This is a genomic window from Rhizobacter sp. Root404, from assembly GCF_001425865.1.
GTDB lineage: Bacteria > Pseudomonadota > Gammaproteobacteria > Burkholderiales > Burkholderiaceae_C > LMDS01.
The window spans coordinates 1231111-1286969 of record NZ_LMDS01000004.1 but is presented as its reverse complement, the minus strand read 5'-3'; the positions used below and the strand labels follow the sequence as shown (position 1 = coordinate 1286969).

Genomic DNA, 55859 nt, shown 5'->3' with positions numbered 1-55859 from the left:
GATTCCATATGAATAAACCGCCTGATGGATTGCCAACGTATCGCTTGCTGTCCGGGGCTGATGAGTCAGCCTTCTGCCGTCGCGTAAGCGAGGCCGTTGCGCTCGGCTACAAGCTATATGGTCCGCCGGCAGCCACGTTCGATGGAAAAACCGTAGTCATTGCCCAAGCTGTCATCTGGCCTTCTCTGGAGACGTCGATTGCCTGTAAGAGAATCTAGCCTCATCGTTGCCGAACAGATAGCACGTGCACTGCGCGGAAGAAGAAACTGAGACTTTCAACAGCATCAAATGTCCTACCTGGCGCACTGGCCGTGTTAATCGGAATGGGCTACACAGTCTCACGCCGGAGCGGCGGACACCGTCTCTATGTTGCGGAACGCCAGGACTGCACGCTACAGGCCGAGGACATTCTGTCGTTGTTGGCGCTTGCGACGATATATGAGGAGCGCGGCGCTTTCTGGCGACCTAGCGACGATGAGATAGCCGCCTATCTAAATCTGGAAGGCGGCGACGCCTAGCAGCAGCGCCGTCGCAAACGTCACGAGTCTGCATGACGCAGGGCACAACCAGAGCGCTCATGGAAGAATTCTCATCGCTTTTGAACATACTCGCCGCCCTGGCAGTCGGTGTTGTCAGTCCAGGCCCAAGTTTCATTCTGGTGGCTAGGACGGCCGCTTCTTCAACGAGGTTGGCTGGGCTCTATACCGCCCTTGGCATGGGTGCAGGTGGGGTCGTTTTTGCCATAGCCGCATTGCTAGGCTTGCGAGGACTTTTGCTCGCCGTACCTTCGATGTATCTAGCTCTCAAGGTAGTGGGAGGGATATATCTCGTATATCTCGGGGCCCGCATCTGGATGTCCGCCCGAATGCCACTCGTAACGAGCGCTTCAGCGCGAGGTGTGAGCCTCACGAAGTTTAGAGCTTTCACCGCTGGCTTTACGACTCAGGTGTGCAATCCGAAAACCGCTGTGGTGTACGCAAGTGTTTTCGCTGCCTTCCTGCCCAAGGAACAGACGCTCGCCTTAGAGCTCTCACTAGTCGCTCTTGTCTTCATAGTCGAGGCGGGGTGGTACGCAGCCGTCGCCTTGGTACTGTCCGCCGGGCGCCTTCGAAATGGAAATCTCCGCTGCAAGGGTGCCCTCGACAGAGTGGCGGGAGCCGTAATGTTGGTCCTTGGCTTGAAGCTGATTTGGTCGGCGCGCTAAATCCTTGTGAAGGATTTTCGACGTCTTCGAACTCAGTCCAACCAGGCAAAGTGCACGTTGATCATTGCTCAAACTCGGCTTGGGCCGTTCCAGATGGGGTGCCAAAACGGGATGAATCGGTTATGCCGTTCAGATATCCGGTTTTTTCCCAGCGTGTTCCAAGAACGCTTGCACGACAGGCTGCCGAGACACTCGCCGCTTTCCTGGAACTTCAGGGCTACACCGTGCATTTGGCAGGGGATGGTGAGGAGGCTCTCGATGTCGCGATGCGCGTCACCCCCATTGCTTGCTTCGTTGACATCGGAATGCCGAAAATGAATGGCTATGAATTCGCGCGCGAGTTGCGGCGACGTCGTGGCGGTAGGACCGCGCTACTTGTTGCGACGACTGGTTGGGGGCAAGCCGAAGACCGACGCCGGGCGATGGAAGCGGGGTTCGATGTCCACATGGTGAAGCCCATCGATCTGAATGAGGCAACTCGAATGTTGGCCGCTCGGCTTTCCCCAGACTCGTAGGGCGACGCAGAGGGGAATCGACAAGCAATCCTCTGAGGCGCCTCCAGCTTTTGAGGAAAAGAAGCAAAGAAACCCCCGAGGTTTGTGAGCGGGCCGTTCACAGAGTGGCACTTTCGGATTTGAAACGTGGGCCCAACGATCCCAAAATCATGTCTTCATAGCCTCACTTCCTGCCAGGAGCCGCGTGCGTAGCGCGCGAAGCCACCGTCGTCAGTGAAGCGCCAGAGGTGCAGCCAGTTGTTGCTGATCAGTCGCGCCACGACGGCGTGCTTGCCGACCACCCGCTCAATCGCAGCGGCAGGAGCGTCGACCACGACGGTTAGCCGCAGCGGCTCGTGGCGCCACCGATCACCGTCGTGTAACGACTGCTGTGCCAGCCCGATGCGAAGGTCGCCACCATTGCCTTCGAATACCCCGATGCTTCCCGCAACGACGTTGTGCAGAAGCTTGTTGCCGCTGCCGAGGTGCTTTGGATCGCACATGGATGCGTGGTACTGCCAGTTGATCCAATGCGTCACCAGCATCGGAGCCGTCATAAGCAGTTCGAGCACACTTCCATCCGCGTCGTTCCTGGCCTCGTAATCGTGCATGAAGGCGCGGCCCTCCAGAACGGCGCCACGGCTGCGCGCACGCGGCGCAATCAGGAACGCGGCGTTGCCAGCCAGACCCCATTCCGGCCGGGTCTGGGCGCCGTCGTTGGCGCGACGGCGGTACTGATGGAGCAGCGCGGCGTACGGCGAGCGGGGGTCGAGGCCGAGCGTGGCAGCGCGCTCGCGACGCACCTGGTCCCCGGCTTGCGCGAGCACAGCCTGCAGCCGGTCCCAGCGCTCGCGCGCAGCGGCGGACAGGAGGTCCAGGTCGAACCCCTCGATGTCGTCGGTTGTCGTGTTGTGCAGCGCGGCGACAAACGCCACGTCGTCGGGAATGGCGATGCCTCGCGCGCGCAATCCATCCTGCACTTCGGCCTCGCTCAGCAGGTGGGCCAGTACCCGGGCATTGACTTCGCCGGTCTGGCCGCAGCACGCGCCGCAGTCGAGCGCTGCGGCCTGGGCATTGTTCGCGCTCTGACTGCCGTGACCGACCAGCAGCACCAGCGGTGCCAGGCCGCGATCCAGCCCCATGGCGTGCAGCACGCGGGCGCTCAAATCCACCTTGGCGGCCGGGTCCAACCCGGTGAGCACGGGCCTGCACACCGAACGGTAGCGTGGCGACAAGCCGGTAGCGTCGACCGAGCGGCGCGCGGACGGCGAGGGCCACAGCCACCGGGCCAAGGGACCCAGGGCGCCCGTCCCGACGGCCTCGACCGACGAGAACGCTGCACCCGACCAGCGAAAGCCGCACGACCACCGGTCGACCGCTGCGAAACGGCGCATCCGCTGCCGCCGCGCTGGCGCTTGCAGCGCGTCCCCCGATGCTCCAAATTTCGAAGCGGTGTCGGCCACGCGGTCGGTCACGTTCATCACCGGGGCCAGCAAGCCGGGCAATTGCGGGCGCCTTGCCTCGGTCGCCAGCGGCGTGTAGGCGACCGGCAGGCCGAAGAACCCCGCGAACCCGATCGTCTGCATTGACGGGCAGAGCGATTCTAGGGCCCGGCGCAATCGCTCGCTGCGAACGTCAATGCAGAACGCCGCCTGAAACTCGACCGCCGGTTCGTCCTGCAATGTTGGCAGCGGCGCCACGGCCCGCAGCCGCCGCGCCAGATCGCGCTGATAGCCGATCTCGAAAGCGACTTGCCAGACCTCGTCGACGAGCAACGCCGCCTCGGCCTGCTGCAGCAGCGCAGGCGCGCACGTCCATCGGGTCTGCAGCGCCGTGAATGCGCGCTCGGCGTCCTGGTCATGGCGGCACTCCAGCAGGATCGCGCCCCACGCCAGGCGGATTGCGAGCAGGTCACGCAGGTGCGCGTCGCTGCCTCCCTGAAGACGGGCTTCCCATGCGAGGTAGGCGCACCACGAGGCCCAGCCGTTGACCGTGAGCAGCACCGCTTCGAGGTAATCTGGCCACACCTTCTCCGGCAAACCCAGGCGACCCAGCACCCAGCGCTCGGCATCCTCCCGGCTCGAGGGCAATGAGGCGATGCCGCGCGCGATGTCGGGCAGGCCCATCAGCACGCCAATGCCGTGGTCGTGCGTCAGCGTGTCGCGCCAGAACGCATAGAGGCCGCCGGACCGGTTAGGTTGCCAGTCGGCCTGCCGGGTGTCGAAATAAGCGGCGCAGACCTGGCTCACCTGATGGGTGATGGCCTGGCGCCACGAGAGGCGCGACCGCCCTTGCGGGTCGTCGTCGAGCACATCGATCAACAGCGGCAGCCGGGGCAGTACGTCAGCTTCGTCGAGTGTGGCGATGGCCCCCGCGGCGTCCAGCCGGGCCGCCTGCGCGGCCGGGCACCGCGCCAACGCTTCTTCCAGGTCGGCGGCGGAGATGCGGCCCGACGCCCAGGCCTGCCGGAATTGCCGACGCGGCGGAAAGACGCTGACGGCGCCGAGCACGGCCATGCGGGCCGCAACATGGCGCACGCTGCGTCCGATGCGCTCCCAGTGCGGGTTGACGGCGATGGCGCGGTCCAGCGGCCAGGCCGGTGCGATGGCGCCACAGGCCTGGGCGCAGGCCGCGTCGATGCGTTGGTCGAGCGCGACCATCGGCAAGGAGCGGGCGGTCGGCGCAACGGCCTGCCGGTCGAGACTCGGCTCGACGCGGGGTGTCGTGAGGATGTCCATGAAGCGTTCCTCGGTCGTGGTCAAGGGGTGGCGGGAGCGGTCCATCGCGCCGGCCACACGCGCAGTGCCGTCCGCGTGACGAACTCGTCGATGTAAAAGCCTGCGTAGCTCCAGCGGCGCCAGCCGGTCAGCAACGGCGACCGGGACTGCATCAGCGCCAGGCAGACGTAGAGCGCGGCCATGCCGACCAGAGCGACCAGGCCCGCCGCGTCGTGGGGCGCGTCGCTCAAGCCGAAGGGCACCGCGTGACCGACCATCGCGGCCAGCACGAGCGCGGCGACCATGCCGGCGCCGGTCAAGGCACCTCGCACTGCGCCCGGCGCGTCCGGATGCCGCTGCAACGGCAGCCATAGCAGCGGTGCCCAGGCCAGCGCCAGCACAGCGCTCCACCACCACGGCCACGGCGCCGCTGGTGTGATCGCCCCGAGCAACGCGACCAAGCCCCCGACGAGCATCGACGAAAGAATCGGCGCAACCAGCAAGCTCGCCGAGGATGGCGCCATGTGACCTCGCATGACACGCCGGCGCGTCTCCCCCACCGCGCCCGAGGCCGCCAGGAAGGCATTCGCCTTGTAAAGCGAGTGGCCCAGCAGGTGCAGAAGCGCGAGTGTGTAGAGGCCGAGCCCGCACTCCATCACCATGAAGCCCATCTGCGCCACCGTCGACCAAGCCAGCCGCACTTTGATGCTGATGCGCGTGAGCATCACCAATCCAGCCAGCAAGGCCGTGAGCAGCCCTACGACTAGCAGCAGCCAGCGCGCCAGTGGTACCGCCTCGAGCAGAGACGCGAAGCGAATGAGGATGAAGCCGCCGAGGTTGATCACCCCGGCGTGCAACAGCGCCGACACCGGCGTGGGTGCCTCCATCACCTGGATCAGCCAGCCGTGCACCGGCAGCAGTGCCGTGCGCAGCACAACGGCGAGGGCGAGGCAGACCGCGCTCGCCTGCAGCGCACTCGAAGCCGGGCCGAGCTGGAGATGTTGCCAGAGCGCAGACAGCGAACCCGACCCGACCTCGTTCCATGCGAGCGTGGCCGCAGCGATCAGCAGAAGGTCCGCGAGGCGATCGCCGAGGCGCTTCTTGTGAGCGGCCAGCAGCGCGAAGGGCCGGTCGCCGTAGAAGCACAGCAGCGGCTGCATGGCCGCACCGACGGCCGCCCAGGCGGCTATGAGCACCAGCCAATGGTCGGCAAGCAGCAGCAAATGCACGGCGGCCAGAACGCCGCCGAGTGACGCGACGTAGCGTCGTTGCGCCGGTTCACCCTGCAGATAGCGCGACGAGAAGAAGCCGATCGTCGTGCCGAGCAGTTGCACCAGCACCGCGACCCATGCACCCGTGAGGGTGGCAGTCAGCCAGGGCGACAGGTCGACGCGGGTGCCGTCCGGCGGGGCGGTAAGTTGCAGCGCGAGCGCAGCAACGCTGCTCACCAACGCGGGCAGTGCCAGGCTTTGAAAGCGGCTCCAGAGCGCTGGCACCGGTGTAGTGCAGCCATGAGGCATGGCTGCGAGCATCAACGCGGGCGGCAACAGCGCGCAAGCGACTGAAAGGGCACTCATCAACTTCATAGGTGGCACTCAGGTACTCGATGGAGTGATCGTGCGCAGGTTGAACTGTTCTGTAAAATACTTTGATGTGAACGTAATATTCTTAAAAAAAGAACGATGCAAATCGAACAGCTGAACTTCCACCACCTCTTCTATTTCTGGCGCGTGGCGAAGACGGGGCACCTCACGAAGGCGTCCCAAGAGTTGCATGTGTCCCAGTCGGCCCTGTCGAGCCAGATCCGTCAGCTCGAAGATCGCCTCGGGGAAGCACTGTTCGAACGCAGCGGACGCCGTCTGGTGCTGACGGAAACCGGACAGCTCGCGCTCTCGTACGCCGAAAACATCTTCGGACTCGGACGCGAGCTGCTGGGTCGGCTGCAGGGCCGCGGTGACGGCATGGTGCGGTTGCGGGTGGGCAGCGTTGCGACGCTGTCACGCAACTATCAGGAGAACTGGATCAGGCCGCTCCTTGCCGATCCGCAGGTCACACTCTCGCTCGAGTCCGGGCTGCTCGACGACCTGTTGCGACGCTTGCTCGAGCACCAGCTCGATGTGGTGCTCGCCAACGAGGCGATGCCAACCAGCCCCGATCGGCCGCTGCATTGCCGCTTCCTCGGCAGCCAAGCCATCTCTCTCGTCGGGCCCGGGAGCGCATGGCGCGGTCGCTCGCTGCGCATCCCCGAAGATCTTGGCGGTCTGGAGCTGGCGCTCCCAGGACCCCGCCATGCCTTGCGCGGTCAGTTTGACGCGCTCTGCGCGGCTGTCGGCGTGACGCCCCGGCTGCGCGCCGAAGTGGACGACATGGCGATGCTGCGTCTCGTGGCACGCGACAGCGGCTGGCTCACGGTGCTGCCCGAGGTGGTCGTGCAAGACGAGCTGCGCAGCGGCGCGCTGGTGACTGTCGGGCGGTCGACCAAGCTGCAGGAAAACTTCTACGCGATCACCACCTCGCACCGGCATCGCATGGAGAGGCTGGAGCAACTGCTTGCGCACTCGCCACCGCTTGCAGAGGAGGCCACCTTGCAGCACGACCGGGACACGCTTGGGCCGGTCCAGAAAAAAAGCGCGAGTGGCAGCACGCGGAAGCCTTTGCCAGGAACGATCCGTACACCGACTTGAAGGACGTGCTCGGGCGCTTGCACGCTAGCCCGCTTGCTTGGCTTGGATACACGTGATGTGCAAGTGCTCGGGCCCCTTGGCAATCGGCTCAGGTAAAAAGGGGAGCGTCCGCTAGGAGCCGTGGAGATTTCTAGTCGGACGAATCCTTGCTCAACGGGCGGGACGTCGACGACCGCTTCTCAGCCTTTGCTTGAGGCTTGGCAGAGTGGCCAGCGGGCGCAGGCAACTTGCAGTTCTCCGGAGTGGCGCTCTCCAGCTTGAAGTACTCACTACTTATAGACGCGTTGGGATAGCGTTCACGCAATCGATAGGCGTCTTCAACCATTACACGAAAGAAGTTGGGCGTCTGAGCCCAAGCGCAAGATCTCAATACGTCATCTAGGCGGATGACAATCGAGTCGAGCACCCAGCTCTCATCAGTTGTGCTGGTCTGCGTCAATGACGCCAGGCGAAATGTTCGTCCATCCAGGATCGATTTACGCGGCCAAGTGCGACTCTTGGGGTTCAGCGACCCGCCTTTGAAAGCCGCGACGTAGCCGGGCTTGTATAGGTATATGTATGGGTCGCCTGAACCCAGATCTTTAAAAACTGGGCCAACCTTTGTGAAGCCAGGAAACGAAAAGGCGCCGTTGGCGTCCGTCACGGCTTCTTGAATGTGCAGATGCCCTGCGGAGCGTGACCCGTCCAGGGTTTGATTTACTAACGCCCAATCAGCGAGAACACTCACGCCCTCGATAGGCTGTCCACTCGTACTGTCTACCACTCGACCAGCCAGAGGCTCGACTTTGAACACAAAGTCCGCGTGTGCGCTTTTCATTGAGCAAAGAAGTGCGAGGGCGAGAAATGCTTCTAAACAGCTGATCGAACGAGAGAAATTCTTCACGTGTATGGCCTCCCTGCGGTATGGCTACTAGTTCGGATATGGCGCAGTTCCGCAATAACTTATTTTCATCAACCATAGATCATGAAGAGAGTTGAGCAGCGTGAGATGAGAACTGTTGAACTCGCTTCCTACCCTCTGCAACTATCGAGTCGATGTGTTGCCGGCCCTTACTGAGCCGAAATTCATAGCCGATTTTTCGACCTTCGCGAAGCGACGGACTTTCGATTTATGGCGGAGAACTGCCGCTCAACGCCCGCGACAAGATCAGTTTCTGCCGGTAGTGGCTTACTCGCGTTCCGGACAAACTGCAGGCGACTGTGCACATCTGAGTGGGCAAGCGATCGCAGGGTCACTGACGTTGGCGCCACCAACGATGACGAGGCCGGAACAATAGCGACGCCTAGGCCGGCCGCTACGTGCTGCAACGCCGATGCGAAGTTGGGTACGTAACGAATTTCGCTCGGGTCTAAGCCCGCCGAAAAGCAGATTGCCATGGCGTGGTCGTGACATATCGCACATTGATCGCGGCCGAGGAAGATTAAGCGCTGATTGCGCAGTCGCCCCAGTTCTAGTGGCCGTTGTCCCCGTGACAGCGGATGCTCCGAGTGAATCGCCACAACGTAAGGGTCTTCGCGCTCTGCGAGTATGTGAACGCCGCGCGGCACAACTGCCACGCGCACGAACGCTGCATCTAGTTCGTGCTGAGAAAGCGATAGAAGCAACTGGGCGGAAGATCCCTCTTCGGCGTCAACGATCAACGACGGAGACAGTGCGCTCGCGCACTGAACCAGATCGCTCAACAGCGAAAACAGTGCTGTCGGTATAAAGCCGATTCGCAGTAACTGTGGAAGCTCCTGACGGGGTGCCGCTAGCCGCACTGGAATCGCTTCAAGCCTTTCGACTATGGCCGCGGCTTCTGCATACAACGCCAACCCAGCCGCAGTTGGGTTCACGCCAGCGCGGTGCCGCTCCAGCAGCTTGCAAGAGAGCTCGCGCTCAAGCGTTCGCACATGCAGCGATAAGGCTGGCTGGGCCACGAAGAGACGGCGCGCTGCCAAGCTGACGCTTCCGCACTCAACGATGGCTTTGAAGTACCGCAGTTGCCTTATGTCCATTTGAAGCGGGCCTTGTCTGTGCAGCCCCATATTTTCGCGTTATGCCGCTATGGTAGTAACTGTATTGGACGGTATGGATGCGCCTTCCTAAAGTCATCGCTAACGCTAGTTGGAGACAGCCTTGACAACACAGCCCGAACCCCTTCTGATGCGCCGTCGCATAGTTTTGGCGGCTGCGGCTTGCCCCATCCTGCCGGCGCGCGCATCTACATGGCCATCATCGCCGCTTCGGATCTTGGTCGGTTATCCGCCTGGCTCTTCGCCTGACGGAGTGGCTCGGCTGCTGGCACCGTCCCTATCGCGCGAGCTCGGGCACCCGGTGTTGATCGAGAACAAGGCAGGCGCTAACGGCACTATCGCGATGTCTACGCTCGCTCGCAGTGACGATGAGCACCTCATTAGCATTGCTCCTCAAGCCCCATTGACAGTGGCTAGGTTGCTCAATCCAAAGTTGCCTTACGACCCCGCGGCGGACCTTCGTCCCATTGCTCTTATAGGTACAACGCCCTTCGTGCTAGTCGCTGGCGCATCGGCAGGGGGCGACTCGCCGCTAAGTGTGCTGGCCAAGGGAAGATTGGCAGGGAACGGCTGGTCGTATGGGTCGTCCGGCAATGGCTCCGCGGCACACCTCGGCATGGAGCTCCTCAAGCAGCGAGTGGGTTGGCAGGCCCACCACGTGCCTTACCAGGGCAATCCCCCCTTGGTCACAGCGCTTCTGAGCGGGGAGGTGCAAGTTGCGCTGCTGCCGCCAAGCAGTTTCATGCAGCACGTTATCGCTGGACGCCTTCGGGCAGTGGCAGTCATGGGCTCGCAAAGCACTTTGGCACCGGGCGTTGCCTCAATTGCCGAAATGGGTGTGCGCAGCCTCGAAGTCGAGGGTCTCGTCGCAATGGTTGCTCACCGGCGCATGCCAGCAGTTGCGCTGAAGCGTCTTGAAGAAGTTACCACCGTGCTGGTTCGAAATCCCGACATACGGCAGCAGATGTTCGGCATAGGTTTTCGAGTGGTGGGGACAGGCTCCGAAAGCCTTCGACAACGAATTGCACAGGAGGCGCAACAGTACTCCAACATCATCGCTTTGCTCGGTGACAAGGCCCGCCAATGAAGACAGAACTGGTGATTGACTCGGTACCGGCTGATCTTGATCCGGTGTCGTTGATGGAGGCACTAAGCGTGAACGACGGTCTGCTGTTCGAGCGATTCGACCCACGAACGCGCGCGCGGAGTCATACAACGCTGGTGCTTCGCTGGACTCGCTCGCCTGGCGAGAATCTTCGTGACGCGCTTGTGCTGGCATCACGGAGAGCCGATAGCGATCATCTGCTGCACGTCATCGTCCTGGGATCGGCGGGTGGTAAAGGCATCAAGCTGAGCGACCGGTGGCTTGCGGACGCTTGGTTCGTCGCACATGCCGATGAATCCATTGAAATCGATTGGGAGACCGGTCGCCTGGTTCATAGGTGGCCTGCCAAGGACGTGCCCATCACTCAGACACTAGAGAGAGACATTGCCCGTTGCAGTCGCGCTGCTACCTCGCAGTCGGTGGCTCGTGGGGACGCTGCGACAACCTGGCAACCGGAAGTGGACAGTGCTGAGTACCTGGCTCGTGTTCGCGAGGTCCAGCGCGGCTTGAACGAGCGGGGGATTCACGGCGCAGTGTTGTCGCTTGGCCAGACTAGAGTGACTGAAGCACCGCCCAAGAACATCTATCGGGAGATGGTACGCCAAAACCCTTCGACCTATGGTTACTGCTTCCGGCTGGGGAACCTGTCCCTCGTAGGCAGCTCGCCGCTCACTTATCTGAAGCTGGACAAAAACAACGTCATTTTGGAGACTGACGCGGGCACGCGCCCGATTGCGGGTGACGCTGCTCGTGATGAAGAAGCGCTGCGGGATCTTCAAACGAACCCCAAGGATGCGGCCGAGCATCAGATCGTAGTCGATGCCGAAATGCAGGCGCTGCGTCCCTTGGCACTCGGTGGACATATCGCCAAATTGAAAGACCGTGAAGTCCGTCGTTTCTCTCACGTGATGCATCTGTACACGGTGCTGCAAGCTCACCTAAAGCCAGAACTCGAATTCAGTGATGCTCTGGTCGGCGTTTTTCCACCTGCTGCAGTCTCCGGATACCCGAAGCAGGAGGCGTGGGCGCTTGGGAACGAAATTGAAGGCGGAGAGCGCGGGCCATACGGCGGAGTTATCGGGTTATTAAGGGCAGATTCGAACGCGGAATTCGCTGTGATCATTCGTTCTCTATGGATGCAAGGCAACCAAGCGGCCATTCGCACCGGCGGCAAGATCGTGCCAGGTTCCGATCCATCAAGCGAACATCGCGAAGCTCTGGCCAAAGCACGCTTTCTTATCGAAAGCCTCGATCGAGTTGAGCAATCACTTGCTTCAGAATCTTGATGCGCAACCGCGCAACCGCGCCGCAGCTATCAACGCGGGACTTTGCTCTGTGGCGCTTGCGACCTTGGAGCCAGCGCAAGTTGTCAAAATGGCGCTAAGCGCTGGTCTAGCGGGAATTGAATGGAGTGCAACCGGACACGCACCGCCCGGCGCGCTGAAGCGCGCAGCCGAGATTCGGAGTATGTGCCAGGGCGAGGCAATTCGCGTGGTTTCCTACGGAAGCTATTTCTACGCGGGCACGGGAAAAGACTTCCTTCCGACTCTGGCGACGGCTCTGGCGCTAAACGCGCCTCTCATTCGCGTCTGGGCTGGTCCTCGCGGCGTTTCTCCTGACCAAGCAAGCGCGGAAGCGTGGACGCGGTGTGTAAAGGATTTGCAGCTGGCGTGTGACGCTGCTGCCGAGCACAACATCGCAATCGGACTCGAGTTTCACCGCCTCACCTTGACCGAGGGTGACGAGAGCACCCTCCGCCTGCTTGCTGACGCTGGCCGGAAGAATTTACGAACCTATTGGCAGCCGCTTCCAGGCGTTACCGCAGAGATTGCTAAGCGGCAACTCCGTGCATTGACGCCCCACCTGGCGCATTTGCATGTCTTTCAATGGGATGAGGATCTGCAACGGCATCCTCTCTTCAAAGGGGAGGCGTTCTGGATCGACGTTCTGCGCACCCAAGTCTCCGCATCGGCGCGGGAGTGCTGGGCGTTACTAGAGTTCCTGCCAGGGGACGACCCATGCTTGTTGGCCACAGAGGCTCGCGCGCTTAAGGTATGGCTCGAGCAGATTGATGGTTCCCGCAGCTCGCGAGCAGCAATCTTACCGACGTAGCGAATTAGCCCAAACGCTTGAAAATGTCTTGCGGGATGCGAAGGGCGACATTTCGCTGTCGTCGCCACAGTGTCGTAGCGTAGCAGTTGGCGTAACGAAAGGTGCCCGCAGCCGAGGTGGGATACGGAGCTTCGTACCCTCGCGCGTAATGTGGGCGTGAACTCGGCATGCTTATCATTCGATATACGACGGAGTAACCAATTGAGCTACCTTAACGAAGAGAGCAGTTCTTCCGCTCGACCGGCCGATGTGCTGAGAGAGCTCTGGACGCTCGGCGAGTTGGACCCCGTGGCTCTCAGGTGGGCTACGTTAAGCGGTGTTGAACCGGTGCTCCCATCATCATTTGCGGTTGCGACAGCCGCACAGTCAAGTCTTGCGGCCGCGGCACTCGCCGCCGCAGAAATTCGGTACCAGCGCGGCTTTGCTCGACAAGGGGTCGCTGTTGACATGCGGCACGCCGCGCATGAGTGCACGACCTACTTCACTCTTAACGGAAAAACGCTAAATGCTTGGGACAAACTGTCTGGCTTATACCGCTGCAAGCCCGGAGGGAGTTGCACATGGGCTCGCGTACACGCCAATTTCGCTCACCATAGAGACGGTTTTCTCCGCTTAATCGGCCTTCCCGAAGGAGAGCTGACCGAACGGGACGCGGTCGAAGGCGCTCTTCAAGGCTGGCAGGCCGAGAAGCTCGAGCAAGCCGCTGCGGAGCGCGGATTAGTCGTGGCCGCCGCAAGAACCTTTAAGCAATGGGATGAGCACGCGCAAGGGCGCGCCGTCGCAGCTTCACCTCTGTTTAGCCTGGAGAAGATCGGTGAGGCGCCTCCTCGCGAGCTGCCTCCGCTGTCGGCAGATCAGACGCCGTTGCAAGGTCTGCGGGTGTTGGAGTTGACAAGAATAATTGCCGGTCCAGTGGCTGGCCGGGCGCTTGCAGCGTACGGAGCGGAGGTGATGCTGGTTAACTCTCCAAACCTCCCTAACGTTGGCGCGATTGTCGAAACCAGTCGGGGAAAGCTGTCAGCGCTCGTTGATCTGCGGAAACCGGAGGGGAAGGCGGCGTTGCAGGACCTTGTTTCCGGCGCACACGTGTTCATCCAGGGTTATAGGCCTGGTGGAATAGATTCACTCGGTTTCGCCCCTCACGATCTGGCGAGGCTTTCCCCAGGGATTGTGTATGTTGATCTCAGCGCCTACGGTCACGACGGCCCATGGGCCGATCGGCGGGGGTTTGACTCCTTGGTGCAGACGGCAACGGGCTTCAACTTGGCCGAAGCGCAAGCTGCGGGTGCCGAAACACCTCGGGCTCTTCCGATGCAGATCCTCGACCACGCAACGGGATTGTTAATGGCGTACGCGGCGCAATGTGCCATCTTGCGGCAGCAACGGGAAGGTGGCTCATGGCAGGTAAGGCTGTCGCTCGCGCACACCAGTGCTTGGCTGCGAAGTCTCGGCCGCGTCCCGAACGGCCTTCAGGCTACCAAACCGACCGGCATCGAAGATCTCCTTGAGAAGGTGGATACCGGTTTTGGCCGACTTGTCGCTGTGCGCCATGCGGCCAAGTTCGAAATGACGCCGGTAATGTGGTTGAGGCCGTCCATGCCGCCCGGTTCCAGCCCGGCACGGTGGCCATCTACATACCAGGACCTACGAGGGTCGTGAGCGGTCGAGGACGCTGGGTCCGAGGACCATCGCCACCTTCCTTTAGTAAGCCGGTAACGATGTTGTCTACGACGACAGTCCAGCCGGTGGCTGTTGCAATACTCGCTACGTCACCGGGATCGATGAATCTCTCCCGCTTGGCTTAGCCAACATTTCACGCATGTAGCCCACGCGGAAGGTAGAACGCCGGGTAGTTACAGCTGACAGGATTGACCACATGCAAGGTGAGCATGCGCACACAGAAAATGATGATCGGATAGCGTTACCGTCGCCAGCGGGCAGTTTTGGCCAGATCGTCGTAGATCTTGTCCGGTCACGTGCCGAATCGGTTCGCAAAGCGCGAACCGAAGTCCCACTGAAAGTGTTTTGTCACGAACGCGCGGCTTGGCGCTGGCGCATGCCAGCCGAGGTCCTCGTAGCTCTCGACGCAGGCGTTGAGACTAAACGGCTCTTGCCTGGCGAAGCGATTTGCGAGGCCGGCTGCCAGCCGACGGGATGGATCGGTGTCATCGATGGCTTTCTCGTTCGCCAGGCGGACGATCGTTATAGCGATCGACCGGCGTGCGGGCTCCCTCCTGGCGCGTGGTACGGCGAAGAAGAGCTGCTTGCCAGCGGGATGACCGGGCACAGGATCGTCGCCGTGGTATCAACTCAGGTTGCAGTGCTGCGTACGGCAGTCTTCCAACATCTGATTGATGAACAACCAGCGTTTGGACGTCTGGTGCTTGAGATTCAAGCCGAACGCATGGCCGCCTTGAGAAGGCGGGCGCTGTGGCCGCAAAAGCTCGGGACAAACGCCGGGGTGGCGCTGCAGCTTGCCGATCTGTTTGTACCCGAGATGTTGTTCGACGGAAACTACTACGTGCCGCTCACGCAAAGTGGAATCTCCTCGTTCGTTCGCCTCTCGCGGCAGCGTACGAACGAGGCGCTCAACTGTCTCGAGCGCATCGGCGAGGTTGAACTTCGTTACGGGAGCATGAACCTCCGTAGTCCGACGGAGCTAACGCGCCGTGTCCTTGCTGGCGAAATCAAGTGAGTTATTCACCACAAGGCCCGTACTACTTGCCCCACCCAGGGCGGCGCTCACAGCGTTAGGGACGTTGCATGTTGCATCGGTGAGGTAGGGCGGTGAATCGAGTATCGAAAAGCTTGACCGTCTCAAACCCAAAGCCGGAGCCCTCGTTGTCAAACGGAGCGTCGACTGAGCCCGCGCGTTGCATTACGCTGACGACGAGTGGTTGAATGAATTGGTGATCCTCGCCGCGCATCCAACCTGCAGTCAGCCCGCCCAGCGCCGAGTCTTCATAGCGCAGCCCCTCCAGGGCCCGTGCTACGGCGGTCGCCTCTGTGGTTCGCGCCCGCTCCAAGGCAATCTTTAAAAGCTCGACGAGCGCCTGAGTTCGCGCCAGTTGATAGTTGTCTTCCGGCGCTGAGAACCGATTGCGAAAGGCCATGTGATAAGAACGGGAAGAAGGGGTGCCCATGTTTGGATGCCATTCGGCAACCGCGAGCACGCGCCCGATGCCCGACTCCCCGATTGCTGCTGGCGCCCCCAGCGAGTTTCCGTAGAACGTGTACACGCGGGCGGTGACTCCCGCGTCCTTAAGAGCCTTTACTAAAAGCGTGAGATCTCTTCCCCAGTTGCCAGTAAAGACTGCCTGCGCCCCACTGGACTTGATTTTCGAAGCGTACGGGAGAAAATCAGCGACCTTCCCAATGGAATGCAGGTCGTCACCGACGATCTCGATGTCAGGCCGGGCGACGGTGATGCGAGCGCGAGCATCGCGCGCAAATGCTTGGCCAAAACTGTAGTCCTGCCCGATTAAATAGACCTTCTTGACGCTGCCATCGGAGCGCAGGACATCGACTAGCGCTGCCATTCGCATATCTGAGTTAGATTCAAAGCGGAAGTGCCAGAAACTGCACCTTTCGTTCGTGAGGGCAGGGTCCACGGCAGCGTAGTTGAGAAGCAGGGCGCGTGACTGTGGTGACCGCTGGTTATGTCTGTTGAGTGCGTCAACTAGTGCGGTCGCCACAGCCGAACCGTTGCCGTTGGCTACTAACGTGATCCCCTTTTCGAGCGCAGATTGAAGAGCCGCCACAGAATTCTCAGGGCTGTTCTTTCCGTCAAAGCGCTGCAGCTCTAGTGGTCGGGCGCCGCCTGGCATCTGAACCCCCCCGAGGCGATTCACGTTCTCGACGGCGAAAAGCAAGTTGCGATAGAACGCTTCCCCGACGTTGGCGAAAGGGCCCGATAGACCCTCTATGAAGGCAATTCTGACCGGCTCTGGACCTGGAGACGCAATAGCCGGTGCAACAGCTGCAGCAAGGGAAAGAAGCAGGAATTGAAGACGTGTCATGTACTTCCAAGTGTCTTGGGGCTTAGGCCTTGCCACCTTCTCGCAGGGAGCGCCCAACCCTTCAGTAGATGATGAAAAGTCGCAGTAAGAAGCGGAAAGCTCCACTCCAAACGGTTCGATTACTGAGACTCTAGGGGAAGCCTTACTGGAGGTAGAAATGTCATCGGGGTGTCTGTTAGATGACCGTTGGGCTACGAGCGGCGCTTAGCTCAGCTCGGCAACCAGACTCAGACAATTGGCTTGGGACGCCGTCCGCACTGCGTTGGCCGCATTCCCCTTGCTGTGACGGTGCCACTGTCCACACTCAAAGTGACCGGTTCGGCTTCAATTTGTCGTAGCCGGCACTTGGGGCGAGAGCCTTTCTGTGTTTCGTGACTTAGGAGGTATCATTAAAAGCAGATACTCATCTGATGACGCATCACGAGGACGAACTTGCATGGCGAATCTGGCGACCGCTCTAAAGGCTGAGATTGCGCGCATCGCGCGCAAAGAGTTAAAAGGCGAAACGACAGCCTTAAAGAAGGCGGCAGCGACATATCGCTCAGAAATCGCCTTGTTGAAGAGACGGGCACAGACGCTAGAGCAGGAAGTGCGCCGGATGAAAAATGGTCCGTCGGACAAACCCTCGTCCGCGTCTCGCGAGAATGAGGACGATCAGAAGTCGGTTCGCTTCAGCGCGAAGGGACTTGCAAGTCAGCGTAAGCGCTTGGGCTTGTCCGCTTCAGACTTGGGTCTACTGATTGGCACGACTTCGCAGTCTGTTTACAACTGGGAAGAGGGAAAATCGAAGCCTAGAGGCAAGTACATGCCTGCAATAGCGGCACTACGAACGTTGGGGAAAAAGGCTGCAACCGCTCGTTTGGAGGCGACCCGTGCCGCGCCTGGCAATTCCGTGGAAGAGCAAGATTAGAAGCTGCGATTGAACAACTAGCGGCGCCGGTGTTAAGCGGCTGCATAAGGCCCTTTCACCTTCGTGCAGAAGCAGACCTACAAGTGCGCGTGCGCTGGCCGTGGATCGGGTGGACTCGTCCGAAGAGCTGGCGACCCTTGGTAAGCGTCCGGTGAACGCGGCTTACGTTCGCCAGGAGACGCTTATGAATGGGGCGGGCGCAATACGCGCCAATAAATCGGCCACGTCTGAGGATGGCCGGCAAGTCGATTCGGAGAGCATTTGTACGAGTTCAAGCTCTTCTGGTGGTCGGTGGTTGTGTCCTAGTGTTCTTGTTGAATACAAGCGGGATCCCTACAACCCCCGCCGCTAGCTACCGATTCGAGGTTGTTCTGCACTGCGACTGGGGCGGGCCGAGCGACTTGGCTCTTGAGGGCGGCAGCACACCTGCTCGCTCGCACGCTTCCTTCATGCGAACAACCAGTTGTTTCGCGGATCTGGTGCTCGCCCTAACTGTTATCGGCCGGCGCGCTGGCCGAACCATCCCGGACCTTCAGCCGTTGCAACGTCAACCATTGCCTAGAGCATCGGCCACTCGCCGCGCCTCTAACTTTCTGATGCGTCGTCGTTCGCCCGGGTCGATGTCCTGTATCTCGCGCTCAACCACCTACACCTGTACGTAGTATTTGAGCGTCTGTGACGTGCCCCCTTCCGCCGTACCAATGCTGCAGAAGTCCTGGTTGAAGGTTACTGGATCTCGTTGTTGGCTGGTGTGATCTGTTGAGCAGCATTGCCGGCATGCCGGCAATGCTGCTCAGCGAACCGTGCCGGTGGCATGCGCCCAATGCTCCCGTGAGGCCGAACCTCGTTGTAGTCGAGGCGCCATGCCGCGATCTCTTTGCGCGCTTGATGCAGCGTCTGGAACCAGTGCTCGTTCAAGCACTCGTCGCGGAACCGGCCGTTGAAGCTCTCTATGTAGCCGTTCTGCATGGGCCGTCCTGGCTCGATCAGGATGTGTCGAATGCCATGGCTCTGTGCCCAGGCGATGAACGCTCGGCTGGTGAACTCTGGCCCGTTGTCGGTCCTGACAGCAGCCGGGTAGCCCCGGAACCGCGCGGCTTGGTCCAGCAGCCTGATCACGTACTGACCGCTGATGCCGTAGTCCACCGCAATGTCCACAGCCTCGCGGCTGAAGTCGTCGGCCACGGTCAGGCACTTCAGCCGTCTTCCATTGGCCAGGCTGTCGCTGACGAAGTCCATTCTCCATACCTCGTTGACCTGGGTGGCGATGTTGAGCGGCGTGCGCTCCGCGGGTGGCCTGCGCACCTTCTTGCGCTTGCGCACTGTCAGGTTGGCCTCCGTGTACAGCCGGTACACGCGTTTGTGATTGACGCCAGGGAAGTCCGGTCGCAACAGGTCGTGCACGCGCCGGTAGCCGAAGCGACGGCGTGTGTGCGCGATCTCCACGATCTTGGTCTTCAGCGCCGCGGTCTGGGCGCTGGCTACCGGCGCGTGCCGGTAGCTGTCACGGCTTAGCCCCACAAGTCTGCACGCGTGCCGCTCGGACATCTGATGCTCGTTGATCAGTCGCTCGATGGCTTGCCGCTTGACCTGTGGGGCTATCTTTTTACGCCCAGGACGCTCTTGAGCGCGTGCATGTCCAGATGCGCCTCGGCCAGCAGGCTCTTGAGCTTGGCGTTCTCCGACTCCAGCTCGCGCAGCCGCTTCGCGTCAGGCCTCCATGCCGCCGAACTTGGCGCGCCACTTGTAGAACGTCGCGTCTGAGAACCCGCCCTTGCGACAGATCTCGACCACCGCCAGGCCGGCCTCGGCCTGCTTGAGGAACCCGATGATCTGTTCCTCTGTGAATTTGCTCTTCCTCATGTCCGCCATTCTCCGGGTTGGCGGACTCCTGCTATTTCAGGTTGGTATGGCTGGCAGGGGGCAGGTCATCTGCACAGCAATCGTGCTCTTGTGGCCGCCCCCTGAGCGAGCGCTACGTGCTTGGCCCCTGGGGGCCTGACGCGATGCTCTCTAGATAAGCCGACTGGCATCCTCTAATTAAGTATCGTGAGCCCGAAGATAAGGCGTGACTGCTTCGACAGTCTCCGCGCTGGAAACCACTGGAAAAAAGTCAAAGCTCACGCCAGTTCCAGTCCAGTGCAGTACCCACCTCTGCAGAAGCGATAAGTCGTTGCACTCCATCAACTGAAAGCACCGTCTGAAGCTTGGCTCCACCCAGCTATTAACGTAAGTGAGGCCATCTGGAAGACCTCGCCCTCTCTCTCGCGCGCGTTGGTAAACCGGGAGCATGTCGTTTCCAGCGAATGTCTCTATCACCATAAACAGCATATATGTTCCTTTAATTACCTAGCCTCACCTGTGTGATCAGGAGGCCATCTCGTTGCTATGCACGGTCTCTCGAAATCGTAGGGCCCGCAACGGCGCTTCTTATGGACCGCTTCCAGGCCCGTCCCATTGCCGCAGCGAAGCAAAAGACTGACTGGGCCTACACGCTGGCGGCCGATATCCCAGGAGTCAAATGAAAACTCGTTATGTGACACCTCGCGCGTGCTTTCGCACGATCCGGTCTGAATATCGCTTCGCAAGCCGCCATCGCTAGCGTGGCGAAGCGGCGGCATGGCCCGTCGTACATGTCGCTGACGTCTAGCGAATCAGCTCACGCCAACCAAGGAAAGAATCTCAATGTTGCGCACCTGCATGATCCACACTGTTGCCATGAGTGGCTTGGCATTTTCTTCTGCCCTTTACGCACAGGAGGTCGTTCGAATTGGCCACGTTGGCCCCGTAAGCGGTCCTGTCGCACACTTAGGCAAGGACAACGAGAACGGGGCCAAGATGGCAATTGACGAGCTGAACGCGAAGGGTGTGTCCATCGGAGGCAAGAGCGTCCGTTTGGTGCTCTTGACAGAGGACGATGCGGGCGACCCCAAACAGGGAACCGCGGTTGCTCAAAAACTCGTCGATTCGAAGGTCAACGGCGTAATCGGGCACTTGAACTCTGGCACCTCCATTCCGGCATCTAAGGTGTACAGCGACGCTGGTATTCCGCAGATTTCTCCTTCGGCTACAAACCCCAAATTTACGCGGCAAGGATACAAGACGACATTTCGGGTCGTCGCTGATGACGTGCATCTCGGCGGCTCGCTCGGGAGGTACGCAATCAAAGAGCTCAAAGGGAAATCGATCGTCGTGATTGACGATCGGACTGCGTACGGCCAGGGCGTCGCGGAAGAGTTCGCGAAGGCGGTGAAGGCAAGTGGCGGCGTCATCGCCGAGCAGCAGTACACGACCGACAAATCCACCGACTTTTCCGCCATCTTGACCTCCGTCAAGGCCAAGAAGCCGGACATCGTCTTCTTTGGCGGCATGGACGCCGTAGCCGGGCCCTTGGCCCGTCAGATGAAACAGCTTGGAATCAACGCGACGATGATGGGCGGAGACGGAATATGTTCACCTGAGTTGCCCAAACTTGCGGGTGGCCTACTTACCGATGGTGCGGTGATTTGCGCTGAAGCAGGTGGGGTGGAGGGTGGCCAAAAGGTTGGCATGGACAAGTTCAAGGAAAACTACAAACGCAAGTTCGGAGTAGATGTTCAGATCTATTCACCCTACGTTTATGACGCGGTAAACGTGCTTGTTTCGGCTATGGTCAAGGCGGGATCCTCCGACCCGAAGGTCTATCTCCCAGTGTTGGCGAAGACCACTGACTACAAGGGCGTGACAGGAAACATATCGTTTGACGAGAAGGGCGATGTCAAGAACGGAGCCCTTACTCTCTTTACCTACAAGTCAGGCAAGCGCGAGCAGATCGCCGTAGTGCGGTAGCTGTGTGAAATGTCGTTCACCTAGGCGCAGTCCTTGTTTTTTGGACTGATGGTTGTCGGCAAGAGAGGACGAGATACTTCGCCAAGTAACGGCAAGTTGGTCGCTCACGAATGAAGGCTTGGAGGAATCGATCTGGACTCCGTCGATTCCTCTTTTTTTTCCTTCAGCGCTGGCGGCCCTTTTCCCGGCTATCTTGCCTGAGTAGGTACCACGTGAAGAGTCAAGGAATTTGTTGATGTGCCGTTTTTGGAGCCCGGTCGTCCATCAACTCACACCACACACTCCCGGTGAGCAACCTAGGTCGCCGGGCATCCTGAAACTCAATACCAACGAGAATCCATATCCTCCTTCTCCGACAGTTCACCGTGCACTTTCGGAGGCGATTGCCGACTCTCTTAGGCTTTACCCCGATCCAGACTCGTCAGAGCTGAAACTTGCGCTTGCTGCGTCGGTGGGTCTCACGGCTCAACATGTGTTCGTGGGAAATGGCTCAGACGAAGTGTTGGCGCATACGTTTCACGGTTTGATGTCCCATGGCAAGCCGCTGCTGATGCCTGACGTCAGCTATGGTTTCTATCCCGCGTACTGTCGCTTGTACGGCGTTCCGTTCAAGCTCATTCCACTTGCGGACAACTTAACACTTCGCGTCGACGACTATTTGACTGCGGTACGCCAGCCCTATGGCGGTGTACTCATAGCCAATCCCAACGCCCCCACTGGGCGGCTAATCCAGTTATCCGAAATCGAGCGGCTGGTTGAGGGGTGTCGGGAGTCGGTTGTGGTCATCGATGAGGCTTACATCGACTTTGGCGGCGACTCGGCAGTCTCATTGGTGCCACGGTTCGAGAACCTGCTGGTAGTGCAGACCTTCTCGAAGGCTCGCTCACTCGCCGGTCTTCGCGTCGGATACGCGTTCGGACACCCCACGCTCGTGGAAGGGCTGGAGCGCGTCAAGAGCAGCTTCAATTCGTACCCTCTGGATCGAATTGCTCAGGCCGGGGCAGCCGCCGCACTGGCCGATGTCGAGTACTTCCATCGGACACGAGATGCCGTCGTCCGCAGCCGTGAGTCGTTGTCCCTGGCGTTGGAGTCCCTTGGCTTCGAAGTTCAGCCATCAATGGCGAATTTCGTGTTTGTGCGGCATCCGCGCAAAAGCGCGCAGCAACTGATGTCGACGCTGCGCTCAGACGGAATCTTGGTGCGTCACTTCAACTCCCCGCGAACTGCAGAGTTCATTCGGATCACCGTGGGTACCCCAGAGCAATGCGCAAGACTCATCGACTCGCTCATCGGAAGACCATGAAGGGCACCAATCTAGTCGGCGTTCTGTTCGGATTGATCAGTTCCCTTGGGGACACGTTTTAGCCTCACGAATTTCCCCGCCCGCCTGTTGAAAGCTGGAGGTTCTCGAGCCACGTACACGCCAGTTCGCGTGTTGTACGTTGTCATTTTCGGCGGAGCGAACATTCCCAAAGCTCATTCAAGACGACGCGAAAGTAACTTGAGCGTCCTCTCAACAGCAGGTTGAATGGCGACTCACACGACGGCCGACAGAACGCCGTTTTTGTCAACCTTGCCTAGGGACCGCGATGAATTCAGTCCACCAGCTTTCGGCTTCTTCCATGTCCGCCTCACAAATGCGTTGGCATCAACGTCAGACCTCTGTGGTCGCTGGCGTGAATTACCTCAAGCCGACGACGACCACTCCTCATAGCTATGCCTATGAGCCGCCGCCAGGAACCCCATGGGAAAACTGCGACTACGACTTCACCAAAGTGACGATCGCGGATGCGCGCTATGCGCGTGAGATCCCCTCACTACACCGAGAGGGCTTTGTGCTGTGCGATTCGCCGTCCGCGGTTACTGACTTCAACGACGTTGAGGCCATTAAAAACGTTTACTACGCGGAAGCAGCGGAGCTTGCACTTTCGGCCACGGGCGGAACTCGCGCGTACGTCTTTGACCATCTGGTTCGGAAGCGTGAGCCAGATCGGGCCCAGTTGACCTTCGGTCGCAATCAAAAGGGGTCGGTGGCAGCCGCCAACGGACGAATTCACAACGACTATACGGAAGCTTCCGGCCGCAAGCGACTGGACCTCGTTCTTAACGATCCAGAGGCGGTATCCCGGGTCAGACGCTACTGCATTATCAACATATGGCGTTCGATCAAAGGTCCCGTGTTGGATACGCCACTGGCGGTGTGCGACGCGCGGACGCTTAACGCATCGGACCTGGTCGTCAGTGAGGTGAGGTATCCACGTCGAACGGGTGAAATCTACGTTGCCAACTACTCGCCCCTTCATCACTGGTCCTACTTCTCTGAAATGGATCGGCACGAAGCTCTCGTGTTCAAGCAGTACGACTCTCAGGTCAGTGGCGTCTCCCGCTTTACTCTACACACAGCGTTCGATCTTCCAGATATTCCGCCGGATGCTCCATTGCGAGAAAGCATTGAACTGCGTTGCCTCGTGGTCTTTGGGGGGCAAGCATGAGCGCCGCCATCAATCAAACGTCGATCAAACCCATCGAATTCTGGTTTGAATTTGGCAGCAACTACAGCTACTTGAGCGTGATGCGGATCGAGGCGCTGGCGGCAAAGAACGGCGTTCAAATCGAGTGGAAGCCGTTCTTACTTGGCCCCATCTTTAGGAGCTTCGGTTGGGAATCGTCGCCGTTTGTCCTGCAGAAGGCTAAGGGCGAATACGCCTGGAAGGACATGGTGCGGCAATGCAAGAAATATGGTGTGCCTTGGACTCAGCCCTCGAAGTTTCCCAGGAGTGCGATCTTGCCGCTGCGCGTCGCATTGGTGGGCTCAGACAAAGAGTGGATAGGCGCCTACACCCGCCGAATGATGACGCTTAACTTCTCTGAGGATGTCGACATTGACACGCAGGAAGTCGTTCTCCGGGTCTTGACTGATCTGGGTCTGCCGGCTCAAGAGATCGTGGAGTTGGCCGTCTCGGATACGAACAAGCTCGCGCTTCGCAAGCAAACGGAGGCAGCAGCGGCGAGGGGAATATTCGGCGCACCTACGTTCTTCGTTGGCGAAGAGATGTTCTGGGGGAACGATCGGTTAGAGGATGCGATCGCGCATTGCACGGGAGCGGATGAATGACCGCACCTCCGCTCCAGTCGCCAGACGCAGACTCGATCGCTTCGAATCGCTGGGATCGGTTGATTGGGGTGCTGTGCGGCCTGGTCGTCATTCTTCTGTTTTCCGGCTTCACGCTCGTATCGCGACTGGGGTTTTCGACGTCTTTGCGCGTCGTTGACTTGGCCGCATTGCGCTTTACGATCGGCGGTTTGATCATGCTGCCGGTCCTAATCCACTACGGATTGACTGGTGTGAGATGGCGCGATGCACTGGCGCTTGCCGTCACTGGAGGTTTCGGGTTTGCACTTTGCGCTTATACCGGCTTCGCACTTGCTCCAGCGTCACATGGCGCGGTACTGCTCCATGGGACGCTACCGCTTTTTACCTTCGCTCTTGCGTGGTTTCTCCCGGCGGCGCAACCCACTAGGCGACGGGTGTTCGGCTTAGCGACGATCTTTCTCGGTATTGTGGCGATGGCCTGGGACAGTCTCGGCTCAAGCACACCCCGGCAATTGCTTGGAGACATTTCGCTTCTCTTGGCGTCCATTAGCTGGTCGGCGTACGGGCTTCTCGCTCGTCGTCGAGGTCTAGCACCTGGGCATTCCGCATCGATCGTGGCAGTTTTCTCAATGTGCGGCTTCTTGCCGATATACGCGCTACTGCCGGACAAGGCGCTCTTCAATGCTACTTGGCACGAACTTGCCGTCCAGGGTGTGTTTCAAGGCGTCCTTGTCGGTGCTCTTTCTGTATTTGTCTATTCGCGCGCTGTGGCTTCGCTAGGAGCAGTGGAAACGTCGCTTTTCACGGCAGCTGTGCCCTGTGTGACGGCTACGGCGGCGCTTCTCTTGCTTGGCGAAAGCCCTAGCACTCTTGCTTGGATCGGCGTATCCGTTGTCACTTTAGGCATGACGATATCTCTCAGGCCAAGTAGATCTATAAGTGAAGGTGTCGCGTGCCGGGATGGGCCGGAGGACTTCTTCAGCATGTATGACTCTTTTGATCGATACGCGTCGTATCGCGGAGATGACTACCAACTGCTAAATCCCAGGGGTCCGAGGCGGGTTCGAATCGGGGGGCCGGGCGACGACCCCTACCTCCTGATCGCTTCAATTGACAGGGGATGAGCGAGTTCGGTCCGGCAGAGACGGCTCGATGCCTTCTCTCCTGCTTGACATCGATGTCGTCGCTAAGCTATCTGTTTTGCGCCTCGCACTCAATCCATTCGGCGACTCTCCGAACTTCCTCTCGTGGTCTGTCGGCTGACCGAATCAGCCAATACCCGTGTGTCAACTCCGATCGAGGCTTAGGGGTCGCGAGTACTACCAGGCGTCCCTCGTTCAGCAGGGGCTGAATGAGCTCGAGCCTCCCGAGCGCAACGCCTTGCCCGTCCAGTGCCGCCTGAATGACCTGGTCGTACTGGTTGAACTGGAGGACTCCTTTGTGCTTTGCCTTGGCCCACCCCATGGACCCGATCCAATCGCTCCATTGCAGCGTTGGATGAGTCGGATCATCGAACTCCAGAAGAGAGGCCTCTGAGAGGTCGCTCGCGCTTAGCAAATCTGCGAGGCCAAGAGATGGGTGCGCAACCGGCGCAATCGATTCCCCAAACAGAAACGTTGATCCCTCTGGCGCGAGGTCGGCGGTTGTGTACCGAATCGCGAGATCGATCCCGTCGCGGCGCAAATCCGTAACGTGGTTGTTTGCTGAGACGCGGAGGTCGACGGCTGGATACAGCTTTTGAAAGCGACTCAGTCGTGGGAGCAGCCAGAGCCCAGTGACACCAACGCTGGCGCTCACCATCACAGGTCGAAGTGCGTTGGATGCAGTGAGGTCTCCCACCACTTCCTGTAGCTGCTGCAGAGCTTTGTCTGCGCCAGAAAACAGGCGCTCCCCCTCAGGCGTGAACGAGATGGAGCGATGGCCCCGTACTAACAGCTTGACTCCAAGATGGTCTTCAAGCGCATGAATCTGCCGACTGACGGCGGATTGCGTGAGGCATAAGTCCTGAGATGCGAGCGTTATGCTCATGCGCCGGCCAACTGCCACGAACCCCCGTATTAAGTCGAGAGATGAAAGCCGAACAAGTGGAAGCGACATTCCCGTCGATCATGTGATGGCCACGCCAAACCACATTTCAGCACAGAGGGAGTTGGTCGCCCCTTCGAGATCGATGCACTTCAGTGACATTCTCTGGGGTTTAAGTCAGCGTTCCGCAGCAATTCGCGGCCCTACACTTTCTTTTCTGCAGACGCCAACCACGCTGCGGCAGTCGTGGCCGCCGCCGCGATGACTGCGATGCCGGTCCATCCGAGATTAGAGACGATGACGCCGGCGATGGCTGCGCCTACGGCGCCTGCTCCGTAGTAAAGCACCAAGTAGGCGGCGCTTAGAGAGCCGGCACGGCGTGGATCGATGGCTACTATGCTTGCTTGATTCGCAACCTGAGCCGCAAAGCATCCCGTGTCAAAGAGCGCCAGTGCTACTGCGGTAACCACGACTGAGTGCAGCGAAACAGCGAGGAGTAGGGAGCAGAGGGATGTCGCGGCCAAGGAGGCTAATAGCACCGGGCGCGACCCAAACCTGTCAACGAGGCGACCAGCTGGTCGAATGACTGCTAGACCCAGCACGCCCGCAAAGCTATAAAGGCCGATCTGGGCAGGATTAAGGCTATGCGGCGGTGCCGCCAAGCTGATGGCTAGGCCAACCCAGACGAGATTGAAGGCAAAGAACCAGAGCATTCCACTGCATGTGCGTCGCCGCAGCGACGCGTAGCGGCGATGTAACAAATTAACCTCGCGAACTGAGTCGAGATATCCGCGGCGGGCAAGTGTGAGTTCCGGGCGAAGCAGCCCCCAAGTCACTGGTGCGGCCAAGGCGGCAAAGGCGGCAAAGGCGAGAAGTGCGCCCCGCCAACCATACGTGTGAGCTAGCCATCCCCCGACAAAACGGCTGAGGAGAATCCCAGCTGAGATTCCTGCAGCTATCGTTCCGATGTCACTAGCGCGCCGAGCTGGAGGCGAGTACTTGCCTACGACAGCAGTGCACTGGGCCGCCACGGTTGTTGTGGCGCCGATCAACAAAAGGGAAGCCAGCAACGTGACAGGGCCAGGTGCCAAAGCGGCAACCAATAGGGCGAACGCTAGAGCGCTCAGCTGGCAGGGAATGATTCGTCTCGCGCCAACGCTGTCGACCAGCGGCACCAACAGTGCCAGGCCAACGATGTAGCCAACCATCGTTGAGGATGCAATTGCGGTGATGAGCGAAACGCGCACATTGAATTCGTGTGCGATCCCCGAAAGCGCCGGTTGCAACGCATAGTCGCTCGCAATCGCTCCGCCCGCAACAACCGAGAGTACGACGACCGTCGCGTTTGTTAGGCGGATGTTTCGGTCAATACAGCTCACGCCGTCGCTCTGATCGCAATCGCTTCGACCTCAACCAGAATAGAGCTCTCCACAAACGGCAGGGAGTGAACGAGCGAAAAAGCGGGGCGTATCGCGCCGTAGACCTCGCCGTGTGCACGCGCTGCCTCCTGCCAGTGCTCGAAGTCCGCCACGACCAAGCGACTCTGCACTACGTCTGACAACGCGAAGCCGCTGTCCTTGAGCACCTGCTCAAGAGTGGCGATTGCGTCTCGCGTTTGCGAATAAACGTCTGGACCTTTTCCTGCAGTCCCGGAGATGTAGATGGTGTCTTTGACAACTACCGCCCGCGAGTATCCGACCTTCGACTCCCACGGGGAGCCGCTGCTGATGAGCTGGCGCATTTGTGTTCCTTGCGGTGTTAGACATGATTAACTACTGAGGTAGTTGCGTCCATCATGCTATACCACCACGGTAGTAGTCAAGTGCTTGAATCACTCCTGGACCCTTGCATGCTCGCCGACTCCACACTGATTTCTTCATTGATACGCCTGGGCTTCACACAGTACGAAGCACAGGCGTACACCGCGCTCGTCGGTCAATTGCCGCTGACAGGGGCCGAGGTCGGACGGAGGGCCGCCATGCCTCCGTCAAAAATCTATGAAACCTTGGCTCGCCTCGAGAGCCGCGGAGCGGTAATGGTTCATCGTTCGGAGCCGATTCGGTATGTAGCTGTGCCGCACAGTTCGCTGCTGAGTGAGATAAGAGATCGCTTCAACGCGGACCTCGAAACCGCAGCCGCTTCTCTCGATCGTCTGCCAGCTCTTCAAGAGCCCGGGCTAGTTTGGTCACTGAACGGGCGAGACTCAATCATTCGGGCGTTTGGGCGCGCCGCGGTGAATGCGAAGGTCACCCTCTTCATGGGAGTGTGGGACGAGGAGCTTGACGAACTTGGTGCCCCGCTTGAGGAGGCAACAGCGCGAGGGGTGGAGACTCATGTCGCCATCTACGGAGTTCGCACTCTCAAGGTTTCGCACACCTATAACATGGCGGAATGCGGCGCTAGCGCAAGGCTGCGACTTTCGGGCCGTCGCTTGTCCGTGGTGGTCGCTGACGACTCTGATTCAGTTGTGGCCGAGTTTGGTGATCAAACGCCCGATCAAGCCACTGTCACCACGAATCCCGTCATCGCTCTGCTCGCAGTGGAGTACGTCAAGGCGGATGTGAGCGGAAGTTTAATGATCAATGCGATGCCACCAGGTGCCTATCGAAAGCTGTTGGGCGCTCCTGCCATGCAGGCGATGATGCGTCCTATACAGAAGCTCTCGATGTAGATCCTGTACTGCGTTCGTGGTGAGAGCCACGACAGCACTCAGCAATTGCGCGCCCTGCCCAAAACGACCGCACCCGCGGTGAGCGCGACATTCGCGATGGTCATGCGAGTTGTCGCAAAAGTCTATTGAACCTGTGCGCGGTAAAGACTGTAATCGGTCCATCCGGGCCAGACGACCGCATTCATATGCACGGGATCTACTACGCGCCTAGAGGAGGGTGGTCGTGACGCCTCCAGTGCCAACATCATTCGCCGCCGTTGGGGTGACCTCACGCGAACGCGGAAGGCGGAATCGCCGAACTCATAAGGACTCACAATGGACGGTCTGGTGGTGACCCAAGCAGAGAAGGCGCTCGCGTTTAGGGCGCTACATGACGGACGCGAAGGCTTTGTGATTCCGAATCCCTGGGACATAGGCAGCGCACGACTCCTCTCTAAACTGGGCTTCAAGGCCCTAGCCACAACTAGTGCAGGTCACGCGTTTTCATTGGGAAGGCCTGACAATTCGATTACGCAAGAGCTCGCTCTCGCGCACATCCGCCAGTTGGCGAACGCGACCGAACTCCCGTTGAGTGCAGACCTTGAGAACGGCTTCGGCGACCGACCGGAAGAGGCTGCCCGGACCATTCGACTCGCCGCCGAAGCGGGCGCAGTCGGCGGCTCCATCGAGGACCTAACAAGAAACCATGAGTCGCCTCTCTATTCTCTATCGCTGGCGGCCGAAAGAATTCGGGCAGCGGCGGAGGCGGCTCGGTCTTTGCCGTTTCCGTTTCTGTTGACAGCGAGGGCTGAAAATTACTTTGTTGGCCGACCGAGTCTAAAGGACACCATCGAGCGGCTGCAGGCATACCAGGAAGCGGGCGCCGATGTCTTGTTCGCGCCAGGAATCACGAGCCGGGAAGACATCGCGGAGGTGGTTCGGTCGATTGATCGTCCACTGAACGTGCTCATGGGTGTGTCTGGAATGACGCTTGGGGCCCGAGAACTCAATCGGCTGGGCGTTAAGAGATTCAGCGTCGGCGGGTCGCTCGCTAGGGCGGCACTTGGGGAATTCTCTCGCGCTGCGGCCGAGCTAATGGAGCATGGGACGGTCGATTATGCGAAGACAGCGGTCTCAGGCAAGGAATTAAACGAACTGTTTGGTACGTTCCTTTAGCCACAGCGAGACCGAGCTCAAAGATGGACCCGATACGTGCGAGCGATGGGAGCGCTGGAGATGTTGACTATCAACCTATCGGCACCGTGTACAACGACTACCGGTTGGCCGACAGCCGAATCGCCGCCGCCGTCCATAAGGCTTTGGGTGGCGCGCAAACAGTGCTCAACATTGGTGCGGGCACTGGATCGTATGAGCCGCTTGACCGCATAGTAACGGCCGTAGAGCCCTCTGCAACGATGAGAGCGCGCCGACCTGCGCATCTTGTGCCCGCCATTGATGCAGCTGCCGAGAACCTTCCATTTGACGATGGAGTCTTCGACGCGGCCATGGGGACCTTTACGGTGCATCAATGGGGTGATGTGCATCGAGGGCTTGAAGAGGTTCGTCGCGTTACTCGCGGTCCCGTGGCACTTTTGACCTGCGATCCAACGCTTTTGCGAGATTGGTGGCTATGGGAGTACGCGCCGGAAGTCATCAATGTCGAGATATCTCGATTTCCCGCGATCGACACATTGGTTGCCGGATTGGGTGGAGATGCCACAGTGCAGCGGGTTCCGATTCCACTGAATTGCACTGACGGATTCAACGACGCTTACTACGGGCGTCCAGAGATGCTTCTTGACGTTCGGGCGCGCTTGGCTTGCTCATCTTGGAGCCTCGTCGATCCCACTGTCGCCGCGCAGGCGACAAAGCGGCTCAGAGACGCACTGTCGGATGGGAGCTGGGATGCGAAGCATGGCCATCTGCGCAGGCAGCCCACACTGCTCGGCGCTTTGGTGCTGGTTGTTGGTCGGCCTTGACGGGGGTCGTGCTAGCGCTACGGCTTTCGTGTAAGTTTTTATGGCCGTGGCTATGCAGCCTTTCAAATTGCGATGCATGAACGGGGCGTCCTTTGAAGCGAAAACTGATTGGTTTGATGTTCTTAATCGTCAGCGGGCTCGTACACGCACAGCCCATCAAAATAGGTGAGCTCAATAGCTACAAAGCGCAGCCTTCTTTTCTAGAGCACTATAGAAAGGGCTGGCAGTTGGCGCTTGAGGAAGTCAACGTAGCAGGTGGTTTGCTGGGGCGCCCGGTTGAGGTCATCTCTCGGGACGATCAGGGAAATCCAGGGGACGCCGTACGAGTGGCCGAAGATCTCGTCGTCCGCGAACGCGTCGATCTGCTTTTCGGTACCTTCTTGTCACACGTGGGGCTGGCGGTCGCTGACTTCGCCAAGCAAAGGAAAGTACTCTTCCTTGCGTCAGAGCCTTTGACTGACAAGATAACGTGGCAGAACGGGAATCGCTACACGTTCCGACTAGCTCCATCCACCTACATGCAGGTCGCGATGCTCGTTAGAGAGGCGGCAAAGCTCCGCAGGAAACGTTGGGCCATCGTCTATCCGAACTACGAATATGGTCAATCTGCTTCGGAGACGTTCAAGCGGCTGCTCCGAGCGGAGCAGCCTGACGTTCAATTCGTTGTGGAACAGTCGCCGGCACTTGGTCGCATCGACGCCGGACCAACCGTGCAAGCAATTTCAGACAGAAAGCCGGACGCCATTTTCAACGTCTTGTTCGGACCTGATCTAGCTAAGTTTGTCCGGGAAGGGCAAACGCGAGCCCTCTTCAACGGCCGCTCCGTGGTATCAATATTGTCGGGCTGGCCGGAGTATCTCGAGCCCCTTCGAGAAGACGCTCCAGAAGGATGGATAGTGACGGCATATCCTTGGTACAGCATAGAGACTGCCGACCACAAAAAATTCGTGAGCGCGTATACGAGGCGATGGAACGATCATCCGCGGCTCGGATCGGTGATCGGATACGCGTCAATCAAGTCGATCGCGGCAGCAATCAAAAGGGCGGGAAGTACTGAGACCGAGAAGCTGGTTGGTGCATTCGCGGAACTGCCGGTGGATACACCACTCGGGCCCGTAATTTACCGACGGATTGACCATCAATCCACGATGGGAACCTATGTCGGCACAACGTCGGTCAGCGGTGGCCTGGGCGTGGTGACAAACCACTCGTACATCGATGGCAAGGCGGTGATGCCGCCTGATGCTGATGTTCGAAGATGGCGACCGAGCGATTAGGCACATAGCCGAATCAGGTTCGGGCATACCCTGGAGACGGCAGCTCTCAGCTCGCACCGACGAGCAAGCGTTGCCTGCTCCTGGCCTTTCCCGAAGCATCAAACGCGCCATGGATTCTTCTACGTACTTGGCGCTTTTCGGCCCATATAGACGGCGACACCTACTGTCGCTCAGCACGCCAAAGGCGAAGGGAATACGAAGTGCAAGCAGAACCGGCTGATCAACTCGCTCGCCCGGTAACCGCAGCTCACGTGAGCCCCCTCTCGCCAGCGGCCCAGGGTGGCGTTACGAATCTTGTCTTGGGTGCCCTATGCGGATTCATGGTCGCTCTCGTCTGGGCCGGTTGGTCGGTCGCTACGCGGTTTGCGGTTACCACTAACCTTGGTCCCGCGGACGTTACGTTCCTGAGATTCGGCGTCTCCTCGCTCCTCTTATGGCCGGTTCTAATCCGCCACCGCGCTGTGTTTTGGCGAATTGGAGCCCTGAAGCTGCTGGTAATGCTGACCGGGGCGGGCGTGCCTTTCATGTTCATTTCTTCCACCGGGATGCGCTTTGCGCCCGCGTCACATGTCGCCACGCTCATGATTGGGGTAATGCCACTCTTCGTCGCAATGCTGTCGGCAGGGCTGTTCGGAGAACGCTTCACCAAGGCTCAGTTGATGGGAATGGGAGTGGTCTTGGCGGGTGTTGTGGCTATCGGTGGGGAGTCACTCTTGTTCAACCGAAACGGTGGTGAATGGCGAGGCGATCTTCTCTTCCTGTTTGCAGGGTTGCTGTTCGCTAGCTACACCCTCGCTCAGAGGCGGTCGGGTTTAAGTTCTTGGCAAGCCACGGCTGTGGTCAACGTTGGTTCATGCGTACTCTTTGCCCCGATTTATCTACTTTGTCTTCAACCTCGGATCTTCAGCGCACCTATAGGAGCTGTATTGTTTCAGGCAGCCGCCCAGGGTGTCGGGGTCGCCATCCTCGGTTTGTTCTTCTACGCCGAGGCATCTCGACGCTTAGGCGCTACCCGTGCCGCGATATTCGGAGCTTTGGTGCCTGCGCTGGCCGCTTTGATTGGCGTACCGGTGCTGCATGAAGTGCCGTCATGGGCGACCGGCACCGGGATTGCACTTGTGATGATTGGAGTCTTGCTGGTTGTCACGGGAGTCAGCATCAAAAAGAAGTGACGGAGTCATTGAGAGGTTGCAAGTTGAACGCGCAAAGAGTGCGTCCGCTTGAAGTTTGCTGTCGCTCATTTGCAATGGCAACCATGCCACCGTTGTACCGATCCAATCGCCAATGCGTTGGGCGTGTTGAAACCTCGCTTTGAAATAGCGTCTGTTACTAGGTTCCGTGCGCAGGCGATTGCCAACAGCTACCCGCACTTCCTCGTGGCGCAACCGGTCGTTGGGTAGGGCCGGATGTGTATCAACGTCGACGTCACCGAGTAACCGAGCAGCATTCCATCTTGAAAAGATTTCCCAGTCCTCTAAGACGAGCGACAGCAGATCCGCATCGACCGGCGATACGAAATATGTGTCGCCGTAGTCTTCCGAACTGTGATCGAATTCCGCTTCATAAATGTGCGGGATACCTGCGACTTCGGCGATACCCAATCGGGGGCCATCGAAGTAGTCATTGATTGTGAGTACTCGATCTTGCCTCATGAAGGCGTCCTTCCTATCGCGTCTAGCTGTGGCTCAGATTTGCGTAGTTCTACGCTCACAAGCAGGACATTCCATTGAGTAAGCGTCAAGACGCGCTGAGCTAAATAGGCCGTTTTTTGACCGAACCCTAAAGGTTTGCGTGCCGAAATCCCCAGTGCCATGAGGCAAGTAACGCTATCGCGGCCGGTCCACGTAAGCATATGGGGCAAGAGTCTTGTAAGGCGCGTCCCCGCCTGCACGGGGATTGAAAACGGTTGCTATGGATTGTTGTACGTCGTCGACCGTCCTCGCGAAGGCCTCCAGAGCGGGGCCGTCCTCTCCCTTTTTAGAGCACCCCTCAAAGTAGACTACACGTGCCTGAACTGTTACCCAGATCGTCATTAAAGCTCGCTTCGGATCGTCACTCCACCGAGTCTTGATCACCTTCGCTATCTCGACGTCGTAGGCGTATGAATTCGGCTTTTCGCATTCCCCCCGAAGGAAACACGTGGTCCCTCGTTCGGCTCGATGGTGCGATTGAGCTTTCATCTCCTGCTCCGTGACACGTGGGCCCAGCGGCTCAGGACACTCTGCAAAGCCGTTGGCAACCTTGAAAAACGGGTCACCGAAATAGTTTGACCGAAGCTCTCGTTCCGCCGCCGTCGACGTCGAAGGACAACTTCCGAGCGCTGTGACAGCCAGCGCGAAGAGGTAGGGCGCGATCTGATTCCTAGGGAGCATGACGGTCCTCAACAGGAGATTACCAGCAGTTAATCCCACCATGAAAGTGCTGGTTGTCGCATAGCGTATTGCTATGCGACAAGTGTCGCTACGGAGCGCCAGGACGATATGCTGAGGGGCATTGTCCAATTGCGTATGGCGCGGGCGCCCTTGGACCCTTTTGGGGATGCTGGCGCCGCTCCAGTATTGAAGAGGCCTTCTTATGGCTGAAAATCAGTCTGACTTGGACCTACAACGACTGGTCCGGAATATCAACGGTTCGGCTGCGTTCAACCGTTGGTGCGGTTTCGAAGTCTCCGAAGTCTCTCGGGGCCGAGCAACCGTGGAGTTGCAGTGGCGAGACGACCTTGGGCAGTACTCCGGTTACCTCCACGCAGGAATTTTAGGAGCATTGATCGACACCGCCTGTGGCTTCGCCGCGGTAACTATGGTCGGGCTAGTGCTCGCGTCTCACTATTCCGTGAATTGCCTGCGGCCGGCCGTTGGGAAGCGTTTCGCTGCACGTGCCCGTGTTGTGAAGCCGGGCAAGACGCAGGTGTTTACTACTTGTGAACTCTATGCACTTTCGGATGAGCGTGAAACGCTGGTCGCGACCGGTGAGACTCTTCTCGTAGTGGCAAATGGCGGGGGGGATGGAAAATGACCCTGCAGGAATACGAGGGCCCGCACCACACGGTATCGCTCCCGCAGACGGTGTCTCCGTTGTTAGAGCCACTTCAGTGTCGAGACGCGGAAGGCGGTGCAGATTGCCGGTAACGCAAGACGACTGGTTGAGTTGGAGAACGCCTCTGACGGAGCCATGGGGACCCGTCGAAATGCGGCACGCGGAATTCTGCATAGATCTTGTCGTGACGATACGCACGGCACATTGCAACGCTCGGGGGTTCGCACACGGTGGATTCGTATGTGCCATGGCGGACATGGCGATGGGATTAACGTCGCTGCTACTAGCGCGCCGTAAGCACGGGGACAGTACTACAGGGGTCACCGCCTCGCTCTCAATCGATTTCGTAGACGCCGCCCAGGTAGGGGAGATAGTGGAATTTCGACCAACAGTTCTCAAGGTGGGGGGAGCCTTAACCTTTGCCGATTGCCGGGTGGTAGCCGGAGGGCGACTCATTGCACGCGCGAGTGGGAGTTTCCGGATGTTCCCATCTATTCGCCACCGCGACGACGTGCCCCAATGACATGCGCTCCCGATGCCGGGTGCAGGCAATTGAACCATCGGACTGGGTCTGTTGATCGCGACGATGGCTAAGGAAGTTTTGGTTCTGGGAGCAGGGATGGTCGGCACATGCGCCGCCCTTGAGCTCCGACTCCGCGGGTACGAGGTGACCCTACTTGATCGGCGCGCACCCGGTCAGGAGGCCTCTTACGGCAACGCTGGGCTTATCCAGCGAGAAGCGGTGGAGCCCTATTCGATGCCGCGAGATTGGCGCTCTCTCCTGACAATTGCGCTAAATACTGGTCCCCATGTTCATTACCACCTCCAGGGGCTTCTGTCCGCTGCGCCCCAACTCTTAGCGTATTGGAAGGCCTCAGCGCCAGCGAGGCACCTGGCGATTAGCCATGACTATCAGAAGCTCATCGCAGCATGCATAAGGGAGCACCAACGGTTCATCGAGTTGGCGAGTGCGGGAGATTTGGTAAGGCGTGACGGCCTGCGAGTTGTGTACCGCACAGGGGGAGCCCTGGATAAGGCGAGGCGCTCCGCGCGGCGCGTCTCGACGATTTACGGCGTCAGATTTAATGAACTTGACTCTCATGCACTCGCGATAGCCGAGCCGTCCTTTACCTCTGACCTGGCCGGCGCAGTGCATTGGCTTGACACGTGGAATGTGACGGATCCTGGCGCCTTGGTCGCGAGATATGCGGCCCTCTATCAACAGCTTGGTGGGCAAGTGGTCCTGGGTGATGCAACTACCCTTCGCCCCATCCCGCTAGGTTGGCAAGTGCGCTCGAGCAAAGGATTTCTTCAAGCGGAACACGTTGTCCTTGCACTAGGAGCGGAAATGCGACCACTCACGCGCCGGCTTGGCTACTCTTGGCCGCTGTTCGAGAAGCGCGGGTATCACCGCCACTTTGAACAAGGCGCAAAGGTAAATGTACCCACGCTTGATGAGGAACGCGGCTATGTCATTGCGCCCGTAGCACAGGGACTACGCATTACCACTGGTGCCGAGATTGCCAAGTTGGGTGCGCCTTCGACTCCAAGGCAACTTTTAAGCGCGGAAAAGAGCGCCCGGTCAATGCTGTACTTGGGTACTGCGGTCGAGTCCGAGCCTTGGGTTGGGAACCGTCCTTGCTGCGCCGACATGAAGCCCGTCATTGGAATGGCACCAGCGCACCGTGGGTTGTGGGTGAACTGCGGCCACGGGCATCAAGGTTTCACCCTAGGACCAGCAAGCGCGAGATTGCTAGCGGACTTGATCGACGGGTCGACTCCATTTGTGCCGGCAGAGGCCTTTTCGCCGCAGCGGTTCTCCGCATGAAAAGCGCCTGCGATCAATGAAATCTCAACCTCGTATCGCCGACCAACTTAAATCACTGCAGTATTTCCGATCACATAGTAAGGTTTCGTATGAGCGCTAATTTCGAAATGATGGAACACATTGCGGCCTTCTGTGACGGCCTTCGAGGTGGAAATCCGGCCGGCGTATTGGTTGGAAGCGAGCTTCCATCAAATCAGCTGATGCAGGAGATCGCAAAGCACCTCGGCTACTCGGAGACTGTGTTTGCCGCCCCTCTTGAGAACGCATGGGCCGTACGCTATTTCTCGCCGGCGACAGAGATTCCATTTTGTGGTCATGCCACCATCGCACTTGGCGCTTGTCTGGCTCGTCGAGAAGGACCCGGCGAATTCAAATTGAAGCTTAGAAATGGTGATATTGAAGTCACCGGGGACAGTCGGGGCAAGCTCGGTTGGGCCTCATTCGTTTCGCCACCGTCTCACTCCGTTCCCGTGCCTGCCGATCAGTGGGACGAAGCAATGACGCTCTTTAGGCTCAAACAAAATGACATCGGCGACCTACCCCCCGCGCTGATCGACGCGGGAGCGCGACACATCTTTATTCCAGTCGTCAGCCGCAAACTATTGGCAGGCATGAGGTATGACTTCGCATCCGGCCGCGAGCTAATGCAGCGTTTCGGATGGGTGACAGCAATGCTCTGCTATGAAGAGTCCGCGGAGATGTTCCACGTCCGAAATGCTTTTGCATACGGGGGTCTAGTTGAAGACCCCGCGACCGGTGCCGCCGCAGCTGCCTTGGCCGGCTATCTGCGTACCCTCGGATACCCGCCAGGGCAGGAGATCGTCGTGAACCAGGGCGAGGACATGGGTGTCCCTTGCCGGTTGATTGCAACGATCCCGCAAGTTGAAGGCGGGAGAGTGCAGGTCGCTGGATATGCGCGCTCAATAGCGGGACCACTAGGCCTGCATTCCTGGGGCGAGTAGTGGCGTCGGCTTAGTTGCAGGCCCGCGATTTTTTGGGGGCGCAATAGCGTCAGAGTGAGACGGCGCCGGTGACGATTGAGTATGAGCTTGCACCGAGGCGCCGGGGCTATCAGCCCGTGTATAGCGAAGTCGCTCGGTTAACTCGACCATCAGGCGCAAAGAAGAATACTTCGACAACCGTCTTTCCCTGCGCTCCTTCGTAGTTCAGGGCAATGGTGTTGACACCTGTGTAGAAGCGTATCGGTTTGAAGTGAAGGTCGGGCAGGGCCTCGAGGCCTCGCTTCCAATACGCCCTCACCTTATCCTTGCCCTTAAGAGTGCCCGCCGGATCGTTCATGAATTGGACGATGTAAGGCGACGACATCTCGAAGTCTTCCGTGTAGTGAGAAAGGATTCTCTCTAGATCGTGCGAGTTCCAAGCTTCGACCCATTCGTCGACAAACTTTTGAGGGTCAGACTTCATAGATAGGGTTCCTTTCCAATAAGGTCATGCGTCCGTTGCGTCGCCGTTCATAGCGATGTGCATCATCACTTGTCGCCAGCCCTGAGCGCCGTCTGAGCCGCTGGCGTCAAAGGCGCGCTGTAAGTGTTGAATTTGTACCTCACCTGCTCTTCTCTCTAGTTCCTCACCGGACCCTGTCAATCTAACTAGCTGGACCGAGCGATTCAATTCATTTGGTCGTGAGTCAATCAGTCCCTGAGCACGCAGCTGGCGCATTGGTGCGTGGATACCCTGCCGCGTGATGCGCAGACGGTCCGCTATGTCGCCGACCGCTATCTCTCCTGATCGTGCAATCACGAAAAGGATCCTGTTGTGAATTCGAGTCAGGCCGTACGTAGCCAAGATCTCGTCAGGCACGCGAACGAGCTCGCGAAAGGCCAGATGAAAGAGCCAAAGGTCACGATTTTCGGATTGCATTGCGCTGACTTGCAGCGCCTTTGCGTGCAAGTGGACAAAGCGCAAGGATATCAAGGGTTCAACCGGCTTGAACATGTCAACAAGGTTGATATGATAGATGCGGAAGAGCTGCACCGCAACTCGCGCACGTTTTCATCTACGCATGCGACACCAATTCGTCTTGATGCTTCCCGAAGGTGCTCACGACCCTTGCGTGGCGATCACCTTGGATGTCTTGGGCCGTGCGGCCGCGCGGGAGCCATGCGCAGGAGAGCCCCTCCCTAGATTACGAGTCGTATCGGTACGCGGTGGTCCCCTGAAGCTCAGATCAGGCATGACAGTGCCGACCAGCGCCGCGGCCGAGACTGAAGGGCTTCATTGGTCGACGTGGATCGTCCCGGATCTTGGCGATGATGATTCAGTCGCGCGAGGGCTTGCTGCGCTCAACAGCGATGTGTCCCGACTGGCGAGCTTGTTGATCAGCCATCATCGACAAGGCGGGGAGGTGGTTGCGTCTGGGTCGGCGGTGCTCTTGCTCGAGTCGATTGGTCTGCTTAGCGCGACCGATCCTGAGATACAGGAGACGACAGATTCCGGAGCCAAGACACCACAAGGAAAGCATTCACCGCGTGCGATCGTGGTGCAGGGCGCCTTTACGACGTGCAAGAACGCCTACGCGCAGCTAGATCTTCTCATTCACCTGCTTCGCAGGTCATGCGGGACACGTACTGCTGAAGCAGCTTTGCGGCATCTTCTGCCTGGTGGATGGCGGGACCAGATTGACGCCGTTATCCCTGGTGTGATGGCACACGGAGATGCTCTGGTAGACAAGATTGTTAGCAGGATCGGCGATGCGCTCCCCAACGCGCCGCTGATTACCGACCTAGCTCGTGAGTTCTGTGTTTCCCCGCGCACGCTTTCGCGATATGTGCATAAAACCACGGGGAAGAGTACGTTTGCGCTGGTTCAGAGTGTCCGATTACGGCACGCACGCGCACTGCTCGAACGCAGTCGCATGTCAATTGAGCAGGTGGCTGCGGCGGTCGGATACAGCGATTCGACGGCGCTGCGTCGATTGATGATGCGCTCAGCAGGCGTACTTCCAAGCGAACTTCGTCCTACTAAAGCAAACCATTTGACTTGATGCCGGGAGAGAACATGAGTGACTACAAGACGTTAGAGGTAGAGATTCAAGGTCCTGTCGGGACTGTTCGGATGAACCGACCAGCCGCTGCCAACGGAATAGACCTCGTTATGGCCTCTGAGCTGGCACAGGTGGCCGCCACCCTGGATGCCGAAGGTTCCATTCGGGCGGTGATCCTGACGGGAACTGGGAAGTTCTTCAGTGCGGGTGGCGACCTGAAGCAAATGGGCGCTTTGGAACCTGGCGCTGGTCTGCGCGTGAAACGCATGGCGGACGATGTGCATCGAGCCATCTCAATCTTTTCACGGATGAAGGCGCCGTTGGTTGTGGCCGTTAATGGTGTTGCTGCTGGAGGCGGATTTAGCTTGGCTCTATGCGGAGACATTGTGCTGGCCGCGCAAAGCGCGACCTTCACGATGGCCTATTCCAAGGCTGGTCTCAGCCCGGACGGAAGTTCCACATACTTTTTACCGCGGTTGATCGGACTTCGAAAGACCCAGGACTTGATGTTCACAAATCGAAAACTCTCCTCGCAGCAGGCCCTAGAGTGGGGTCTAGTCCACGAGGTCATTCCTGACGCCGAATTGGCGGTAACGGCATTCGACCTGGCGAGTCGACTTGCCAGTGGCGCATCAGGATCGCACAAGGCGATGAAGAAGCTGCTGCTGGCGACGTGGGGTAACGGCCTTGAGACGCAGATGGAGTTGGAGGGACGCTACATAGCGTCCATGGCCGGGTCCGAGGAAGGGCGGGAAGGCATCACCGCGTTTATCGAGAAGCGCCTGCCGAAGTTCCGGTAATTGCTATGCCGACGTTGGTCTACTTTGAAGATCTAGAGGTAGGGTCCGTACACGTGGGTTCAAACTGCACGTGTGACGAAGCCGAGATGCTCGACTTCGCGCTAAAGAACGATCCCTGGCCGTTTCATCTCGATCTAGTCGCGGCCGCGCAGTCGCCCTTCGGCGAGCGAATCGCGAGTGGGGGATTCATCGTCACGCTCTGGTACAGATCGCTGATCGAGGTCTACAACACGAATCATCGTCGCTGGGTCTTTTTGGGCGGATTCGACTGGAAGCTGAAATTCGTTAGGCCCCTCCGAGCGGGAGACTCCGTGCAGGCGCGACTTGTGGTGAAGGACAAGCGAGTCTCCAACAAACCGGGTCGAGGCATTGTCACCTTGAGCACAGAGCTAAGAAGTCAGGAAAGTGAAGTTGTCTGCACGGTGGAGGTAATCGTCATGGTCTCAACGAGGGGTGAGCCGTGAACCCGTTCGAGCTATTCGCTCAGTCGGCGAAGCGATACCCGCAGCGGGTTGCATTGAAAGACGATGGCGAGTCGCTGACCTACGAAGAGGTGCTAACGCGCGTCGAATTGCTTGCCGCGTCTTTGCAGTCGCAAGGAATGCATGATGGGTCGAGAATCGCCATCTTGGCTCCCAACTGTAATCTTGCGCTCGTCGGGGCTTTGGCGGTCTTCCGGTTGGGCGCCGTGTGGGTTCCGCTGAATGTTCGGAACAGCACACAAGACAACATCGGTTACATGAAGCGGTGCAACGTCGACGCGCTCCTTTGGGATTCAGAAACGTGGGATGAGGCGTACGCGATTTCCGCAGGCTTGAGCGAAAGCGTCAGGCTAACTGCTCTCGACTCAAGAGAAGATTCTCGGGCCTTGCATGAGCTTAGCTCAGCTCCTGATCAGGTCTGTGCGATGCTGTCCACTGGCGGGACGACAGGATCACCAAAGGCCGTGATATGGACCAATCGCGTGTTTCAGACGATGGTCTGTAGCTTTTGGATTCACCTTCCTGACCAGACGCCCGGCGTCTATCTTGCAGCAACGCCGCTTACCCATGCGGCAGGCGTCATCGCCTTCTGCCTCTTGGCTAGGGGAGCGACGGTGCTGATTCATCGGGGTGTGAATCCGCCCCTGCTTCTGGCCGCTATAGAAAAGGAGCGAGTTACTCACCTTTTTTTGCCGCCGACAGCGATCTATTCACTTCTTCTACATCCCGAGGTCGCGTCGGGCGACTATTCGTCGCTCCGCTACTTCATCTACTCTGCCGCCCCAATGGCACCACAGAAAATCCGGGAGGCGGTCGATGTCTTTGGACCGGTGATGGTCCAGCTATACGGACAGGCGGAAGTTCCGCTAATGGCAACGGTCCTGACGCCGGCGGAGCATGCTGAGTGTTTAGCTGGGGTGGGCCCCGAGCGTCTTAGCAGCTGCGGTAGATCTACTTTGTTGGTTGAACTGGAAATCCTCAGCCCGAATGGGCATATCGTTCCTGATGGAGAACGAGGTGAGATTGCTATCCGTAGTGATCTGGTGATGGCAGGCTATTACGCACACCCCGCCGAATCAGAGGAAGTGAGCAGATTCGGTTGGCACCACACGGGAGATGTTGGGTACCGGGACAGCGAAGGCTATGTTTACGTTGTTGATCGCATCAAGGACATGATCATTACTGGTGGATTCAACGTCTTCTCGAGTGAAGTGGAGCAAGTTGTGCTGTCGCATCCTGCGGTTCAAGACTGCGCGGTCGTGGGCCAACCTGACGAGAAGTGGGGCGAGGCTGTTACAGCTGTCCTGCAGCTCAAGCCAGGCGCCGAACTTGACATCAATGAAATTCGCGCCATGTGCCGGGAGCGACTTGGCGGAGTAATGGCCCCTAAACACTATTATGTGTGGGATGAGCTGCCGCGCAGCCCAGTCGGTAAGGTCGTTAAGCGTGCAGTCCGAGAGCACTTCTGGAAGGGCAAAGAGCGCCGCGTCTAACGGGAAGTCCTAAGGCGCGTCCCTCGCTCTAGCCACCGATCGGAAACCTAGCCACCGGCGTAGCGCTCGACGGCCACGTCATCGAAGGTTACGCCTGTTCCGGGCGCCTCATCGACTCGAACTACACCGCCTTCTAAGCGCAGAGGCTCCGTCAGAATGGGGTTCCACCAGTCGGAGTATTCCACCCACCCCGCGTTAGGGGATGTCAAAAGTAGCCGGGAACTTATCTCTGGCCACAGGTGGGTGGACAACGTGATCCCGTACGTCTGGGCTAGGGCGCTCACACGGATCCAGCCGGTCACACCTCCTGCCTTCATGACGTCCGCCATAAAAAGGTCTCTGACGCCAGTCTCTACCGCATGTCGGAAGTCCAAAGGGCCCCACCAGTTTTCACCACATTGAATTGGTGTCCGGATCTCGCGACGGAGGCGTTCCAGGCCAGTCCAATCATGAGCGAGGATCGGTTCTTCGATCCAGTGCAGTCCTTCAACATCCAATTGTCTTAGACGGCGGGCGGCCTCTGCCGCACTCAGGCATTGGTTGTAGTCCACCATCAATGAGACATCTGGGCCCACAGCGTCTCTCATGGCGCGTATGACGGCTACGTCTTCGTCCAGACTGGCATATCCTATCTTCGCTTTTACGCCTAGAGCGCCTTGTCGTGCCCACCTCTCGGCTTCCCGGGCTGATCCTTCGGCACCGTCCATGCCGATGCTGCCGTAGTACTTCAACGGAGCAGTCTCGCCTCCCAAAAGAACATGCAGCGCCTGTTCCCGGGATTTAGCAAAGGCGTCCCAAAGCGCCATGTCGATACCCGCGAGTGCCATTCCCGCTATGCCCTGGGTCCCGAGAAGCCGAAATCGAGCATGAAGCGCATCAGATATCGCCGTAGGGGATAGCTCCTTGCCAACGACAAGAGCTGCGCAACCCGTTATGAATTCAGCACACGGCTTTTGCGCGATTGGCGTATACGTGAAGAGGATCGCGTCACCCCGATGCCCCGCCTCGGTAGTGACGGATACCAGCACGAGAGGAGACGCGACCACCGTAACGCTGGCCGTGCGGTGGGGAGCCATCGGGACAGTGACCACCCGGGCCTCAAGAGCTACGATTTTCAAAGCTGGATCTCCCTGCGACAGCGCCGTCGCGTTCATGATCGCCCTAGCAAGATGCCGTCCTTTGAACGGCATGACCACAAGCGAGTCGCGAACCGTATCCGCTATCTGCTTAATTGAAAAGGGCCCGAGCGGACAAGATTACCTTAGGGGTGCGCAGAACCTCGTCGTCTGTCCGAAATGACTCCTTAACTGTCCACTTTCACGTTGGTCGCGCACTGCAGAAGTCGACAGAATCGATCTCCCTTCTTTAAAGTGGGATCAATCGGTGATGGCTGACAGTCTTGTTTCAATGGTGGCGTACTGCGCCATCATGTCGGGAACGCCGGGGCCCAACAACGTCATGTTGGCCAATTCAGGTGCGAACTTCGGGTATCGGCGGACGTTGCCATACCTACTGGGAATTTGCGCTGGCGTTTTTGCCATTACGGTTCTGGTTTGCACGGGACTCGGCGCTGTTTTCACGGCATACCCAGTCTTTCATTCCGTACTCAAGGTAGCGGGTGCAGCCTATTTAGGTGTTTTGGCGTGGAAGATCGCCAATTCAAGTGGCACAGGAGAAGGAGCGACCGCAAAGGCACAAGGCTTTGCGGACGGAGCGCTTTTTCAACTGGTTAACCCGAAGAGTTGGCTGAAAGCCGTCACTCTAGCAACCCTCTTTATGCCGGCCAACTTCAGCCTGCCGACAAGTGCAATCATTGTGGCGATCGTCGGCCTTGCTGTCGCATTTCCCCTTTTGTCTTGCTGGGCCTGCTTCGGGGTGGTTTTGAGGCGGTTCCTAACGAGTCCGCTTCGCCTGAGAATCTTTAACGTTGCAACCGGGCTGTCGCTGTTCGTACTCGCGATAACGATCCTGTTCTGAGCAGACCGACCTTCCAAGCCGCAAGTGAATTACTGAACGCTGCCAGCGGATCATGAACGAGCGAACAGCGAAGATGCGATTCTTCGAGACTGACGACGCGTCCAAACGTTATGTGGCGGGACGAACCTTCTTCCATCCGCTCGCCTTGGCAAGAGTGAAATCGGCGCTGCCGATGAACGTTCTTTCGGATGGGCTAGATGTCGGATGCGGTACCGGCTTGTCCACAGTTGCGCTCCTGGCATTGGCCCGAAAGGTGATCGGCATCGACCGATCGAGAGCAATGATTTCGCGCGCTGCACAGCATGAGAACGTTACCTACCAAGTCGCTACCGCCGAGCAGCTAATCTTTGATGATGGCAGCTTTGACTTAGTTTCGATGTGTCAGGTATTTCACTGGATTGAACCTGGACTCGCTCTACCCGAGCTGTCGCGTGTGCTTCGGTCTCCGGGGTATTTGATCGTGTATGACAACTATTTTCTGGGGAGATCAACGGATGAGAACCAATTTGAGGATTGGTTCCTTCATGGTTTCCTGGAACGTTATCCAACGCCAGATCGTGGCCTACCGTCGGCGAGCCGAGAAGACCTAGCGACGTTTGGCTTTCATCTCGTGTACGAAGATTCGTACGCGAACGACATCGCATTCACCCAGTCTCAGCTCGTCAACTACTTCTTGAGCATCTCCAACGTCATCGCGCAAACCGGCGATGAAATTGGGGTGCATGAGGCCAGGTCGTGGCTGGTCGCGCAGACAGCCCCGTTCTTTGAAAAACAACCGAGTATCAAAATATGTCATCGGAGCCCGATCATGGTGGCAAAGAAGGGCTCCGTTGGCAGTGTCTTCGCCGCCTCATGCGCGGACTGATACGTCTGTTCCCCGACAGTGTTTACCGCTCGCACCTCACATAGGCGCCTCAATGCTAATCGCTCAGCTTTCCGACCTGCACGTGTGCGCGCCAGAGGTCCTATATCACGGCCTCATTGATTCCAATGAAATGCTCGTCCGCGCGATCGACAGCGTACTTGAGCTCGACTTGCGGCCGGACTTCGTGGTCATAACGGGTGATGTCACTGCGGACGGCTTGCCGGAAGAGTACGAGCACGCTTGCGCCTTGCTCGGAAGGCTTCCGATGCCGTGGTACGTCATCCCGGGCAATCACGACAAGCGAGAGGCATTTCGCCAGGCGTTTCGAGGGTTAGGATTTCTTCCGGAAACGGGCCCATTGAACTACGCTGTGTCGCTGGGGAATTTGAACCTGGTCGCGCTTGATTCGACTGACGATTGCAGTCACGCGGGGTCTCTGGACGATCAAACGCTTTTGTGGCTGGAGGATGCGCTCTTGTCGTTTGAGGGTCGCCCAGCGCTTGTAGTTATGCACCACCCTCCGTTTTCATGTGGGATTAGCTATCTTGATGCGTACGGCTGCGTCGACGGAGAAAAGCTTGCCGGCCTAATTGGCCGACACAGGGGTATCGAGGCAGTCTTGTGTGGACACGTCCATCGAAGCATCGTTCGAAAATGGGCCAACACATTGGCAATGTCGGCGCCGAGCACGGCAAGTGAGATCGCATTGCGCCTCAGTCCGCTAGCGACGCCCGCATCGTTTTCGGCACCTGTTGGCTACCTGCTCCACATGTGGAGCCCGGTGAATGGACTTGTGACCCATCTCGTAAGGTCGGGCCTGGCGCTCGACCCCCTTCCGTTTTTTTAGCCAGTCAAGGTTTCGACTATGACGTACAGAAATTTTACCCGGAGGAGAGGTCTCTTTTCCGCTTCCCTTACTCTTGTTCTGCTCTCAAGCAGCTGTGCATCGATTCCTCCCATGGGGTCGCCGAAGTTTCGGTTGACGAGTACTGAGGTCAGCGATGGCGCTCGCTTGGATTCGAAGTTCGAATTCCGAGGGTTTGGCTGTTCGGGGCAGGGTCGTTCGCCAGCTCTTTCATGGAGCGACCCGCCGCGCGGCACCCGCAGCTACGCCGTGACTGTGTACGACCCTGATGCGCCGACAGGCAGCGGTTGGTGGCATTGGGTCGTAGTAAATATCCCGAGCTCTGTGAATAACTTGAAAGGGGGAGCCGGGGAAGAGGGAAACGCGCAGCTGCCATTAGGGGCGGAGCAGGTTAGGAACGACTTTAGCTCCGCAAGCTGGGGCGGGGTTTGCCCTCCGCCCGGTGACTCCGCTCATCGCTACGTCTTTACAGTATTCGCGCTAAAGACCGACCGGTTGGATCTTCCAAGAGAGGCGACTGCCGCACTTGCTGGTTTCATGATCAATTCTCAAACGATTGGGAAAGCGACGATGACTGTGACATATGGTCGCTGAATCGTACTTGCCGCCTGCTTTGTGACGGAAAACCGCGAGGGGCTCGGTCCGAGTGCTTTGTTGAGGCGGCAAGCCTTTGTCGGTTGTTCCGCAGCGCTGGCGACTGTGTTCGCCTCAGCCGCCTGGCAGGTTGCGACGCGACGTGGCGTGACGACCGGCTTTAGCCCCTTGGAACTGGCGATGATGCGATACATCGTTCCCGGCTTAATCATGGGACTCGGGCTCGGTTGGGCTCGCTGTAAGCCGAGCGGGTTGAGCTGGACGCGACTGGGTACGATCGTGGTCGGGGGAGGGGCTCCTTTCGGATTGTTGGTTGCGGTGGGAGCGAGGTATGCGCCGGCGGCCCACCTTTCGATCTTTTTGGCCGGAACGATCCCGCTGCTGACGGCTTGCGGCGCTTGGGCAATCTACCGAGAGACACTCAGTTGCGGACGCGTAGTCGGCTTGGTTTCGATATTTATGGGCATCGTGACGCTCGTGATGTCGGCCGACGTTTCCGTACTCGCGCTGGGCGACGCAGCATTCTTGCTGGCGGCGGTTGGGGCAGCCGCGTATACGTTGGCCTTTCGAAATAGCGGTCTGCCTCCCGCCACTGGCCTGCTGGTGGTGAATGTTTGGTCGGCGCTTGTGCTTCTTCCGTGCCTGTTCTTACAAGTCGATCTTGCAAGAGTGCTGGCCGCGTCCAGGAACGAGTTGCTCTTACAACTCGTGGCTCAGATGGTGCTCGGGGGAATCGTTGGTCCGCTGATGTACCTGATCACTATCAAGAACCTCGGTAGCTCGCGTGCGGCGCTCACCTCTGCCTTGCCGCCAGTTGTCGCCGGAATCGGTGGGCAATGGCTGCTGGGCGAGCCACTATCCGACGCGCTCCTTGCGGCGATGTTCGTGGTTGCCGCAGGGGTGGTACTCGCTAGCGGGGCGGTTTCCGCACCCAAAAAAGTCGGTGCGTAACGATCGTTCGGAGTTTCCGCTGATGCACGCGCCTGCTTTCGCTATTCTTTTGAAGCACTAGGTGATTTCCGCGCCAGCGTACAGCGTGAGCGCTTCTGCGAGCAAATCGGCATCTATTGCTCGAGGCCCGACGCGACCTGAAACGGGCAGTCCGATCCAGTGATCGCACGGCCCGCCGAAGCTGAATTCAATCGCCTTCGCGTGGTGCTCATCCAGGCCACAGGGCGATCGCTGCACCAACGGCCACAAGTCTTCGATAGCCGGGAAACCATAGGGCGTCCGATTTATTCTGATTGGACCAACACTTTTCCATGCGTTCACGCATCCAATTTCAGCGAACTGCGCTGGCTGACGAGATTCGCCGCCAATAAACCGGTCCATTGACAGCGCGAAATCCTTCGGGGAAGACTTACCGAGCGCGTGAATGCATGCCAAGGAGAACTGCAGGAGTGTCACCGGCGCGCCGCGGCAGCGAACGCCTACAAAAACGTCATCAAAGAACGACTCAAACGCGATTTCGCTGGAATCTCCGATGTAGTCGCGGAGCTCCGACAGGTCGACCAGGCGCTTCCGGTCAACTCGCCAAGCATCCTCCCAGGCCCCAGACTTGGCGAACTGACCTGACACCGATGCCGCCACGCGGTCACTGCATAGACTGAGGTTCATGGATCGCTTATTGCCCCTTGTCGGTTTGTGTGAGAGTTCAGCACCAGCGATTCGAACAGATCCCTTGCCACAGGCTTTCGTTTGCCGGCCTCTGATAGGTCGGCAAAGTACTTTTCCCCCGCCAAGCTGACATCGCTCGCGAGGACCAGACGGCCAGAGTCCAAGTAGGGTCTGGCTGCGGCTCTAGTGGATATTGCGACTCCCGCTCCCGACGCAGCCGTTTCGAGCATCGCAAGTGCGTCGTCGAAGAGGAGGTGGCTATCCCCCGAGGTCAACCCCTCAATTCCGAAGTCCTTAGCTCTTGCGTCAAGCTGGGCCAGGCGAAGAACAGATAGGGGGCTGGCGTCTGAGCTGTTGGAGCCGGGCTGTCGCTTCAGTTGCGGTGCACAGACCGCGATCAACATGTCTACAAACAATTGGTGCCGTTGGCTGCCGCGTCGGGGGTGGTGCCCGTAGTGGATCAGGATATCCCACCGGTCAGGGGGAAGCTCGTCTGGGGTCGCGACTGTGATGATGTCGAGCCTTGCGCGCCGCACCAGTGACATGCGATTCTTTAGAAGTGGCAGAAGCCACGATGCGCCTATCGCGGCGGCTGTGGCTAGCCGCACGGAGCTATTTTCCTCGGTGCGTAAGGTCTCTGTGTCGCTCGCCAAACCCAGGAGACCCTTTCTGACCTCATCGACGTATGCTTTCGCCTCCAGCGAGAGCGCGACTCCTCTGCCGTCACGAAGCAGTAGTTCGACTCCAACCCGCTCCTCCAGACTTGCTATGCGGTGGCTGATTCCCGACGGGGTCACGTTCAATGCGTCCGCGGCCCGCTGGACTGAACCGAGCCGAGCGACCGCCTCCAACGCCATCAGTTCATGAATGGGGAGGAGGCTGTGAGAGGGCGTGTCATCGCGCTCGAACTTTTTAGACATGTGCAGAGGCTACTATTCGTACGTGAACAAGAAAGTAGATCGCGATCAGGAAGCAGTGCTGGGTGGCATATCGAATCCGCCGCCCGTACATTGCCTCATGGCGTTCGAAGCGGCGGCACGGAATCTGAGTCTATCCAAGGCGGCGGGCGAACTCCGGGTAAGTGTCTCCGCAATTGGGCAGTCAATTGCGCTATTGGAGGACAGACTCGGCCTGCATCTTGTGAGCTCACTGTCACCCTCCGTCGAGCTGACTCACGTTGGACAGCAGTATCTCAAGGCTGTCCAGCGCTTTTCGCATGGGTTGCGTGACGGCTTCTACGAGCGCATCCCGGGCAGACGCACGCAGCTTCGCATAACAGCCGCCCAAGCGTTCGCACGCCTGTGGTTGGCTCCACGGCTGTATCGGTTCATGAACCAATACAGAGGCATCGACCTCGTGCTTACGTCGAGCGAACGATTTCAGACGATTGGCAGTGGGGGCGTCGACATAGGTCTGCGCTACGGGCACATGGAAGGTGATGGTCTCGTTGCGACCCCCTTATGGTCTGACGAGCTCATAGCGGTTGGCGCATCTAACGTCGCGGTTCGAGCCAGAGGAATGAGCGCTGCAAGCATCGCCTCGTCAATGCCATTGATCGAGCATCCGGTCACCAGCTGGAGGCAATGGCTGGCGAGTTGCGGCATGGGGTCTCATGACCTCCATCCGGTGCTCGTCTGCTCGGATCTGCATCTGGCAATAGAGGCTGCCTGCCAGGGACTGGGGCTAGTCTTGGCGCCGAAGCGGGTCGTGGAGCAAAAACTTCAATCGTCCGAGCTCGTACGAGCCTCTGCGCACTCGGTGCCGGCCAAGCCCTATCAAGTGGTGGTGGCTCGAGAGCAGGTCAACAGGGTCGCCGTTCGGCAATTCGTGGGGTGGCTTCTGGCAGAAGGTTCCGCTCAGTCGTAGAGCGCGGGTCCGCCAGCTCCATGGCAACCCTGACAGCGAGCGAATGCTGAGGGTTAGATCGAATCACCTCAGCAGTGCTCAGCCCATAGCGGTCTGAACCGGACATCATGAAGCAAGTCAACTCGGTTGCTCGCCATGTCACGTGTCCCGTTGGTTCGAATTCCTTGGCTCGACCTCATTAGAGCCTTTGTGGCGGTCGGTCGTCGAATGAGTATTACGTTGGCGGCCGACGATTTGTGCTTGACGCAGCCTGCGGTCAGCCGACAAATTCGCGCGCTCGAGGAGCGCCTTGGTACTCGACTGTTCGTCCGCGGCTACCGTGAAATTCACTTCACCGCCGCTGGCCAGGCTCTCTTTGCCGTGACAGATTCGATGATGACGGGATTGCAAGAGACGCTTGGAGCGATCATGCCTCCGCAGCGAGGTCACGCCTAAAGGACTCAATGATGAATGCGGCCAGTAGTGCAGAACAGTCCCTGCCCAGGAACACGATTCTCCTGATTTGTTGCGCCGGTTTGGTATCGGGATTGGCGCTTGGATCTCGTCATGTGCAGGGTCTGTTCATGCTTCCGCTACTCGGTGAGCACGGGTGGGGGCGGGAGACATTCTCATTCGCCATGGGCATTCAAGCGCTCGTGTGGGGTTTGGCGCAGCCGCTCACGGGTCTCTTGGCCGACAAGTTCGGAACTCGAAACGTGATTTTGGGGGGGTGCGTTATTTACGCGACGGGCTTGGTAATGGAGGCCCTTGCAGGCACCACTACCCTGCTTGCCCTTGGTGCTGGAGCCGTCGTCGGAATCGGGTTGACGGCTACCTCATTCGCCGTGGTCTATGGTGCCGTATCGCGCCTCGTCGAGCCCCGCTTCAGAGGGACTGCGCAAGGTATGTCGGGTGCCGTCGGTGGCGTAGTGACATTTTTGATGGTGCCGTTCACTCAGCTGGGGATAGACGTGATCGGTTGGTCGAATACCTTGCAAGTATTGGCCGTGGCGATCCTCATCGCCTCTGCCTGTGCCTGGGTCCTCGACGACCGGTCCGCGGGTCCGGGTGAGCGAACTTCCCCAGACGTCGCACCCCCCGTCGGTCCTGTGATCGCTGCGGCGTGGCGACATAGTGGCTTTTGGCTACTGAATCTTGGATTCATCAGTTGCGGCTTCCAGTTGGCATTTCTTGCCACTCACCTTCCCGCCTACCTGAAAGACGCGGGGATGAGCGCGCAAGCGGGGGTCAACGCGATTGCGATCATTGCACTCGCCAACGCAGGGGGTACCTACTTGTTCGGCCGATTAGGCGATGCGTACAGAACGAAATACGTCTTGGCGACGCTTTACACCATCCGAACCCTGTCGATGATTGCGTTTGTCGCCACCCCCCTGAGTGAAGTCTCCTTGTATATCTTTGTCCTGGTCATTGGGGCTACTTGGCTCGGGACCGCGCCATTGACCATGGGAATCCTGACTCAAATCTTCGGAGTACGCTATATCGCCACGTTATTCGGAATGGTCTTCATGGGACATCAATTGGGAGGATTCGCCGGATCTTGGCTGGGTGGGATCTTCTACGACAGGACACAATCGTACTCAGCCATGTGGGCGATTTCCATCGGGCTTGGAGTTGCGTCCATTCTTCTCAACCTGCCCATTCGAGATCAGTCGGTGGAAAGTAGGTTCGAGGTAAAAACTGTATGAAGCCGCACCGAAGCACGCTTGTTTTAGCCGGCTTATTCACGGCGACGACGCTCTTGGGTGTCTGGCTGTATGCAGCGACCTCGGGTCCTCTGAGCTTTACCGCCCTGTCGCTCTTGAGCTTCTGCGGAAAGTAAAGCGTTTGCGGGATCAAGGCCTTCGGTGAGCCCGTGGCGGCCAGCGCCAGCGCAAAAGAGAACCGTGTTCCTTCATTCCGTGCTTTTTTTATGCCACTGACCCATACGTTGCTAGCGCTCGCCGTGGTCTTCGTGTGGGGGACCAACTTCGTACCAATCAAGTTCGGGCTCGAAGAGTTTCCGCCTTTTGCCTTCGCCACGCTTCGGTTCATCATTGCCGTGGTCCCCTGGATCTTGGTGGTACCCCGACCAAAGGTGGCTATTCGATGGTTGGCCATGTTCGGACTCTTGACTGGCCCTGGCCAGTTCGGTCTTCTCTACTACGCTATGCAGCGTGACATCTCGCCTGGGCTCGCATCTTTGTTGATGCAGTGCCAGGTCTTGATTACGCTAGTGGTTGCTGCCGCATGGTTTCACGAGAAGATTGCCAAAGCCTCCCTTGTAGGCCTTCTGTTGACTGCTATTGGATTTGTCTTCATTGCGCAGCACACCGGCGCCACGGTGACTTTGAAAGGCTTGTTCGTCATACTTCTCGCAGCCAGTTGCTGGGCAGGCGGTAATCTGCTTGTAAAGCAAGCTGGACTGGTGACTCCGCAGCGCATCAACATGCTGCAGTTCATGATCTGGTCTAGCCTGTTTGCGGTCCCGCCGCTCATTGCTCTGACGGTAGCTTTTGAGGGAACACAAGTTCTTAGTGCGGCACGCTCAGCGACCTGGGTTGGATGGAGCGCTGTCGTATGGCAAGCGGTAGGCAATACGTTGGCAGGCTTTGGGATCTGGAATTGGCTTTTGATGCGGCATAGGGCAGACCTCGTGACTCCGTTTGCCTTGCTTGTGCCAGTTTTCGGGATGACGGCCTCCGCGCTAGTCGCCGGCGAGTCCATGCCCATGTGGAAAGTGCAGGGGGCCATTTTGATTTTGGCTGGCCTGGCGGTACACGTGTTTTCGCCTCTATTTGAGCGGTTCGTGAGCTCCGGCAGAACTCGGCTGAAAATCTGATGAAGCGGAGCACAAGCTCGCGGCATCGAGACTTCGTTTTATGGACAATATCATGAGCAGTTTGACATCCCCAAAAGGTCCGGTGGCTGTGGTAGCAGCCGAGGTCGCTACTCGGGCGAAGGCGTCCATCTATCCCGAGCCTTATGCGACGATGATGCAAGGCAGAGTGAAGCGGCAACTTGGGGAAGTTTTCGGCCTTGCAAACTTTGGAGTGAATCTGACCACGCTTGTGCCGGGCGCTGTATCTTCTCTGCGTCACGCGCATACGCGGCAGGACGAGTTCGTCTATGTGCTTTCTGGGCATCCGACATTGCACACCGATGCGGGCTACGAGAAACTTGCTCCAGGGATGTGTGCTGGTTTCAAGGCTGGCACCGGTGACGGGCACCGCTTGGTCAACCAGACAAACGAAGATGTGATCTACCTAGAGATCGGTGATCGAACTAGCGGTGACAGCGCCACCTATTCTGATGACGATCTGGCTGCGAGTTTGATCGATGGCCGATGGCAATTCACACGCAAGGACGGAACGCCAATCTGAGCTCGACGCTGATGCAGTCGCATAACCTGTCCCAGCTTCGAAATCCGAAGCTCTTTGTCCTTGCTGAAGTTGCAAATTCAATCCACTAGGAGAGTGTCGGTGTTGGAAATTCGGCCTAACTGCGAGCTTTGTGATACGGACCTACCTGCAAATTCGCTCGATGCGCGAGTTTGTAGCTACGAATGTACCTACTGCGTTTCGTGTGTTGACTTGCGTCTTCGCAATGTCTGCCCTACTTGTGGTGGCGGCTTCGAGCGACGTCCCATTCGACCGGTGCGCGCCTGGCGACCCGGTCTCAGTCTCGGCTTAAGTACGCACCCGGCGGGAACTACCCGGAAGCACACGCGATGGACTGAGCAGGAGATTTCGCGGTTTGTCGAAGAGTTGCGCGAGATCCCTCCGAATAAGCGCTAGCGCTTCCCGTGTGCAGTTGAATGCATCGATGGACTGGCAGGGCGAACTGCCTGAATGGGAACGGCCGGAAGTCACCTTTCCACAGATCAGCGGGAGGCTCGCTATGGATGACACTCAAGTGGTGGTACGAGAGGTTCAACTTGGAGACTTCGAGCGTTGGAAGCCTCTGTGGGATGGCTACAACGCCTTCTACGGCCGGCACGGCGACTCTGCCTTGCCCGAGGACATTACCCAAGTGACCTGGCAGCGTTTTCTAGATCCAAACGAACCGGTCTTCGCACTTGTCGCCGAGCTTGAGGGTCAGCTTATCGGTATGACGCATTTTCTTTTCCACCGTAGTACGACGCGAAAAGAGTTGACGTGCTATCTGCAAGATCTGTTTACGTCGCCAAGTGCTCGCGGCCAGGGCGTAGGAAGATTGCTAATCGAAGCTGCCCACGAGTCGTGCAGAAATGCCGGGATTGGACGACTGTACTGGCAAACCCACGAGTCAAACGCGGCAGCTCGGCTCCTCTACGACAAGGTCGCGACCTTCTCCGGATTCATCGTGTATTCGCGAGAAGCAACTGTTCGCTAGTTTAAGCCTATAGGTATCACGCAGCACGCAGGTTCTCTGCTGCCGATTGATTACGCGTGAACTCTATAGGGCACGCGCCTTTTAACGGGCAATGCGCCGCCGACGGCGCCGCCACTTTGGTGTTGTAAAGGACGCGCGGATGACGAGACCGGAGAAACGCATAGCCGCTGGAGTGATGCTCTTTGCTGCCATTTTTCTGGGGCTCGCTTTCATAGGGACTCAGCGGCAAAACGAAGTGGCACGCGTCTCGTCCCTGCGAAGTTGGTCGCTCGGTAACTCGCATAACGTGGCCTTCTTCTTTAACAAGGAGCTTCGCCTTGTTGACGAAGTAGGGCGCCCGTTAGGCCGCCAAGGACTGTCCGACCTGACGCTTACGGAGGAGCCTACCGACATGGACTGGGCGGTGGCGTCCAATGGTGAGGTTCAGGCGTGGTTTTTTGAAGACTCGGTGCCACGGGTCGTGCGTTGCGTTTTCGTTGTCGAAGAGAAACGGCTCGCCAAGTGTGTACAGGTAATGGCCGGAGCCCAACTGAAGCTCGAGCGGCGATCTCGCGCAGTTCACATCGCAGTCGATACGCTCGGTGAACGCGTGTTTCTCGCTGACGCGAAGAGTCATCGCGTTCGCGCGTTTGACTTCTCCGGAAAAGTGATTGCGACAAGTGGCGAAGGAGAGTTGTATTTTCCGAATCGCCTCCGCTTGGTCGACGGTGGCCAGCTGATGGTCGGTGATAACGACAACGGCCGGCTTGTTTGGCTGGACGTTTCTGCTCAAGTCCCTAGCTTCGAAGTTCGGAAATCCCTTCAGTCCCGAGGCCATCCGAAGTCTAGAAGTGGCCGCACTCTGGTCACGGACGCTGCCTATTTGCCTAAAGCAGAGGGCCAAAATGAAGCGCTGTGGGTCTTGGCGGTTGAACGCGGACAGAAAAATGGAGACGTTTTGACATACGGCGATGACCTTAGACCTG

The 55859-nt window shown here is 58.6% G+C and carries 55 protein-coding genes and 2 pseudogenes (1 of these 57 running past the window's edge); 41 read left to right on the top strand and 16 right to left on the bottom strand.

The features are described 5' to 3' along the window. The first annotated feature begins 8 nt into the window (after positions 1-8). From ASC76_RS24635 to ASC76_RS26580, 3 genes are all read left to right on the top strand, one after another. A complete protein-coding gene (locus ASC76_RS24635) occupies positions 9-218 on the top strand; it encodes a DUF1737 domain-containing protein (RefSeq protein ID WP_082549016.1) in 210 nt (69 codons plus the stop codon). Positions 219-550: 332 nt separating this feature from the next. Then, positions 551-1204 (top strand): LysE family translocator, encoded by a 654-nt coding sequence (locus ASC76_RS10435; RefSeq protein ID WP_235580412.1) that lies wholly within the window; start codon positions 551-553, stop codon positions 1202-1204. A gap of 122 nt (positions 1205-1326) precedes the next feature. Then, on the top strand, positions 1327-1719 hold the full coding sequence (locus ASC76_RS26580) for a response regulator (protein WP_082549015.1): 393 nt from the start codon (positions 1327-1329) through the stop codon (positions 1717-1719). Between the two features lie 155 nt (positions 1720-1874). Here ASC76_RS26580 and ASC76_RS10430 read toward each other — a convergent pair whose 3' ends face one another. Continuing rightward, positions 1875-4358 carry a YbcC family protein gene (locus ASC76_RS10430; protein WP_157615683.1) on the bottom strand — a complete coding sequence of 828 codons (2484 nt, stop codon included), beginning with the start codon at positions 4356-4358 and terminating at the stop codon, positions 1875-1877. Positions 4359-4456: 98 nt separating this feature from the next. Then, on the bottom strand, positions 4457-6001 hold the full coding sequence (locus ASC76_RS10425; protein ID WP_056465219.1) for an NADH-quinone oxidoreductase subunit L: 1545 nt from the start codon (positions 5999-6001) through the stop codon (positions 4457-4459). A 96-nt stretch (positions 6002-6097) separates the two neighbouring features. On the opposite strand from ASC76_RS10425, the gene ASC76_RS10420 reads away from it, so the two are divergent. Further along, positions 6098-7099, top strand: a complete 1002-nt coding sequence (locus tag ASC76_RS10420) for a LysR family transcriptional regulator (RefSeq protein WP_082549014.1) — start codon at positions 6098-6100, stop codon at positions 7097-7099. Between the two features lie 130 nt (positions 7100-7229). Here ASC76_RS10420 and ASC76_RS25240 read toward each other — a convergent pair whose 3' ends face one another. Further along, positions 7230-7982, bottom strand: coding sequence for a carboxypeptidase-like regulatory domain-containing protein (locus tag ASC76_RS25240; protein ID WP_157615508.1), 753 nt, complete (start codon positions 7980-7982; stop codon positions 7230-7232). Between the two features lie 182 nt (positions 7983-8164). Further along, positions 8165-9097, bottom strand: coding sequence for a LysR family transcriptional regulator (locus ASC76_RS26575; RefSeq protein WP_162247102.1), 933 nt, complete (start codon positions 9095-9097; stop codon positions 8165-8167). Between the two features lie 148 nt (positions 9098-9245). On the opposite strand from ASC76_RS26575, the gene ASC76_RS24620 reads away from it, so the two are divergent. The 5 genes from ASC76_RS24620 to ASC76_RS10410 all read left to right on the top strand — a co-directional run bounded on the left by ASC76_RS24620 (position 9246) and on the right by ASC76_RS10410 (position 15027). Further along, on the top strand, positions 9246-10202 hold the full coding sequence (locus ASC76_RS24620; RefSeq protein WP_082549012.1) for a tripartite tricarboxylate transporter substrate binding protein: 957 nt from the start codon (positions 9246-9248) through the stop codon (positions 10200-10202). Next, positions 10199-11506 carry a chorismate-binding protein gene (locus tag ASC76_RS24615; RefSeq protein WP_082549011.1) on the top strand — a complete coding sequence of 436 codons (1308 nt, stop codon included), beginning with the start codon at positions 10199-10201 and terminating at the stop codon, positions 11504-11506. The genes ASC76_RS24620 and ASC76_RS24615 overlap by 4 nt, the downstream gene beginning before the upstream one ends. Before the next feature lie 88 nt (positions 11507-11594). Next, the gene (locus ASC76_RS26570) at positions 11595-12332 is read left to right on the top strand and encodes a sugar phosphate isomerase/epimerase family protein (RefSeq protein ID WP_371262126.1); all 738 of its coding nucleotides are present in this window, start codon (positions 11595-11597) and stop codon (positions 12330-12332) included. Between the two features lie 201 nt (positions 12333-12533). After that, positions 12534-13991 (top strand): CoA transferase, encoded by a 1458-nt coding sequence (locus tag ASC76_RS24605; protein ID WP_371262108.1) that lies wholly within the window; start codon positions 12534-12536, stop codon positions 13989-13991. Between the two features lie 217 nt (positions 13992-14208). Further along, positions 14209-15027 (top strand): Crp/Fnr family transcriptional regulator, encoded by an 819-nt coding sequence (locus tag ASC76_RS10410; RefSeq protein ID WP_157615503.1) that lies wholly within the window; start codon positions 14209-14211, stop codon positions 15025-15027. Between the two features lie 55 nt (positions 15028-15082). Here ASC76_RS10410 and ASC76_RS10405 read toward each other — a convergent pair whose 3' ends face one another. Then, complete coding sequence (locus tag ASC76_RS10405) at positions 15083-16351, bottom strand: branched-chain amino acid ABC transporter substrate-binding protein (protein ID WP_056465216.1); 1269 nt, start codon at positions 16349-16351, stop codon at positions 15083-15085. A 436-nt stretch (positions 16352-16787) separates the two neighbouring features. Between ASC76_RS10405 and ASC76_RS24600 the strand changes: the two genes are divergently transcribed. After that, a complete protein-coding gene (locus ASC76_RS24600; protein WP_082549009.1) occupies positions 16788-17261 on the top strand; it encodes a DNA-binding transcriptional regulator in 474 nt (157 codons plus the stop codon). A gap of 726 nt (positions 17262-17987) precedes the next feature. Here ASC76_RS24600 and ASC76_RS10400 read toward each other — a convergent pair. After that, positions 17988-19124: pseudogene (locus ASC76_RS10400) on the bottom strand (IS3 family transposase). Positions 19125-19301: 177 nt separating this feature from the next. Further along, on the bottom strand, positions 19302-19583 hold the full coding sequence (locus ASC76_RS26565) for a DUF3303 domain-containing protein (protein WP_371262125.1): 282 nt from the start codon (positions 19581-19583) through the stop codon (positions 19302-19304). A gap of 378 nt (positions 19584-19961) precedes the next feature. Between ASC76_RS26565 and ASC76_RS10390 the strand changes: the two genes are divergently transcribed. From ASC76_RS10390 to ASC76_RS24585, 5 genes are all read left to right on the top strand, one after another. Then, the gene (locus ASC76_RS10390; RefSeq protein WP_235580457.1) at positions 19962-21089 is read left to right on the top strand and encodes a branched-chain amino acid ABC transporter substrate-binding protein; all 1128 of its coding nucleotides are present in this window, start codon (positions 19962-19964) and stop codon (positions 21087-21089) included. A gap of 235 nt (positions 21090-21324) precedes the next feature. Then, the gene (gene hisC / locus ASC76_RS10385; RefSeq protein ID WP_056465213.1) at positions 21325-22392 is read left to right on the top strand and encodes a histidinol-phosphate transaminase; all 1068 of its coding nucleotides are present in this window, start codon (positions 21325-21327) and stop codon (positions 22390-22392) included. Between the two features lie 319 nt (positions 22393-22711). Then, positions 22712-23581 (top strand): CmcJ/NvfI family oxidoreductase, encoded by an 870-nt coding sequence (locus ASC76_RS24590; protein WP_082549006.1) that lies wholly within the window; start codon positions 22712-22714, stop codon positions 23579-23581. Continuing rightward, positions 23578-24204, top strand: coding sequence for a 2-hydroxychromene-2-carboxylate isomerase (locus tag ASC76_RS10380; RefSeq protein WP_056465212.1), 627 nt, complete (start codon positions 23578-23580; stop codon positions 24202-24204). The genes ASC76_RS24590 and ASC76_RS10380 overlap by 4 nt, the downstream gene beginning before the upstream one ends. After that, the gene (locus ASC76_RS24585) at positions 24201-25307 is read left to right on the top strand and encodes a DMT family transporter (RefSeq protein WP_082549005.1); all 1107 of its coding nucleotides are present in this window, start codon (positions 24201-24203) and stop codon (positions 25305-25307) included. Before ASC76_RS10380 ends, ASC76_RS24585 begins: the two co-directional genes overlap by 4 nt. Before the next feature lie 67 nt (positions 25308-25374). Here ASC76_RS24585 and ASC76_RS10375 read toward each other — a convergent pair whose 3' ends face one another. The 3 genes from ASC76_RS10375 to ASC76_RS10370 form a co-directional block, all read right to left on the bottom strand. After that, positions 25375-26280 (bottom strand): LysR substrate-binding domain-containing protein, encoded by a 906-nt coding sequence (locus tag ASC76_RS10375; RefSeq protein ID WP_056465211.1) that lies wholly within the window; start codon positions 26278-26280, stop codon positions 25375-25377. Between the two features lie 131 nt (positions 26281-26411). Then, positions 26412-27587 carry an MFS transporter gene (locus ASC76_RS24580; protein WP_082549004.1) on the bottom strand — a complete coding sequence of 392 codons (1176 nt, stop codon included), beginning with the start codon at positions 27585-27587 and terminating at the stop codon, positions 26412-26414. Continuing rightward, a complete protein-coding gene (locus ASC76_RS10370) occupies positions 27584-27949 on the bottom strand; it encodes a RidA family protein (RefSeq protein ID WP_056465210.1) in 366 nt (121 codons plus the stop codon). Before ASC76_RS10370 ends, ASC76_RS24580 begins: the two co-directional genes overlap by 4 nt. Positions 27950-28057: 108 nt before the next feature. Between ASC76_RS10370 and ASC76_RS10365 the strand changes: the two genes are divergently transcribed. The 5 genes from ASC76_RS10365 (at position 28058) to ASC76_RS10360 (ending at position 33286) form a co-directional block, all read left to right on the top strand. Then, entirely contained in the window at positions 28058-28879 is an 822-nt protein-coding gene (locus tag ASC76_RS10365) for a TrmB family transcriptional regulator (protein WP_056465209.1), read from the top strand. 327 nt (positions 28880-29206) lie between these two features. Beyond that, positions 29207-30034, top strand: a complete 828-nt coding sequence (locus ASC76_RS24575) for an oxaloacetate decarboxylase (RefSeq protein WP_200947159.1) — start codon at positions 29207-29209, stop codon at positions 30032-30034. A 23-nt stretch (positions 30035-30057) separates the two neighbouring features. Next, complete coding sequence (locus ASC76_RS24570) at positions 30058-30837, top strand: class I SAM-dependent methyltransferase (RefSeq protein WP_082549002.1); 780 nt, start codon at positions 30058-30060, stop codon at positions 30835-30837. Between the two features lie 116 nt (positions 30838-30953). Next, entirely contained in the window at positions 30954-32114 is a 1161-nt protein-coding gene (locus ASC76_RS24565) for an ABC transporter substrate-binding protein (RefSeq protein ID WP_082549001.1), read from the top strand. A 200-nt stretch (positions 32115-32314) separates the two neighbouring features. Then, entirely contained in the window at positions 32315-33286 is a 972-nt protein-coding gene (locus tag ASC76_RS10360; RefSeq protein ID WP_371262106.1) for a DMT family transporter, read from the top strand. On the opposite strand, the gene ASC76_RS25235 is transcribed toward ASC76_RS10360, so the two are convergent. Further along, entirely contained in the window at positions 33203-33766 is a 564-nt protein-coding gene (locus tag ASC76_RS25235) for a hypothetical protein (RefSeq protein WP_157615501.1), read from the bottom strand. The two genes, ASC76_RS10360 and ASC76_RS25235, sit on opposite strands and share 84 nt — an antisense overlap. A 922-nt stretch (positions 33767-34688) precedes the next feature. On the opposite strand from ASC76_RS25235, the gene ASC76_RS24560 reads away from it, so the two are divergent. From ASC76_RS24560 to ASC76_RS24545, 4 genes are all read left to right on the top strand, one after another. Beyond that, positions 34689-35129, top strand: coding sequence for a PaaI family thioesterase (locus ASC76_RS24560; protein ID WP_082548999.1), 441 nt, complete (start codon positions 34689-34691; stop codon positions 35127-35129). Beyond that, on the top strand, positions 35107-35673 hold the full coding sequence (locus tag ASC76_RS26560) for a PaaI family thioesterase (RefSeq protein WP_082548998.1): 567 nt from the start codon (positions 35107-35109) through the stop codon (positions 35671-35673). The genes ASC76_RS24560 and ASC76_RS26560 overlap by 23 nt, the downstream gene beginning before the upstream one ends. Before the next feature lie 63 nt (positions 35674-35736). Beyond that, entirely contained in the window at positions 35737-36978 is a 1242-nt protein-coding gene (locus tag ASC76_RS24550; RefSeq protein WP_082549177.1) for an FAD-binding oxidoreductase, read from the top strand. Between the two features lie 107 nt (positions 36979-37085). After that, complete coding sequence (locus ASC76_RS24545) at positions 37086-37940, top strand: PhzF family phenazine biosynthesis protein (protein WP_082549176.1); 855 nt, start codon at positions 37086-37088, stop codon at positions 37938-37940. 109 nt (positions 37941-38049) lie between these two features. Here the strand turns inward: ASC76_RS24545 and ASC76_RS10355 are convergent, their stop codons facing one another. Both ASC76_RS10355 and ASC76_RS24540 read right to left on the bottom strand, forming a co-directional pair. Then, positions 38050-38403, bottom strand: coding sequence for a nuclear transport factor 2 family protein (locus ASC76_RS10355; protein ID WP_056465208.1), 354 nt, complete (start codon positions 38401-38403; stop codon positions 38050-38052). Between the two features lie 24 nt (positions 38404-38427). After that, positions 38428-38973 carry a MarR family winged helix-turn-helix transcriptional regulator gene (locus ASC76_RS24540; protein WP_082548997.1) on the bottom strand — a complete coding sequence of 182 codons (546 nt, stop codon included), beginning with the start codon at positions 38971-38973 and terminating at the stop codon, positions 38428-38430. A 199-nt stretch (positions 38974-39172) separates the two neighbouring features. On the opposite strand from ASC76_RS24540, the gene ASC76_RS24535 reads away from it, so the two are divergent. From ASC76_RS24535 to ASC76_RS24530, 4 genes are read left to right on the top strand one after another with little or no spacing between them, the layout of a single operon-like run. Next, positions 39173-39982, top strand: coding sequence for a helix-turn-helix domain-containing protein (locus tag ASC76_RS24535; RefSeq protein ID WP_162247099.1), 810 nt, complete (start codon positions 39173-39175; stop codon positions 39980-39982). 14 nt (positions 39983-39996) lie between these two features. Beyond that, the gene (locus tag ASC76_RS10350; RefSeq protein WP_056465207.1) at positions 39997-40782 is read left to right on the top strand and encodes an enoyl-CoA hydratase/isomerase family protein; all 786 of its coding nucleotides are present in this window, start codon (positions 39997-39999) and stop codon (positions 40780-40782) included. Between the two features lie 5 nt (positions 40783-40787). Continuing rightward, complete coding sequence (locus ASC76_RS10345; protein ID WP_056465206.1) at positions 40788-41246, top strand: MaoC/PaaZ C-terminal domain-containing protein; 459 nt, start codon at positions 40788-40790, stop codon at positions 41244-41246. Beyond that, entirely contained in the window at positions 41243-42757 is a 1515-nt protein-coding gene (locus ASC76_RS24530) for a class I adenylate-forming enzyme family protein (RefSeq protein WP_082548995.1), read from the top strand. Before ASC76_RS10345 ends, ASC76_RS24530 begins: the two co-directional genes overlap by 4 nt. 47 nt (positions 42758-42804) lie before the next feature. Here ASC76_RS24530 and ASC76_RS10335 read toward each other — a convergent pair whose 3' ends face one another. Continuing rightward, positions 42805-43911, bottom strand: a complete 1107-nt coding sequence (locus tag ASC76_RS10335) for an enolase C-terminal domain-like protein (protein WP_200947127.1) — start codon at positions 43909-43911, stop codon at positions 42805-42807. Between the two features lie 232 nt (positions 43912-44143). On the opposite strand from ASC76_RS10335, the gene ASC76_RS24525 reads away from it, so the two are divergent. From ASC76_RS24525 to ASC76_RS24505, 5 genes are read left to right on the top strand one after another with little or no spacing between them, the layout of a single operon-like run. Then, a complete protein-coding gene (locus ASC76_RS24525) occupies positions 44144-44734 on the top strand; it encodes a LysE family translocator (RefSeq protein ID WP_082548994.1) in 591 nt (196 codons plus the stop codon). Positions 44735-44786: 52 nt separating this feature from the next. After that, positions 44787-45599 (top strand): class I SAM-dependent methyltransferase, encoded by an 813-nt coding sequence (locus ASC76_RS24520; protein WP_082548993.1) that lies wholly within the window; start codon positions 44787-44789, stop codon positions 45597-45599. A 52-nt stretch (positions 45600-45651) separates the two neighbouring features. Further along, entirely contained in the window at positions 45652-46446 is a 795-nt protein-coding gene (locus ASC76_RS24515; protein WP_162247097.1) for a phosphodiesterase, read from the top strand. An 18-nt stretch (positions 46447-46464) separates the two neighbouring features. Next, positions 46465-47058, top strand: coding sequence for a YbhB/YbcL family Raf kinase inhibitor-like protein (locus ASC76_RS24510; RefSeq protein ID WP_082548991.1), 594 nt, complete (start codon positions 46465-46467; stop codon positions 47056-47058). A 21-nt stretch (positions 47059-47079) separates the two neighbouring features. Continuing rightward, positions 47080-48009 (top strand): DMT family transporter, encoded by a 930-nt coding sequence (locus ASC76_RS24505; protein WP_082548989.1) that lies wholly within the window; start codon positions 47080-47082, stop codon positions 48007-48009. 57 nt (positions 48010-48066) lie between these two features. Here ASC76_RS24505 and ASC76_RS25230 read toward each other — a convergent pair whose 3' ends face one another. Next, positions 48067-48675, bottom strand: a complete 609-nt coding sequence (locus ASC76_RS25230; RefSeq protein WP_157615493.1) for a hypothetical protein — start codon at positions 48673-48675, stop codon at positions 48067-48069. Beyond that, positions 48672-49595, bottom strand: a complete 924-nt coding sequence (locus ASC76_RS24500; protein WP_082548988.1) for a LysR family transcriptional regulator — start codon at positions 49593-49595, stop codon at positions 48672-48674. The genes ASC76_RS25230 and ASC76_RS24500 overlap by 4 nt, the downstream gene beginning before the upstream one ends. Before the next feature lie 22 nt (positions 49596-49617). Here ASC76_RS24500 and ASC76_RS10320 point away from each other — a divergent pair, with 22 nt between their 5' ends. The 8 genes and pseudogenes from ASC76_RS10320 to ASC76_RS25225 all read left to right on the top strand — a co-directional run. After that, entirely contained in the window at positions 49618-50541 is a 924-nt protein-coding gene (locus ASC76_RS10320) for a LysR substrate-binding domain-containing protein (protein ID WP_162247096.1), read from the top strand. 135 nt (positions 50542-50676) lie between these two features. After that, a pseudogene (locus tag ASC76_RS10315) lies at positions 50677-50949 on the top strand (LysR family transcriptional regulator); the annotation flags it as partial. A gap of 35 nt (positions 50950-50984) precedes the next feature. Beyond that, positions 50985-52229, top strand: coding sequence for an MFS transporter (locus tag ASC76_RS10310; protein WP_235580411.1), 1245 nt, complete (start codon positions 50985-50987; stop codon positions 52227-52229). 224 nt (positions 52230-52453) lie between these two features. Further along, positions 52454-53362 (top strand): EamA family transporter, encoded by a 909-nt coding sequence (locus tag ASC76_RS10305; RefSeq protein ID WP_056465200.1) that lies wholly within the window; start codon positions 52454-52456, stop codon positions 53360-53362. A 40-nt stretch (positions 53363-53402) separates the two neighbouring features. Continuing rightward, positions 53403-53903: a cupin domain-containing protein gene (locus tag ASC76_RS24495; protein WP_235580410.1), complete on the top strand. Its 501-nt coding sequence runs from the start codon at positions 53403-53405 to the stop codon at positions 53901-53903. Between the two features lie 93 nt (positions 53904-53996). Then, a complete protein-coding gene (locus tag ASC76_RS24490) occupies positions 53997-54317 on the top strand; it encodes a DUF1272 domain-containing protein (protein WP_371262105.1) in 321 nt (106 codons plus the stop codon). A gap of 103 nt (positions 54318-54420) precedes the next feature. Beyond that, positions 54421-54894 carry a GNAT family N-acetyltransferase gene (locus tag ASC76_RS24485; RefSeq protein WP_082549172.1) on the top strand — a complete coding sequence of 158 codons (474 nt, stop codon included), beginning with the start codon at positions 54421-54423 and terminating at the stop codon, positions 54892-54894. Between the two features lie 391 nt (positions 54895-55285). After that, positions 55286-55859, top strand: partial view of a hypothetical protein gene (locus ASC76_RS25225; RefSeq protein ID WP_162247095.1) — the 5' end (the start) only. The gene runs 914 nt beyond the window's last position; only the first 574 of its 1488 coding nucleotides appear in the window; its start codon is at positions 55286-55288; the stop codon falls past the right edge of the window.

Bases quoted from the DNA above. Each gene is read 5' to 3' on its own strand.
- ASC76_RS10425 (WP_056465219.1), bottom strand. From the start codon at position 6,001: ATGAAGTTGATGAGTGCCCTTTCAGTCGCTTGCGCGCTGTTGCCGCCC.
- ASC76_RS25235 (WP_157615501.1), bottom strand. From the start codon at position 33,766: ATGAGGCAAGATCGAGTACTCACAATCAATGACTACTTCGATGGCCCC.
- ASC76_RS24620 (WP_082549012.1), top strand. From the start codon at position 9,246: ATGCGCCGTCGCATAGTTTTGGCGGCTGCGGCTTGCCCCATCCTGCCG.
- ASC76_RS24525 (WP_082548994.1), top strand. From the start codon at position 44,144: ATGGCTGACAGTCTTGTTTCAATGGTGGCGTACTGCGCCATCATGTCG.
- ASC76_RS24570 (WP_082549002.1), top strand. From the start codon at position 30,058: ATGGACCCGATACGTGCGAGCGATGGGAGCGCTGGAGATGTTGACTAT.
- ASC76_RS25230 (WP_157615493.1), bottom strand. From the start codon at position 48,675: ATGAACCTCAGTCTATGCAGTGACCGCGTGGCGGCATCGGTGTCAGGT.
- ASC76_RS24600 (WP_082549009.1), top strand. From the start codon at position 16,788: ATGGCGAATCTGGCGACCGCTCTAAAGGCTGAGATTGCGCGCATCGCG.
- ASC76_RS10390 (WP_235580457.1), top strand. From the start codon at position 19,962: ATGATCCACACTGTTGCCATGAGTGGCTTGGCATTTTCTTCTGCCCTT.
- ASC76_RS26565 (WP_371262125.1), bottom strand. From the start codon at position 19,583: ATGGTGATAGAGACATTCGCTGGAAACGACATGCTCCCGGTTTACCAA.
- ASC76_RS10410 (WP_157615503.1), top strand. From the start codon at position 14,209: ATGCAAGGTGAGCATGCGCACACAGAAAATGATGATCGGATAGCGTTA.
- ASC76_RS10435 (WP_235580412.1), top strand. From the start codon at position 551: ATGACGCAGGGCACAACCAGAGCGCTCATGGAAGAATTCTCATCGCTT.
- ASC76_RS10380 (WP_056465212.1), top strand. From the start codon at position 23,578: ATGAGCGCCGCCATCAATCAAACGTCGATCAAACCCATCGAATTCTGG.
- ASC76_RS10405 (WP_056465216.1), bottom strand. From the start codon at position 16,351: ATGACACGTCTTCAATTCCTGCTTCTTTCCCTTGCTGCAGCTGTTGCA.
- ASC76_RS24560 (WP_082548999.1), top strand. From the start codon at position 34,689: ATGGCTGAAAATCAGTCTGACTTGGACCTACAACGACTGGTCCGGAAT.
- ASC76_RS24495 (WP_235580410.1), top strand. From the start codon at position 53,403: ATGGACAATATCATGAGCAGTTTGACATCCCCAAAAGGTCCGGTGGCT.
- ASC76_RS24515 (WP_162247097.1), top strand. From the start codon at position 45,652: ATGCTAATCGCTCAGCTTTCCGACCTGCACGTGTGCGCGCCAGAGGTC.
- ASC76_RS10355 (WP_056465208.1), bottom strand. From the start codon at position 38,403: ATGAAGTCTGACCCTCAAAAGTTTGTCGACGAATGGGTCGAAGCTTGG.
- ASC76_RS10420 (WP_082549014.1), top strand. From the start codon at position 6,098: ATGCAAATCGAACAGCTGAACTTCCACCACCTCTTCTATTTCTGGCGC.
- ASC76_RS24520 (WP_082548993.1), top strand. From the start codon at position 44,787: ATGAACGAGCGAACAGCGAAGATGCGATTCTTCGAGACTGACGACGCG.
- ASC76_RS10345 (WP_056465206.1), top strand. From the start codon at position 40,788: ATGCCGACGTTGGTCTACTTTGAAGATCTAGAGGTAGGGTCCGTACAC.
- ASC76_RS10350 (WP_056465207.1), top strand. From the start codon at position 39,997: ATGAGTGACTACAAGACGTTAGAGGTAGAGATTCAAGGTCCTGTCGGG.
- ASC76_RS24550 (WP_082549177.1), top strand. From the start codon at position 35,737: ATGGCTAAGGAAGTTTTGGTTCTGGGAGCAGGGATGGTCGGCACATGC.
- ASC76_RS10375 (WP_056465211.1), bottom strand. From the start codon at position 26,280: ATGTCGCTTCCACTTGTTCGGCTTTCATCTCTCGACTTAATACGGGGG.
- ASC76_RS24635 (WP_082549016.1), top strand. From the start codon at position 9: ATGAATAAACCGCCTGATGGATTGCCAACGTATCGCTTGCTGTCCGGG.
- ASC76_RS24545 (WP_082549176.1), top strand. From the start codon at position 37,086: ATGATGGAACACATTGCGGCCTTCTGTGACGGCCTTCGAGGTGGAAAT.
- ASC76_RS24585 (WP_082549005.1), top strand. From the start codon at position 24,201: ATGACCGCACCTCCGCTCCAGTCGCCAGACGCAGACTCGATCGCTTCG.
- ASC76_RS10335 (WP_200947127.1), bottom strand. From the start codon at position 43,911: ATGAACGCGACGGCGCTGTCGCAGGGAGATCCAGCTTTGAAAATCGTA.
- ASC76_RS24590 (WP_082549006.1), top strand. From the start codon at position 22,712: ATGTCCGCCTCACAAATGCGTTGGCATCAACGTCAGACCTCTGTGGTC.
- ASC76_RS10305 (WP_056465200.1), top strand. From the start codon at position 52,454: ATGCCACTGACCCATACGTTGCTAGCGCTCGCCGTGGTCTTCGTGTGG.
- ASC76_RS24565 (WP_082549001.1), top strand. From the start codon at position 30,954: ATGTTCTTAATCGTCAGCGGGCTCGTACACGCACAGCCCATCAAAATA.
- ASC76_RS24485 (WP_082549172.1), top strand. From the start codon at position 54,421: ATGGATGACACTCAAGTGGTGGTACGAGAGGTTCAACTTGGAGACTTC.
- ASC76_RS10430 (WP_157615683.1), bottom strand. From the start codon at position 4,358: ATGGTCGCGCTCGACCAACGCATCGACGCGGCCTGCGCCCAGGCCTGT.
- ASC76_RS24510 (WP_082548991.1), top strand. From the start codon at position 46,465: ATGACGTACAGAAATTTTACCCGGAGGAGAGGTCTCTTTTCCGCTTCC.
- ASC76_RS26570 (WP_371262126.1), top strand. From the start codon at position 11,595: ATGGCGCTAAGCGCTGGTCTAGCGGGAATTGAATGGAGTGCAACCGGA.
- ASC76_RS26560 (WP_082548998.1), top strand. From the start codon at position 35,107: ATGGCGGGGGGGATGGAAAATGACCCTGCAGGAATACGAGGGCCCGCA.
- ASC76_RS24615 (WP_082549011.1), top strand. From the start codon at position 10,199: ATGAAGACAGAACTGGTGATTGACTCGGTACCGGCTGATCTTGATCCG.
- ASC76_RS10370 (WP_056465210.1), bottom strand. From the start codon at position 27,949: ATGCGCCAGCTCATCAGCAGCGGCTCCCCGTGGGAGTCGAAGGTCGGA.
- ASC76_RS10365 (WP_056465209.1), top strand. From the start codon at position 28,058: ATGCTCGCCGACTCCACACTGATTTCTTCATTGATACGCCTGGGCTTC.
- ASC76_RS10310 (WP_235580411.1), top strand. From the start codon at position 50,985: ATGATGAATGCGGCCAGTAGTGCAGAACAGTCCCTGCCCAGGAACACG.
- ASC76_RS24500 (WP_082548988.1), bottom strand. From the start codon at position 49,595: ATGTCTAAAAAGTTCGAGCGCGATGACACGCCCTCTCACAGCCTCCTC.
- ASC76_RS26575 (WP_162247102.1), bottom strand. From the start codon at position 9,097: ATGGACATAAGGCAACTGCGGTACTTCAAAGCCATCGTTGAGTGCGGA.
- hisC (WP_056465213.1), top strand. From the start codon at position 21,325: ATGTGCCGTTTTTGGAGCCCGGTCGTCCATCAACTCACACCACACACT.
- ASC76_RS26580 (WP_082549015.1), top strand. From the start codon at position 1,327: ATGCCGTTCAGATATCCGGTTTTTTCCCAGCGTGTTCCAAGAACGCTT.
- ASC76_RS24535 (WP_162247099.1), top strand. From the start codon at position 39,173: ATGACAGTGCCGACCAGCGCCGCGGCCGAGACTGAAGGGCTTCATTGG.